We start from the raw sequence: 56658 nt of genomic DNA, 5'->3' as shown, positions 1-56658 counted from the left end.
GGAAGCCGCCGTGCAGGGGGACGGCGGTGGCTTGGCGGGTGGCGTCGATCCAGGCGGCGGTGTGGACGTCCCAGCGCGTGCGGCTGCCGTCGAGGTCCCACATGTGGGTTTCCTCGTGGATGGCGACCATCATCGACTCCGCGAACCCCTCGAAGGAGTCCTTGCGCACGAACTGGTTCCAGTACGGGTCGCGGGCCTGGGCGACGGCCAGGGCCTGCCCGCTGGGCCAGCGGCGCTGGTACATGGCTTGCAGGGTGCGCATCCAGTTGGCCGACGTGAACGCGGCCTTCAGATCTCTGATGTCGGCAGTGGGGTTGTGCGGCTCCTCGTAGCAGTAGGGGGCGGGGGCGGCGTGGGCGGGCGGCGGGGCCAGGGACAACGCGAGGGCGGTCACCAGGAGCAGGGTTTTCACAGGGGACACCTCGTCTCGGAACGGACTTGCCCGGACCGTAACCACGCCCGTTCCGCGTACCTACTCCCAAGTCGGCATAACACCGCCGAGCCGAACCCTAAGAGTCGGTTAGGGCATCCCTAAGTTTGCGATCACCCCCCTGACGTGGGTCCCGGGCGCGCCTACGGTTCCGGCAATTCCAGCTGGAGGAGGTTCCCGGTGCTCTCGACCCGCAGACTGCTCGACCTGGCCCGTGCCGAGCGGCTGGTGGTCGTCTGCGACTACGACGCCACCCTCGCGCCGGACGACCCGGCCCGGCCCGCGCGTGAGGGCGTCGCCGCGGTGCGAGCGTTGGCGGAGTTGCCGGCGACGACGGTCGTGGTCGTGTCGCACCGGTCGTTGGCGGACCTCGCGGTGTTGTCCCGGCTGCCCGCCGAGGTCGAGTTGGTCGGTGAGCACACCCCTCTCGCTGTGGAGCCGTTGACCGCGCAGGCCACCGATGTTCTGCACCTCGCTGACGGCGATGGTGTGCCGCAGTTGGCGTTCCTGTTGGAGGAACGGCGTCAGTGGTTGTTCGGTGCGCGGCCCGTGCCGATCGAACGGCACAGCCTGTTGTCCAACCGGCGGGCTCTTGCCCTGGTCACCCCCGATGCCCGGGTGACGTGGATGTGTGCGCCGGAGCCGGACTCCCCCGCCCTGTTCGCCGACCTGCTGGGCGGGCCGGAGGCCGGGCACTTCAGCGTCCGGCCCGCGCACGGACGGCTCCCGCTGGGCCAGCGCTACCTGCCCGGCACGATGGCCGTCGAGACCCGTTGGGCGGGCCTCACCGTCACCGACCACCTCGCCGAGGACACCCCGCCGCACCGCACGGACCTCGTCCGCCGCATCACCGGCACCGCTCCGGCCCACGTCGAGTTCGCGCCACGGCCCGAGTTCGGGCAGGTGCCGGTCACGCTCACGCGGACCCGGGACGGTCTGCGCGTCGAAGGCACGTCGGAGCCGATGGTGCTGCGCTCCCCCGGTGTCGCCTGGGAGGTCGACGGCGACACCGCCCGCGCCACCATCCACCCGCCCGCCGTGCTCGAACTCCGTTGTGGCACCGACGACTTCGTACCGACCGAGACGACCGTTCCCGACTGGAGCGGGTGGCTGGCCTCGTTGACGCTCCCGGAGACGGAACGGGACCTGGTGGCCCGGTCGGCGATGACCCTGCGCGCCCTGTGCCACCGCGGGACCGGCGCGGTCCTGGCCGCTGCCACCACGTCGCTGCCCGAGGAGATCGGCGGCGTGCGCAACTGGGACTACCGGTACTGCTGGCTGCGCGACGGCGCGTTGACCGCGCAGGCGTTGGTGGCCTTGGGTTCCACGGAGGAGGCGGAGTCCTTCGTGGACTGGTTGCACGGCGTGCTGGCCACGCTCCCCGGCCCGGAACGCCTCCACCCGCTCTACACCGTGCACGGCGCACAACTGGGCCCCGAGGCCGTGATCGACACCCTGCCCGGCTACGCGGGCTCCCGTCCGGTCCGCGTGGGCAACCTCGCCGGCCAGCAGGTGCAGCTCGACGTGTTCGGCCCGGTCGTGGACCTCGTGCTGGACCTGGCCACCGCCCGCGACCGCCTGGACGACCGCGACTGGGACCTGGTCACCGCGATGGTGTCCGCCGTGGCGCAGCGGTGGCAGGAAGCCGACCACGGCATCTGGGAGGAACGCCACGCGCCCAGACACCGCGTCTACTCCCGCGTGATGTGCTGGCTCACCACGGACCGCGCGATCCGCACCGCCGAGCGCTTCGGCCGCCCGCTGGACCCGGAGTGGCTGATCCTCCGCGACGTCATCGCGGCCGACGTCCTCAAGCGCGGGTGGAACGAGGACGTGCGCGCCTTCACCACCGCCTACGACGGCACCGACCTGGACGCGGCGTCCCTGCACGTCGGCCTGAGCGGACTGGTCACCGACGAGCGGTTCACCTCGACCGTCGAGGCGATCGAGGCCGGGTTGCGCTCCGGCGCCACCGTCTACCGGTACCGGCGGGACGACGGGCTGCCCGGCGACGAGGGCGGGTTCCACCTGTGCGCGGCGTGGCTGGTCGAGGCCTACCTGCTCACCGGGCAGCGCGACCAGGCCGAGGAGCTGTTCGCGCAGCTGGTGGCCTGCGCCGGACCGACCGGGCTGCTGGCCGAGGAATACGACCCGGTGGCCGAGCGGTCGCTGGGCAACCACCCGCAGGCCTACAGCCACATCGGCCTGATCCGGTGCGCACGGCTCCTCGACCGGCCGGTTCACGCCGCACCCCCGTTGGCGTAGAGGGTCTGACCGTTGACCCACCGCGCCGGACCGGCGAGGAACGAGACCACCTCGGCGATGTCGTCGGGTGTGCCCAGCCGCTCCAGTGGGTTGGCCCGGGCCATCCGGTCGATGGTCTGCGCGTCCTTGCCGTCGAGGAACAGCGCGGTCGCGGTCGGACCGGGAGCCACGGCGTTGACCGTCACGTCCCGACCGCGCAGTTCCTTGGCGAGGATCAGGCTGACCGCGTCCACCGCGCCCTTCGACGCCGCGTAGGGCGCGTAGGTGGGCAGGGCGAGCTTGGTGACCGATGTCGAGAAGTTCACGATCGCCCCGCCCCGGCGAACCCGGCGCGCGGCCTGTTGAGCGACCACGAATGTGCCCCGAATGTTGACCCGGTGCATGTGGTCCAGGGCGTCGAGGTCGAAGTCGGCGACAGTGCCCAGCACCATGACCCCGGCCGCGTGCACCACGACGTCCACACCGCCGAACTCGGCCTCGGCCCGGTCGAACAAGGCGGCGACGGCGTACTCGTCGGCGACATCGGCCCGCACCGCGATCGCTGTGCCGCCCTTGGCCTCGATGGCTTCGACGGTGGCGGCGGCCTCGGCGTCGTTGCCGGCGTAGGCGATGACGACGGCGAGGCCGTCCGCAGCCAGGCGCTCGGCACCGGCCCGCCCGATACCCCTGGACCCGCCGGTGACGATCGCGACTCGCGTGCTCATGTCTGCTCCCCATCGGTTGGTGTTGACACCGATAATGGAAGCACGGTAGCGGCGATACCGCAACCAGTGTTAACTAGATCGTGTTAACGATGCTATCGCACGAGCAGGCCTGGCGACGGCACCGATGCGAGCGGAAAATCTGGGCGAGGACGGCTGCGACACGTACTGGGACAGCGAACTGCTGACCGAAAAGGTCAACCGAAGCCTTACACCGACCACTATCGGGGCCTCCACGCAGACAGCAGAGTCCGAGTCTGGCGCGACTGAGACACCGGCAGCCGCAAGCCCAGTCAACCGACCAAACAAACCGGCCGCGCGCTTTTCGCGCAGCAGGCGCGCTCGGAGTGGCTGCCAGCCACAGGAAGGGCCTCGGTTTCTCCCCCGTACGGCCTGGGCGCAGCCCAACCACGCTTGGCCCGTTTGTGCAACCACGCTTCACCGGTTGCACAAACGGGCCAAGCGTGGTTGCCTCCGGCAGGCCGTACGGGGGAGAAACCGACGCCCTTCCACCCCCGGGGGCCTGCCGCGCGGCGAGCGCCGCTCTTAGCTCTTCACGCTCTTCAGCTCTTCAGCTCTCGCGAACCGAACCGAACACGTCACCGGTTCCGGCGCTTGGTCCACACGTCGTACGCGACCGCTGCCAGCAGCACCAGGCCCTTGACCAGCATGACCTTCTCGCTCTGAGCGCCGATCAACGACATCCCGTTGTTGATCACCGCCATGATCAACCCACCGGTGATCGCCCCGACGACCTTGCCCACCCCGCCCTGCACCGCCGCGCCGCCGATGAAAGCAGCCGCGATCGCGTCCAGTTCGAAGTTGAAGCCCGCCGTGGGACCGGCCTGGTTCAACCGGCCGGCGAAGACCACACCAGCCAGCGCGCCCAGCACGCCCATGTTGACGAAGATCCAGAACGTCACCGACTTGACGTTGACGCCCGACAGCGTCGCCGCCTGCACGTTGCCGCCCACCGCGTAGATCCGGCGCCCGAACACCGTCCGGTTGGCCACCAGCGAGTAGCCCAGCACCAGGACCGCCAGCAGCACCAGCACCCACGGCAGGTTGCGGAAGCGGGCCAGCTGCACGATCACGGCCATCACGACCAGGCCCGCGCCGACGACCTTCGCCACGAACACCCACATCGGGTCCACGGTCTGCCCGTAGCCGATCCGGCCGGCCCGCGCCTTCCACTGCGTCGCCACGACACCGGCCACGACACCCAGGCCGACCAGCAGCGACAGCAGGTCCGCGCCGCCGAGGAAGCCGAGGCCGACGTTGCCCAGGTAGCCCGACACGAAGCCGTTGGACAGCGTCCGGATCTCCTGCGGGAACGGGCCGATGCCCTGGTTGCCCAGGACGGTCAGGGTCAGCGCCCGGAACACCAGCATGCCGGCCAGGGTCACGATGAACGCCGGGATGCCGAAGTAGGCGACCCAGTACCCCTGCCACGCCCCGATCAGCGCGCCGGCCGCGAGCGTGATCAGCACCGCCACGCCCCACGGCAACCCCGCCTGCACGGTCAGCACCGCGCACATCGCGCCCGTCACCGCCACCACGGACCCCGCCGACAGGTCGATGTGACCCGCGATGATCACCAGGATCATGCCCACGGCGAGGATCAGGATGTACGAGTTCTGCACGATGATGTTGGAGATGTTCTGCGGCTCCAACAAAGCACCGTCGGTGATCACCGTGAACAGCACCACGATCAGCGCGAACGCCACGTAGATGCCGCTCTGCCGCAGGTTGAAGCGGAACCGGCGGGGGGCCGCGCCGGGTGGCGGGGCCTCGACGGCGGCGGCGGTCTTGACACTCATCGGTTCAGTCCCTTGGTCATGTGCTGCATGAGGCGTTCCTGCGTCGCCTCGTCCCGGCTCACCTCACCGGTGATGCGGCCGGCCGACAGCGCGTACACGCGGTCGCACAGGCCGAGCAGCTCGGGCAGTTCGGACGAGATCACCAGGACCGCCTTGCCGCGCGCGGCGAGCTCGTTGACGATCGTGTAGATCTCGTACTTGGCGCCGACGTCGACGCCGCGGGTCGGCTCGTCGAGGATCAGCACGTCGGGGTCGGTCTGCATCCACTTGGCCAGCACGACCTTCTGCTGGTTGCCGCCGCTCAACGCGGACGTCGGCGTCAGCACGTCCGGCGCCTTGATGTTCAGCGACCGCCGGTACTTCTCGGCGACCGCGAACTCCTCGCCCTCCTGCACCCAGCCCCGCGAGGCCAGGCGCGGCAGGGCCGCCGCCGAGATGTTGCGCTTGATGTCCTCGATGAGGTTCAACCCGTAGCGCTTGCGGTCCTCGCTGACGTACGCGATGCCGTGCCGGATGGCGTCCCGCACGGTCCGCAGCACGATCTCCCGGCCGTCCTTGACGATCCGCCCGGAGATCCGCACCCCGTAGGACCGGCCGAACACGCTCATCGCCAGTTCGGTGCGGCCCGCGCCCATCAGCCCGGCCAGGCCCACGATCTCGCCGCGCCGCAACGTCAGCGACGCGCCCGACACCACGACCCGGTCCGGCTGGACCGGGCTGTGCACGGTCCAGTCCTCGATGCGCAGCACCTCGTCGCCGATGTGCGGCTCCCGCGGCGGGAAGCGGTGCTCCAGGTCCCGGCCGACCATGCCGGAGATGATCCGGTCCTCGGTCGCCTCGGCGACGTCCATCGTCTCCACGGTCCGGCCGTCGCGGATGACCGTGATCCGGTCGGCGATGTCCATGACCTCGTTGAGCTTGTGGGAGATGATCACGCACGTGATGCCCTGGTCGCGCAGCTCCCGCAGCAGGTCCAGCAGGTGCGCCGAGTCGTCGTCGTTCAGGGCGGCCGTCGGCTCGTCCAGGATGAGCAGCGACACCTCCTTGGACAACGCCTTGGCGATCTCCACCAGCTGCTGCTTGCCCACGCCCAGGTCGGCGATCGGGGTCGTCGGGTTCTCCCGCAACCCCACCCGCGCCAGCAGCGAAGCCGCCGCGTGGTTGGTGGCGTTCCAGTCGATGAAGCCCCGCGTCGCCCGCTCGTTGCCCAGGAACAGGTTCTCGGCGACCGACAGCTGCGGGCACAGCGCGAGCTCCTGGTGGATGATCACCACGCCGCGCCGCTCGCTGTCGCGCACCGACGAGAACCGGCACTCCTCGCCGTCGAAGAAGATGCCGCCCTCGTAGGACCCGTGCGGGTGCACGCCGGACAGCACCTTCATCAGCGTGGACTTGCCCGCGCCGTTCTCGCCGCACACCGCGTGGATCTCACCGCGCCGCACGGCGAACGTGACGTCGTGCAGCGCGGTGACCCCACCGAACCTCTTGGTGATGCCGCGCATCACCAGGATGTCGTCGGACAAACTCATCACTTCAACTGGTCGGCGGTGTAGTAGCCGGAGTCGACCAGGACCTTCTGGTAGTTCGCCTTGTCCACCGAGACCGGCTGGAGCAGGTACGACGGGACGACCTTGTTGCCGTTGTCGTAGTCCTTCTCGTTGTTGACCTGCGGCTTGCTGCCCTTGAGCACGGCGTCGGCCATGTCCACGGTCACCTTGGCCAGCTCACGCGTGTCCTTGAAGATCGTGGAGTACTGCTCGCCCGCGATGATGGACTTCACCGACGCCACCTCGGCGTCCTGGCCGGTCACGACCGGGTACGGCTGGTCGCCGGTGCCGTAGCCGTTGGACTTCAGCGCCGACAGGATGCCGATCGACAGGCCGTCGTACGGGGAGAGCACGCCGTGCACCTTCCCACCGCGGTAGGTGGTGGTGAGGATGTCCTCCATGCGCTTCTGCGCCGTGGCCGGGTCCCACCGCAGGATCGCGACGGTCTTGAAGTCCTTCTGACCGCTCTTGACGTTCAGCGTGCCCTTGTCGATGTACGGCTGGAGCACCGACATCGCGCCGTTGAAGAAGAAGGTGGCGTTGTTGTCGTCCGGCGACCCGGCGAACAGCTCGATGTCGAACGGGCCGGTCGCGGAGCCCGGGGTGCCGTCGGCGTTGCGCAGCTTCAGGCCGGTCAGCAGCGAGTTCGCCTGCTCCACGCCGACCTTGAAGTTGTCGAAGGTGGCGTAGTAGTCCACGTTCGGGCTGTTGCGGATGAGCCGGTCGTAGGCGATGACCGGGATGTTGGCCGCCTTGGCCTGCTCCAGCTGGGTGGTGATCGCGGTGCCGTCGATCGAGGCGATCACCAGCAGGCGGGCGCCCTTGGTGATCTGGTTCTCCAGCTGGTTGACCTGGGTCGGGATGTCGTTCTCCGCGTACTGGAGGTCGACCTTGTAGCCCTTGGCCTCCAACGACTTCTTGATGTTCTCCCCGTCGTGGATCCAGCGCTCCGAGGACTTCGTGGGCATCGTGACGCCCACGAGCGCGCCCTCCGCGGACTGGCCCTGCTGGTCGACGGTCTTCTCCGACGACCCGCAGGCGGTGGCCAGCAGCGCTGCGGCGGCCAGGACCGCGATCTTCGTCAACCTCATTGTTGCTCCTTGCGGCGGTGATGGATCACTTACTCAGCGCAGGCCCTGCGCCAGTCGGTAGTACGCGGCGTTCCAACGCAGCCGGTCGGTGAAGGACTCCGCCGTGGTGGTGGAGTCGATCAGCGCCAGCTCGGTGCCGGTCATGGTGGCCAGGTCGCGCAGCGCCTCGGCGCCGACGGCCTGGGTGAGGACGGTGTGGTGCGGTCCGCCGGCGGTCAGCCAGGACTCGGCGGAGGTCGACAGCGACGGCGCGGGCTTCCACACCGCGCGCGCCACGGGCAGGTTGGGCAGCGGCTCGTCCGGCGCGACCACCTCGACCTCGTTGGCCACCAGCCGGAACCGGTCGCCGAGGTCGGCCAGGCCGATCACCACGCCGGGGCCGGTGGCGGCGTCGAACACCAGCCGCACCGGGTCCTCCCGGCCGCCGATGCCCAGCGGGTGGATCTCGCAGGAGGGCTGGTCGGCCGCGATGGTCGGGCACACCTCGAGCATGTGCGCGCCCAGCACCTTCGGCTCGCCCGGCCCGAAGTGGTAGGTGTAGTCCTCCATGAACGACGTGCCGCGGCCGGTGCCCGCGCCCATCGCCTTCACCGTGGCCAGCAGCGCCGAGGTCTTCCAGTCGCCCTCGCCGCCGAAGCCGTAGCCGTCGCCCATCAGCCGCTGCACGGCCAGGCCCGGCAGCTGCCGCAGCCCGCCCAGGTCCTCGAAGTTCGTGGTGAACGCCCCGAACCCGCCCGCGGTGAGGAACTGCCGCAGCCCGGCCTCGATGCGGGCCGCGTAGCGCAGCGACTCGTGCCGCTCACCGCCGCGGGCCAGCTCCGGCGCCAGCCGGTAGGTGTCGGCGTACTCCGACACCAGCAGGTCGATCGACTCGTCGGACACCTCGTCGACCAGCGCGACCAGGTCGTTGACGCCGTAGGTGTTCACCGAGACGCCGAAGCGCAGCTCCGCCTCGACCTTGTCGCCCTCGGTCACGGCCACGTCGCGCATGTTGTCGCCGAAGCGCGCCAGCCGCAGCGACCGCAGGTGGGTGTACCCGGTCGCGGCGCGCGCCCAGCCGTCGATGCGGTCGGCCAGCACCGGGTCGCTCGCGTGACCCACGACGGTCTTGCGCGCCACGCCGATCCGGGTCTGCACGTAGGCGAACTCGCGGTCGCCGTGCGCGGCCTGGTTCAGGTTCATGAAGTCCATGTCGATGGTCGACCACGGCAGGGACTCGTTGTGCTGGGTGTGCAGGTGCAGCAACGGCTTCTGCAACGCGTCCAGGCCGGTGATCCACATCTTGGCCGGCGAGAACGTGTGCATCCACGCGATGACGCCGACGCACGCCGGGTCGCCGTTGGCCTCCTGCATCACCTTGCGGATGGCCGCGGTGTCGGTGAGCACGGGCTTCCACACCAGCTCCGCGCTGATGCGGCCGGACGAGGCGAGCATCCGCTGGATCTGCTGCGACTGCCCCGCGACCTGGTCGAGCGTCTCCGGGCCGTAGAGGTGCTGGCTGCCGGTGAGGAACCAGACCTGGGGCTTCGCGGCGGACGACATGGGCACTCCTTGTGCTGGGCTCATCATCCCGGGGCTCACTGCCCGTAGACGTTCTGGTAGCGCGCGTAGAGGCGGTCGACGTGCTCGGGGTCGATCGGGTCGGGCTTGCCCAGCTGCTGTGCGATGTGGACGGTCCGAGCCACGTCCTCCAGCATCACGGCCGCCTTCACCGCCGCACGGGCGTCCTTGCCGACCGTGAACGGGCCGTGGTTGCGCATCAGGACGGCCGGGGACCGGCTCTCCCGCAGCGTCTCCACGATGCCGCGGCCGATCGAGTCGTCGCCGATGAGCGCGAACGGCCCCACCGGGATCTCACCGCCGAACTCGTCGGCGATCATCGTCAGCACGCACGGGATCGGCTCGCCGCGGGCGGCCCACGCGGTGGCGTAAGTGGAGTGCGTGTGCACGACTCCCCCGACCTCGGGCATGTGCCGGTAGACGTAGGCGTGCGCGGCGGTGTCGGAGGACGGCGCGAGTTCGCCGTGCACCAGGTTGCCGTGCAGGTCGGTGACGACCATGTTGTCCGCCGACAGCTCGTCGTAGGACACGCCTGACGGCTTGATCACCATCAAGTCCTCGCCGGGCACCCGCGCGGACACGTTGCCCGCCGTCCAGATCACCAGCTCGTACCGGGTCAGCTCGCGGTGCAGCTCCGCCACGCTGTGGCGCAGCGCGTCCAGGGCCTTCATCGGGCCACCTTCCGCTCGACGGCCTTGCGCCGCAGCACCTTCAGCCGGTGCATGACCTCGTTCGCGCCGCGCCCGAAGTAGTCGTGCAGCTCCTGGTACTCGACGAACAGCCGCTCGTAGGCCTCGACGTTGTCCGGCAGCGGCTGGAAGACACCGCGCCGCACCTTGCCCATCGCCCGCGCCGCCGCGACGATGTCGGGGTAGGCGCCGGCCGCGACGGCCGCGTGCATCGCCGAGCCCAGCGCCGGACCCTGCTCGGAGTCGATCACCGACAGCGGCAGGTCGGTGACGTCGGCGTAGATCTGCATCAGCAGCTCGTTCTTGACCAGGCCGCCCGCGATGACCAGCTCGGTCACCGGCACGCCCGCGTCGGTGAACGTGTCGATGATCATGCGGGTGCCGTAGGCGGTGGCCTCCAGCAGCGCGCGGTAGGTGTCCTCGGCGCGGGTGGCCAGCGTCTGGCCCACGACCACGCCGGACAGCTCGTGGTCCACCAGGACCGACCGGTTGCCGCTGTGCCAGTCCAGCGCGATCAGGCCGTGCTCGCCGATCTCCTGCGCCGCGGCCAGCTCGGTGAGCAGCTCGTGGACGCTGATGCCCCGCTCGCGCGCCCGCTCGTGGTACTCGGGCGGGACGCCGTGGTTGACGAACCAGCCGAAGATGTCGCCGACACCGCTCTGCCCGGCCTCGTAGCCCCACAGGCCCGGCACGATGCCGCCGTCGACGACGCCGCACATGCCCGGCACGTCCCGCAGCTCCGCGCCGTTCATCACGTGGCACGTCGAGGTGCCCATGATCGCGACCATCACGCCCGGCTCGACGGCCTGCGCGGCCGGCGCGGTGACGTGCGCGTCCACGTTGCCGACCGCGACCGCGATGCCCTCGCGCAGACCGGTCCACGCGGCGGCCTCGGCGGTCAGGCTCCCGGCCCGGTCGCCCAGCGCGCCCAGCCGGTGGTCGAGCTTCTCCTCGACGAACCGCTCGAAGTCGGGGTTGAGGCCCTTGAGGAACTCCGGCGACGGGTACGCGCCGTCCTGGCGGATGCCCTTGTACCCGGCGGTGCACTCGTTGCGCACGTAGTTGCCGGTCAGCTGCCAGATGATCCAGTCGGCGGCCTCGACCCAGTGCTCCATCGCCGCGTAGACCTCGGGGGCCTCCTCCAGCAGCTCGAGCGCCTTGGCGAACTCCCACTCCGAGGAGATCAGGCCGCCGTAGCGGGGCAGCCAGGGCTCGCGCCGCTGCTCGGCGAGCTGGTTGATGCGGTCGGCCTGCGGCTGGGCGGCGTGGTGCTTCCACAGCTTGACGTAGGCGTGCGGGTGGTCCGCGAACTCCGGCAGCTCGTTGAGCGGGGTGCCGTCGGCGGTGGTCGGGACCATCGTGCACGCGGTGAAGTCCGTGCCGATGCCGATCACGTCGGCGGCGTCCACACCGGCCGCTTCCAGCGCCTTCGGGACGGCGTGGCGCAGGACGTCCACGTAGTCCGAGGGCACTTGGAGCGCCCAGTCAGGCGGGAGCGGCCGGCCACCGGGCAGGGCGCGGTCGAGCACGCCGTGCGCGTAGTCGTGGACCGCGCTGCCGAGTTCGGCACCGTCACGGACCCGCACCACGACGGCGCGGCCGGACAGGGTGCCGAAGTCGACGCCCACCACGAGCGGGTCGTTGGTCATCGAGGATGGCCCTTCATCAGAAGCTTGGACAGCAGTGTTATCGCTAACAATTACGACGTCAAGAGGAAGCCGGTCTCGGGCTGGATACAGCACCGACCGAAGTTGTTAACGCACTCAGCGAAACCCTCACGCAACTTCGGCGTTCGGGTGATCCCCCACCCCGCGCCGGCCGGCTCCGAAGCGCGCCGGCGGGGGCGGGTGGTACTAGGACCGCGGGTGGCCGGCACCGGCCCGCCCGCAGGTCAGCGGGCGGGTGGCGCCGGTCGCCGCACGCGGTCCGCGAACGGGTGGTACGGGAAAACCCTTCGTCAGCCGGCGGGAGGTGCGACGCTGCCGCGGCTGATCAAAGCCGGTGCGATGGTACGCCGGGTGTCGGCCGCTGCACCATCGACCACCTGTGCCAGCAGCAGGTCCAGCGCCTCGCGCGCCACCGCGGCGAAGTCCTGCCGCACGGTGGTCAGCGGCGGGATGAAGAACTCCGCCTCCGGCACGTCGTCGAACCCGACGACGCTGACGTCCTCGGGCACCCTCCGCCCGCGCTCGTGCATGGCCCGCAGGATGCCCAGCGCCAGGTGGTCGTTGGCCGCGAACACGGCCGTCACCTCGGGCATCCGGGCCAGCATCTGCCCGGCCTGGTGACCCGCACGGGCACTCCAATCAGCCGGGACCAGCGGCGGGACCTCGGCCCCGGCGTCCTCCAGGGCCTTGCGCCAGCCCTCGACGCGGCCGGAGGAGTCGAACCAGTTCGGAGGGCCGGACACGTGCCACACCGTCCGGTGGCCCGCGTCGAGCAGGTGCTTGGTGGCCGCGTACGCGCCGGCCTGCTGGTCCACCGTGACCAGCGGCGTGGGCCGCGCCGGATCGCCGTCGACGGTCACCACCGGGACGCCCGCGGGGATGTCGGCCAGGGCGTCGTTGGCCGGCGCGGTCGGCGCGATCACCACTATCCCGGCCACCCGCTCGTCGCGGTGCCGCTCGACGGCCTTGTTGATCGAGGCGTGGTCGAGTTCCTTGACCCGGCCGACGCTGACCGCGAAGCCCGCGAGCGCCGCCGCTTCCTCGAACGCCGCCAGCAGCGACGCCGGGCCGTAGAGGGTCGAGTTCTGCGCCACCACGCCGATCAGCTGCGACCGCCCGGTCACCAGCGCCCGCGCGGCCTTGTTCGGCCGGTAGCCCAACTCCGCGATCGCCGCGCGCACCCGCAACCGGGTCTGCTCGCGGACGTTGGGGTGGTCGTTGAGCACCCGCGAGACGGTCTGGTGCGACACGCCCGCGAGTCTCGCCACATCCGTCATCGCGGGGTCGCGCGAGGTCTTGTTGTCCACTGCCGCACCCTCATCCCGACTCATGATCGTCCACTTCGGATGTTAGCGATAACACCCACTCATTACCACCGCGCGTACCCAAGACCCATTGTCCACCACGCGCGCCATGTGCGGGGGCATGTTGTGTCCACGGCGCGTCACATCTCTCAGCCACGCTGGAACCGGACTCTGTCCCGCGCCTCGCGGGACCCGCCCAGCGGGGCCATCACCAGCCGTCCGGTGTCGTGGGTCACGTACGCGCCGCCCTGGCGCAGCGCTATCCCGGACCGGTTCTCCTCCAGCACGAAGCTCGCCGCCCTCCCGTAGTCGTCGGTGTCCTCGTAGGGGTCGATGCGCAGGTCCGTGCCGTCCACCCGCACGTACCGGTCGGGGAAGTTCACCGACTGCACCGCCACCGTCCCCGCGCCCAGGAACCCCGCCACCACCCGGAACTGCGAGTCCGCCACCTCGCGGACGTCGCCGTCCACCCGCAGCCGGTACTCGTAGTGCCGGACGACGGCGTGCGGCGCGTCGAGCGGGTGCAGCCGCACCGGCAGCTCGCCCTTCCCCACCGGCACGCCGAAGCTCGGGGTGCCGTCGGCGTTCCAGTACAGCCGCTGCACGCGGGTGTGCCGGTTGGGGTCGAACAGCGGGTCGCCGGTGATGTCCCGGTAGTCCCGAGCGTGGTAGACCAGCACGTCCATGCCACCCGTCGTGGTGAACGAGTTGTGCCCCGGCCCGTACTGGGACGTCGCCGGGTTGGTGGTGAAGACCGGCTGCGGCGACTTGGTCCACGACCGGGCGTCGAGCAGGTTGGCGTTCTCGTCGGCGGTCAGCAGGCCCATGCAGTAGCGGGCGTCGGTGGCGCTGGCGGAGAAGGTGACGAACACCCGGCCGTTGCGGATCAGCACCGCCGGACCCTCGTTGACCTTGAACCCCTGCACCTCCCAGTCCAGCGTCGGCACGGCGATGCGCACCGGCGCGGACCCCAGCGCCAGCGGCGAGGCCATCTCGGCGATGTAGAGGTTGCTGTTGGTGGCGATGCCCGGTTCGCTCTGCGCCCACAGGAAGTACCGTTTGTCCCGATGGGTGAACGTGGTGGCGTCCAGGGTGAAGGAGTCCCAGCCGGTCACCATCTGGCCGCGCAGGGTCCACGTGGCCTCGCGCGGGTCCGCGGACGGAGATTCCAACACGTAGGTGCGGATGCGGAAGGGCTGGTCGGAGTCGCCGGCGGCGAAGTAGATGTACCACTTGCCGTCGATGCGGTGCAGCTCCGGCGCCCAGATGTAGCCGCCCATCGGGCCGGACGCGGGCCGCCGCCACACCGTGCGCTCACGCGCGGTCGCCAGGCCGTCCAGTGTGGACGCGCCGCGCACGACGATCCGGTCGTACTCGGGGACCGACCCGGTCAGGTAGTACATGCCGTCCGTGGGCGGGGTGATGAACGGGTCGGCCCGCTTCTCCACCAACGGGTTCCGCGCGGTCAGGGTCGGAGCCGGAGCGGCCGACGCGTCCTGGGCCGCGGCTTGCCCGGCGGGCAGCGCGCCGGCGGCGGCCACCACTCCCCCGGTCCACAACAGGGATCGACGGGTGAAGGTCACGACAGCCTCCTGTCCTTGATGCGGATGAACGTCACCGAGTGGGCCGGGAAGGTGTGCGTGAACGAGGTCTTCACCCCGCGCAACGTGCTCTCCTGCGCCCGGACCGGCTGGAAGAACTCGGTGTTCACGTCCTCGGGACGGCCCTGCACCGTGGTCACCCTCGCGGTGTTGGCCACCGACACACGGCTGCCGAGGTCGAGCTTGACCCGCGCGGCCGACGCCTGGGCGTTGACCACCTTCACCACCAGCTCGCCGGTCGCGGTGTCGCGGGTGACGACCTGGCGGAACGGCTCGGACACCTTGTCGTCGGTGAACTCGCCCCACTTCTGCCCGTCCAGGAGCAGCTCCACGTGCCGCCCGCGCACGGACACCTTCAGGTCGTAGGTCCGACCGGTCTCGATCCGGGTCCCGTTGGACAGCAGCGTGGACTTCCCGCCGCCGACCGCCTTCTCCACGGCGGACTGGGTGTTGTTCCAGCCACCCAGGTTCCACCAGTAGAAGTTGCCGGTGTCCTTGACGCCGAACGCGACCAGGAACCCCTCGGCGCCGGACAGCTTGGTGGCCTTGACGTTGAGGTCGTAGTCGTGCCAGTTCACGTCACCGGCCGTGACGAGGGTGTCCTGCGCCGCCGCGTCGGACTGCACGTACCGGCCGCCGCTGACCGCCCACGTCCCGCGCCCGGCCGCCCGGGTCCACTGCGCGTCGGTCCCGGAGAAGTCGTCGGAGAACAGCGGGGCACCCGTGGACGAGGTGACCGACACGTCGTCGTAGGCGGCGCTGGTCGCCCACGTGGACAGGCCGATCCCACCTGTGATCGGCGCGGAGACCGATGGCGTGGAGGTCTGCCTGCTGGGCACCACGTGGTCGCCCACGTTGGTCATGAACAGCTTCTGCACCTCGTAGTTCGCCGAGCCCCAGGACGCGTGGTTGTTGAGCCAGATCATGTCCGGCTGCCACTGCACGTAGTCCTGGTTGGCGAACAGCGGCGCGTAGGAGGCCAGCTTCACCACGTCCGCGTTGCGCTCCAACCCGGTCATGTAGGCGGCTTCGGCCAGCGCGTTGGACAGCTTGTTGCCCTGCGAGGCGTACTCGCCGAGGAACACCTTGGGGCCGTTGCGGTCGTAGCTGTCGTACCGGTTGTTGTTCTGGAGGAACCAGTCCGGCGTGTTGTAGTAGTGCTCGTCGACCATGTCGACCCCGGCCTGCTTGTTGAGCTGCCACAGGCGGTCGAACACCGCGCCGGTGTCGTCGGGGCCGGAGTTGCTCAGGACCGTGATTTGCGGGTGCTTGGCCTTGATGGCGTCGCGGAACTTGGTGAAGTTCGCGAAGTACTGGTCGGGCAGGTTCTCCTCGTTGCCCACGCCCAGGTGGGTCAGTTTGAACGGTTCAGGGTGGCCCATGTCCGCGCGCAGCTTGCCCCACGTGGAGGTGACCGGGCCGGTGGCGAACTCGATCAGGTCCAGGGTGTCCTGGATGTGCCGCTGCAACAGCGCCGGGTCGTCGGTGGCGCGGTTCTGGCCGCAGCCGGTGACCAGGGCGGGCACGACGGGCAGCGGCATCGCGCCGATGTCCTCGGCGAACTGGAAGTACTCGTAGTAACCCAGGCCGTAGGACTGGTTGTAGCCCCAGAAGTTGGCGTTGGTGGCGCGCTGCTCGACCGGGCCCACGGTGTCCTTCCACTGGTAGGACCGCCGCCGCTCCCAGTTGGGCGCCTCGTAGCCGTAGTGGCTGTTGACGTTGACCAGGCAGCCGCCGGGGAAGCGCAGGAAGCCCGGCTTGAGCGCGGCGACCTTCTCGGCCAGGTCCGCGCGCAGGCCGTTGGGCCGGTTCTTGTAGGTGTCGCGGGGGAACAGCGACACCATGTCCAGCCGCAGCGTGCCGGTGCCCGCGCCGCTGACCGCGAGCCGGCCGGTCATGGTGGACTTCCGGGCGGTGAAGCTGCCGGTGTACTTGGTCCAGGTGTCACCCCGGACCTCGACCTTGAGCGAGTCCGCCAGCGGGCCTCCGGCCGGGTCGGTCAGCGACACGGTGACCGTGGCGGGCCGCTCGGCGCGCGCCCACACGGAGAAGTCGTACCGCTTGCCGTCGACAACGTTGACACCCGAGTTGTAGCCCGAGTTCACGACCCCGGTGGGCAGGCCGAGCTTGAGGTACCGGCGGTTGCGCTCGTTGAGCCGCTGGTCGTCGTCCACGACCTCGATCGAGCCACCGGAAAGCGGCGCCCACGACGTGAGGCCGGTGTAGGAGGCGTTGTCCACGGGGTCGTACTCGAACGACCGGTTCTGCACGAGCTCGGCGTACAGGCCGCCGTCCGCGGCGCGGTTGATGTCCTCGAAGAAGACGCCGTACATGGTGTCGGCGATGTCCGCGCCCTTGGCGGTCGGGTCCACGGTGACCGTGTAGTCGGTCTCGGCGGCGGCCTGCGCACCGGGCACCGCCGCGGCCAGGCTCACCGCCACGAGGACGGCTAAAGCACGTGATCGGGACATGGAGGGCAGGGCTCCTCTCGGGCTCAGGGGAAGGCGGCGCGGACGCGGTCGAGTTCGGCGCGCGTGACGGGCAGGACGGTGCCGTGCCGCGGCCTGCTGGGCAGCTCGAACGAGGAGGACATGGTCCACCGGCCCGAGGCGAGGTCGGTGGTCTCGAACGGCACGTAGCCGCGCCCGCCGAACTCGTCGATGAACAGGTACCACTTGTCCTCGGTGTTGGACTTGAACACCGTGGGTCCCTCGCCCTGCCGGACGCCGGGGCTGGTCGCCGTGGCCTTGCCGATGCAGTCGGCGACGAAGTCGTAGTCCGTGCTCCGCAGCTGCGTCGACTTCTCGGCCAGGATGAACTTGCTGCACGGCGTGGACGAGGTGTTGTTCCGCTCGTCCTTGGTGAACCGGTAGTAGGTGTCGCCCTCCTTGATGACCGTGGAGTCGATCACCGAGTAGCCCGGGTCCACCCACACCTGCGGCTCGGTGAAGGTCCGGAAGTCGCGGGTGGTGCTGTAGAGCATGCGGTTGTAGGTGTTGCCGGTGTGGCCCGGGTCGTCCTCCGCGTACAGCTTGGAGGCCCAGAAGACCACGTACGCGCCGATGCTCTCGTCGTAGTAGGCCTCGGGCGCCCACGTGTTGCCGGCGGTGTCGGGCGAGATGCGGACGTGCCGCTGGTCCGACCAGTGCACCAGGTCGGTGGACTCCCACACCTCGACGTACTTGCTGCCGGTGCGCTGGGAGGCGTCCCAGTTGCCGTTGCCGTGGATCTTCAGGTCGGTGGCGACGAGGAAGAACCGGTCACCCTCCGGCGAGCGCACGATGAACGGGTCGCGCACGCCCTTGTCGCCGAAAGTCGAGGTCAGCACGGGTTGGCCGGCGTTGAGCTCGTCGAAGCGCAACGGGTCGTCGCCCCGGCTGGCGGCGAAGTGGATCTGCTCGCCGGTCGCGGTGCCCTCGCCGGTGAAGTAACCGAACAGGTACCCCTCGTAGGGCTGCTTCTCGGGCAGGGGCAGGACGGTGGTCTTGAACTTCTTGCGGGTGGTCTCGCGGCCGGACCGGATGGTCGCGGTGAGCTGGACCTTCACCGCCTTCTCGCCGAACGCGGGCCTGCTGACCTCGCCGGTCGGGGTGATCACGGCGGGCTTGTTGCTGTCCCAGGTGACGGTGGTGCCGTGCAGGCCCGTGGTCGGCAGGGTGATGTTGCCCCGGACGCCTTCGGTGTCGTGCAGGGTCAGCGCCAAGTCCGCTTCGGCCACCTTCTCGTCGTCCGTCAGTTCGGGACGGACCGTCACCGTGAAGACACGCTGTGCGGTGTCGGTGCCCTTGGTGGCGGTCGCGGTCAGCTCGACCGTCTTCGGCTGGCTGCCCGCGGCCGGGCGCGTGACGACACCCGTGCCGGTGACCACCGAAGGGTCGCTGGAGGTCCAGGTGATGGCCGAGCCGTAGGGGCCGGTGGACGGGAGCGTGAGGTCGGCGGTCACCGCGGACGTGTCGCCCAGGTCGAGCAGGGCGGCGTCCCGACGGGCGCGCTCGGCGTCGGACACGAACCCGAGGTCCCTGACCTCCGCGGCGCTCAGCGCGTGGTCGTAGAGGCGGAAGTCGCGAATCTGGCCCTTGAGGCGGCGGTCGGCGGTGTAGACGGACCGGCCCAGGTAGTTGGCCGTGGTCGTGCCGCCGCCGATGGCCGAGGGACGGGTGGTGACGGTCCCCCGCGCGACCTCGACGCCGTCCTCGTAGAGCACGCCCGTGGTGCCGCCGAGGGTGTAGGTCAGGGTCTTCCACACGCCCCGAGTCAGGTCGCGACCGGCGGACACGGTCTGCTCGGTGGCCCAGTTGCCGGTGGCGATGGACGTCCGGTAGCCGTTGCCCGTGGTGAACAGGTAGCCGTCGCCGACACCGGTGGGTCCGGTGTTGCCCAGGCCCCACACGAAGTAGGGGGTGGACTGGTCGGGCGCCAGGCGCACCTGGATCGAAACAGTGACCGACTCCAAGTCACGCAGGACGTTGTCCGGTAGCTTCACGTGTCCGTCCACGCCGCCGAGCGCGAGGCCTTCGGCGCCCAGTGGGGTGGCGTCTCCGCTCGCGACCGCGTCGCGGCCGTGGCCGGAGGAGTCGTGCACCACGGTGCCCGAGGTCTCGTCCAGCGCGTAGCGCAGCACGAGCCCCTCGGCCGCCGAAGCCTGCGGAGCGGTCAACACGGCGCCGGCCAGGGTCAGCACGGCGGCCAGGGATCGGATCATGCCGACGTCCTCGTCGTCGTCGGAAGTGGCGGGTGTTGTGCACCGCGCCACAAAAGTGAGCGCTAACATAAGTCGGCCCCTCGGACAGTGTCAACGATGCAAAATCGTCGTAACCCAGGCCTTGACTGGACAGATGTGAACGCTCACTGTTGTCCACCAAGTGACCACGGTCACCGCGGTCGAACTCGGAGGAAAGACAGTGCTGAAGAAGATCACGGCAGCCGCAGGCGTGGTCCTGCTGAGCGTGCTGACCGCGTGCGGTTCGGGCGACGGCGGGACGTCGTCGACGGACGGCGGCGCGAAGGACGGCATCACGATGGGCTTCGCCCAGGTCGGTGCGGAGAGCGGCTGGCGCACGGCGAACACCAAGTCGGTCCAGGACGAGGCCAAGGCCGCCGGGATCGACCTGAAGTTCTCCGACGGCCAGCAGAAGCAGGAGAACCAGATCAAGGCGATCCGGTCGTTCATCCAGCAGAAGGTGGACGTCATCGCGTTCAGCCCGGTCGTGGAGACCGGCTGGGACGCGGTGCTGGAGGAGGCCAAGGCCGCGAACATCCCGGTGATCCTCACCGACCGCGCCATCGACTCCGATGACGACTCGCTCTACAAGACCTTCCTCGGCTCGGACTTCGTCGAGGAGGGCCGCAAGGCGGGCAAGTGGTTGGTGGAGAACGCCGGCGGTCCGGTGAACGTGGTGGAACTCCAGGGCACCACGGGTTCCGCTCCGGCCAACGACCGCAAGAAGGGCTTCGCGGAGATCATCGCGGCCAAGCCGGAGATCAAGGTCGTGGAGTCGCAGACCGGTGACTTCACCCGCTCCGGTGGCAAGCAGGTCATGGAGGCGTTCCTGAAGTCCGTGCCCAAGATCGACGTGGTGTACGCGCACAACGACGACATGGGCCTGGGCGCCATCGAGGCCATCAAGGCCGCGGGCAAGGTGCCGGGCAAGGACATCAAGATCATCACCGTGGACGCGGTGAAGGACGGCATGACCGCGCTGGCCGGCGGCGAGATCAACTACATCGTCGAGTGCAGCCCGCTGCTGGGCAAGCAGCTGATGGAGCTGGCGAAGAAGGTCGTGGCGGGCCAGGAAGTGCCCAAGCGGGTGGTGACCGAGGAGACGACGTTCACCCAGGAGCAGGCCAAGGCCGCGCTGCCGACCCGGCAGTACTGATCCCCGGCGGTCCCCGTCACCTCACCGTGGCGGGGACCGCTTTCCGCGCATCCACGAAGGCAGATCCATGACCGAACCGGTCGTCGACATGCGGGGCATCTCGGTGGAGTTCCCCGGCGTCAAGGCGCTGCAAGGCGTCGATTTCCGGCTGTTCCCCGGCGAGGTGCACGCCCTCATGGGCGAGAACGGCGCCGGCAAGTCCACCCTCATCAAGGCGCTCACCGGGGTGCACCGCCCGACCGGCCTGATCCGGTTGCGCGGCGACGAGGTCTCGTTCAACGGACCCGGTCAGGCGCAGGAGGCGGGGATCAGCACCGTCTACCAGGAGGTCAACCTCTGCGGCAACCTCACCGTCGCGGAGAACATCCTGCTCGGCCGCGAACCCCGCAAGTTCGGCCGCATCGACGGCCGGGCCACCCGCAAGCGCGCCGCGGAGCTGTTGGCGCGCATGGGCTTGAGCATCGACCCGGCCTCGGTGCTGGCCGACCACCCGATCGCCGTGCAGCAGCTGGTGGCCATCGCCCGTGCGGTCGCGGTGGAGTGCCAGGTGCTCATCCTCGACGAGCCGACGTCCAGCCTGGACGCGGGCGAGGTCGAGGAGCTGTTCCGGATCATGCGCGTGCTGCGCGACGAGGGCGTGGCGATCCTGTTCGTCTCGCACTTCCTGGAGCAGGTCTACCAGATCTCCGACCGGATGACGGTGCTGCGCAACGGCAGGCTGGTCGGCGAGTACCGCACGTCCGAGCTCAGCCGGTTGGACCTGGTGTCGGCGATGCTGGGCCGTGAGCTGGGCGTGCTGGAGGAGTTGGAGAAGCAGACCCACCCGGTGGACGACCGCCCGGTGCTGTTGCGCGCCAGCGGTTTGGGGCGCAAGGGCGCGGTCGAGCCGTTCGACCTGGAGGTGCGGGCGGGCGAGGTCGTCGGCCTCGCGGGCCTGCTCGGGTCGGGTCGCACCGAGCTGGCGCGACTGCTCTTCGGCGCGGACAAGGCCGACATGGGCACGCTGGAGTTCGACGGCAAGCCGCTGCACCTGCGCGGTCCGCGCCAGGCGATCTCGGCGGGCATCGGGTTCTGCTCGGAGGACCGCAAGGCCGAGGGCCTGGTGGCGGACCTGAGCGTGCGGGACAACCTGGTGCTGGCGTTGCAGGCCTCGCGGGGCTGGACGCGGCCGTTGCCCCGGCGCACCAAGGACGAGTTGGTGGAGAAGTACGTGTCCATGCTGGACATCCGGCCCGCGACCCCGGACACGCCGATCCGCAACCTCTCCGGCGGCAACCAGCAGAAGGTGCTGCTGGCGCGGTGGCTGGTGACCAAGCCGAAGCTGCTGGTGCTGGACGAGCCGACGCGCGGCATCGACGTGGGCGCGAAGGCTCAGATCCAGAAGCTGGTCGCCGAACTGGCGACCGAGGGGGTGGCGGTGGTGTTCATCTCCGCCGAACTGGAGGAGGTCGTGCGGGTGTCCGACCGCGTGGTGGTGCTGCGGGACCGGCGCAAGGTCGCCGAACTGCGCGGCACGGACGTGGACGAGGTCATGGCGCACATCGCGGGCGGGAGGGCCGCCGCGTGAACCGGCTGTGGTGGCCCTTGGGCGCGCTGGCGGCGCTGTTGGTGCTCAACGTCCTGGTGACGCCGTCGTTCTTCTCGCTGCGCATGCAGGACGGGCACCTGTACGGCAGCGTGATCGACATCCTGAAGAACGGCGCTCCGACGCTGCTGATCGCCCTGGGCATGACGCTGGTGATCGCGACCCGGGGCATCGACCTGTCGGTGGGCGCGGTGGTGGCCATCGCCGCCGCCGTGACCTGCGAGTACATCGCCGGGTCGGGTGACCCGGGCAGCGCCTCGACGGCGTTGGTGGGCATGGCGATCTCGCTGGGCCTGTGCCTGGTGCTGGGGCTGTGGAACGGGTTCCTGGTCGCCGTCCTGCGGATCCAACCGATCGTGGCGACCCTGGTGCTGATGACGGCCGGGCGCGGCATCGCGATGCTGATCACCGACGGCCAGATCATCACCGTGAACAACGAGACCTACCGGGCGGTCGGCGCCGGGTTCGTGCTGCTGCCGCTGGCGATCCTGATCAGCGTGGCGGTGCTGGCCCTGGTGGCGGTGACGACCCGAAAGACCGCGCTGGGCCTGCTGATCGAGTCGGTCGGCGTGAACCCGGAGGCCAGCCGGCTCGCGGGCGTGCAGTCGCGGACGATCATCTGGACCGTGTACGTGTTCGCGGCGCTGTGCGCGGGCGTGGCCGGGCTGATGATCAGCTCGAACGTGAGCGCGGCGGACGCCAACAACGCCGGGTTGTGGATCGAGATGGACGCGATCCTGGCGGTGGTCATCGGCGGCACGTCGCTGGCCGGCGGCCGGTACTCGCTGACCGGCACGCTGCTGGGCGCGCTGGTGATCCAGACGCTGACCACCACCGTCTACACCGTCGGCATCGCGCCGGAGGTCACGCTGGTGTTCAAGGCCGTCGTGGTCATCGTCGTGATCCTCTTCCAGTCCCCCAAGGTGCAGTCGCTGTTCCGACGACGGCGACCCGCCCCGCCCGTGGCCGTGGCCATGACCCCGCAGGAGGTGGCGCGATGACCGCCCTGTCGATCTCCCGGGTGCCGTCGCGGCAACTGCCGGTCGTCGCCACGTTCGCGCTGTTCGTGCTGACGTTCGGCGCCGGGTCGGTGTCGTTCGAGAACTTCGCCTCCGGGCAGGTGTTCGCGAACCTGTTCATCGACAACGCGCACCTGATCCTGCTCGCGGTCGGGATGACGTTCGTGATCCTGACCGGCGGCATCGACCTGTCGGTCGGATCGGTGCTCGCGCTGTCCACGATGATCGCGGCGGCGGGCGTGAAGGCCGGGTGGCCGGTGCCGCTCGTGATCGTCCTGGTGCTGCTGACCGGATCGGTGCTGGGCCTGCTGATGGGCCTGATGATCCACAAGTTCGACGTGCAGCCGTTCATCGTCACGCTGGCCGGGATGTTCCTGGCGCGCGGGGCGTGCTTCCTGATCAGCGTCGAGTCCATCAGCATCAAGGACAAGGCCTACCGGGCGCTGGGCATGGAACGGATCGCGCTGGGCGGCGGGGTGTCCATCACCAACAACGTGCTCATCGCCGTGGTGGTGCTGGTGGCGGCGATGTACGTGCTGCACCTGACTCGGTTCGGGCGGACCGTGTACGCGCTGGGCGGCAGCGAGCCCTCGGCGCGGCTGATGGGGTTGAAGGTCGGGTTCACCAAGGTCGGCGTGTACGTGGTGAGCGGGTTCTGCTCGTCGCTGGCGGGCCTGGTGTTCTCCTTCTACACCGCTTCCGGGTACGGGCTGCACGCCGTGGGCATGGAGTTGGAGGCCATCGCGGCGGTCGTCATCGGCGGGACGCTGCTGGCCGGCGGCTCGGGGTACGTGCTGGGGTCCGTGGTGGGCGCGCTGGTGCTGGGCACGATCCAGACCATCATCAGCTTCGACGGCACGCTCAACTCGTGGTGGACCAAGATCGTGATCGGGGCGCTGCTGCTGGCGTTCATCGTGCTGCACAGGTTGATCGTGCGGCGCACAGCGACCTGATCGGGCGGGGTGGCGCTCGGGCGGACGAGCGCCACCCCCACTCTTCTAGAACTTCTCGATCGCGATGGCGTCGTAGGTCGTGGTCGGCGTCGGCGTGGTGCTGAACCGGCCGTTGACCAGGTAGAAGCGGTTGCCCCAGGCGGCGACCGTGGCCGGGACGTCGAAGCGCGGGTCGGTGCGCTGGGTGACGACCCTGGCGCTGGAGGCATCCGCGCTGAGCTCCAGCTTCGTGAACAGGTTGACCCGGTTCTGCACCACGTAGAGGTCGCGGCCCTCGCGGAGCAGGCCGTCGTTGCGCGTCAGCAGGACGCCGCCGAGGTCGATCTCCTTGGTGACGCCGTGGTGGTCGACGCGGAAAAGCTTGCCGGTGGACGTCTGGCCGATGATGAACCCGGACCCGTCGGGCGTGGTGACGATGCCGTTGGCGTTGGCGACGTCCGGGATGTCCACCATGTCCCCGGTCAGCGGCACGCGGGTGACGTCCTGGGGAGCGGGCAGCTCGCCGCACGGCCCCAGCGGCAGCCGGTAGAGGGTGGGTTCGTCGGAGTCGGTGAGCCACACCGCGTCCCGGGTGATCACCAGGTCGTTGACGAAGGACTCGCCGTCGAACAGCCGGTAGCTCGCGATCGTGCGGCCGTCGCGGGCGTCGAGGACCCGCACGTCACCACCGGTTCCGCCGGCCACGAACAGGCGCAGGCGGGCCGAGTCCACCTTGATGCCCAGCGAGGGCGTGCCCGGCCCCTTGGCCAGGACGCGGCCCCGGCCGGTGGCGAGGTCCACCGCGTAGATCGAGCCGTCGGCGCGGGAGCCGAAGTAGGCCGTGGGCCAGGCCCCGATCGCGATGCCCTCCGGCATGAACCCGTCGGGCAACGGGAACCGCGTCGGGAACGGCGTCGCCGCGGCGGTCGCGGGCATGACCACGGACGCCCCCAACGCCGCCGCTGCCGCCAACACGGAGCGCCTGCGCATGATGTCTCCCCTTCGTCGTCGGATGTCCGCGCCAGTCTCGCCGGCGGGCGGTCGCGACCTCCAATACCGGTGCGGTCTGGCGACATATCCTGCGGGCATGTCGATCGACCTGCGGCTCATGCGCTACGTGGTGGCGATCGCCGACGAGGGCGGGTTCCAGCGGGCGGCGGACCGGCTGCGGGTGGCGCAACCGGCGCTGAGCCGGCAGGTCGCCCACCTGGAACGCACCCTGGGGGTGGAGCTGTTCACCCGCCGCCCGACCGGGCTGACCGACGCCGGTCGGGTCTTCACCGAGTCGGCGCGGCGGATCCTGGCCGAGGCGGACCGGCTGCCCGTCGTGACGCGGGCAGCCGGGCGGGGTGAGTTCGGGACGGTCCGGCTGGGGCACGTGGTCAGCGCGTCCTTCGACGCGGTGCCGCGCCTGGTGGAGGTCGTGGGGCGGAACTACCCCGGGGTGACCGTGGAGACGACGGAGACGTGGTCGACGGAGTTGGCCGACGGTCTGGTGTCCGGGCGCTTCGATGCTGCTCTGTCGCGGAGCATCCCGGCTGATCCGGCGTTCGACCGGGTTTCGGTGGAACGCGAGGAGCTGGTCGTGGTGGTGGACAACGGACATCGTCTGTCCACTGTAGACAAGGTGACGCCGGAGGATTTGGCGGACAGCCGGGTGTTGTTGTCGCCCAGGCACTTGCCGACCTGGCGGGCCACCGTCCTCGGCGCGCTGGTGCCTGGGGCCGAGGTGCAGGATTCGCGCATGCCGGGGTGGCGACGGTTCGACGAGCTGACCTCGGAGACGTTCGCGGTGGTCACCCGGACGGTCGGCGAACACCGTCCACCGGGGACGGCGATGCTCCACTTCGTCGACCCGCCGGAGGTGGGCCTGGACCTGGTGTGGCACCGGGACACCGTCTCGCCGGCGCTGGGCCTGCTCGTCGCCCTGGTGGTCGACGGTTGCTGTTAGAAACTACATAGGACACCGGCCCAGAGTGGTTGGCAGGCAATCGATGCCTGACTTTCACGAGGGGGAAGACCAGTGATCCGCAAGCTTCTCACCGTCCTGAGCGGCGTGGCCGCAGCGGGGGCCGTGGTGGCCGCACCGGCCGCCGCCGCGCAGGACGTGCAACGTTACGACTCGACCGTGTCCGTCAAGGCGTGGGGCGACTGTCCGGACGGACGGTCGTGCATCTTCGCCGAGCTGGGTGGCGGGCGGCCGTTCGCGCACTTCGCCAACGGGGACGGGGACCTGGCCGACTCGTCCGGGCCGCGCGGGATGAACAACCGGACGCAGAGCGTGTGGAACCGCACCGGTCGGGACTGGTGCTACTACGATCACGGCGGCTTCAACACCCTCATGTTCGTCGTGGAGCCGGGGTTCCAGGGTGACCTCATCCCCGATCACCGCAAGCGCGTGACCTCGTTGCGGCCCTGCCCGTGACCCCAGGGCACCGCGGCCGGGTGGTGGCGCCCGACCGCGGTGCCGCGCAGGACCTCGGTGTGCAGGTCGCGCAGGCGCGCGGACGGTTCGACGCCCAGTTCGGCGACGAGGGTGTGGCGGAAGGCGGCGTAGGCGTCCAACGCCTCGACCACCCGGCCCGCCGAGGCCAGCGCCGCCATCAGCTGACCGCGCGGCCGTTCCCGCAGCGGGTGCTCGGCGACCAGGGCGGCGAGTTCGCCGACCAGGCTCGGACCGCGCCCGAGCAGCAGGTCCGCGTCGATGCGGTCCTCCAACGCCGCCATGCGGTCCTCGTCGAGCACGGACGCCAGGTGCGCCGCGCCCCGCACCTCGGCCAACGCCGGCCCCCGCCACCGCGCCAGCGCGACCCGCAGCCGCGCCGCACCGGACCGCACGTCACCGCGCGCGAGCATGCCCCGAGCGGAGGCCACGTCGTGCCGAAACGCCTGGTGCTCCAGCTCCGTTGCCGACGCCCGCAGCACGTACCCGGGTCGCGCGGTCCCGATGCGGTCGCGGCCCAGGACGCGGCGCAGCCGCCAGATGATCGCGTGCAGCTGCGGTGTGGCCGACGCCGGCGGGGCGTGCCCCCACAGCTCCTCGGCCATGCGGTCGAGCGTGACGACCTCGTTGGCGTGCGCGGCGAGCGTCGCCAGCACCACCCTGTTCTGCGGCGCGCCAACCGGGACCTCCCACCCGTCCCGTTCCAACCGCACCGGCCCCAGCAGCCTGAACAGCCACATCCCGCACCCCCCGGCAGGTCCGTGTCCGCTCCCCCACTGTGGCACGGCCGGGCGGCCGGATGGCAGTGCGTCACCCGATCGAGGAAGGCGGCCAGACGCGCCTAAGTGCGCTCGGCCCACCAGCGCGCCTTTCTTTGGCGCGCGCAGCGCGCGGTGGTCTGACCACAAACCGAGGGCTTCGGTTCCCCCACCGTATGGCCTGCCCGAAGGGCTACCACAGATTTCCCGGGGTGCAGCCGAAACTTTTTGCGAGGAACGAGCAAAAAGTTTTAGCGGCACCCCGGGAACTCTGTGGTTGGCTCCGCCAGGCCATGCGGTGGGGGAACCGACGCCCGTCCCCCCATCGGTGGTCAGCCCGCCGGCGAGGCGCTTGAGAGCGCGCAGCGCGTTCGGCGTGAGAGCGAAGCGTTCGCTTGTAAAGATCTTGAAGAGCTTAAAAGAGCCTCGCCGGCGGGCAGACCGCCAAGGATGGACACAACTACAAGGGCGGGGGCTTCTTGCTTGTGTCATCCCCGTATGGCCTGGCGGAGCCAACCACATTTTCCGGGGGTTGCCGCTAAAACTTTTTGCTCGTTCCTCGCAAAAACTTTCGGCTGCAACCCCCGGAAAATGCGGTAGCCCTTCGGGCAGGCCATACGGGGATGACACAAGCAAGAAGCCCAAGTTGAGTTGTGTCCCCCTCGGCGGACTGCCCGCTCGGCAAGCCGAGGCCGGCTTCGCCGACCTGTGCTGTGTGCAGCTTGCGGTGACGGTTGGGCGGCTGGTCCGCGTGGCTGGCGGCGCGGTCAGGAGGGTGACCGCGCCGCCGTCGTCAGAGCAGTTTGTCCTGTGTGATGGGTAGGTCGCGGATGCGGCGGCCTGTTGCGTGGTGGATCGCGTTGGCGATGGCGGCGGGTACGCCCGTGATGGGGGTTTCGCCGAAGCCCTTCGTGCCGTTGGGTGAGGCCGGGTCGGGCTTGTCGATGAAGATCGCCTCGATGTCGGTCGGGGTGTCCGCGTTGACCGGGAGCAGGTACGTCGACAGGTTCGGGTTCACCGTGCGGCCCGTTCTGCGGTCGATCACCGTGTGTTCGGACAGCGCGTAGCCGATGCCCCAGGTCACGCCGCCGATCACCTGGCCGCGCGCGGTGGTGCGGTTGAGGACTCGGCCCAGGTCGTGGGCGGTCACGGCGCGGGTCACGCGCACTCGGCCGATCCACGGGTCTACCCGGACCTCCACGAACACGACGCCGGTGGTGTAGCCGGGGGCGTTGATGTGCCGGCCCGTCGCCGTCACCGGGCGGCCGTAGCGGCCCATGACGCCCTCGTAGCTGTCGCGGCGGTCGCGGTCGGCGTTGTCGAACAGGAAGCCGTTCTCGATCACGACCCGTTCGACCGGGGTGCCGTGCAGCGGGGACCGGGGATCGGCGACCGCCAGCGCGACCACCTGCTCCCGGGCCGTGCGGGCCGCCTTGTCCACCGCGACCGACACGCTGGGCACGGTCACCGACGCCGCCGAGAACCCGGCCGCCGGGAAGTTGGTGTCCCCCAGTTCGAAGTGCACCCGCCCCATCGGCATCCCCAGCGACTCCGCCAGCATCTGCGTCATCACCGTGTACGTGCCGGTGCCGATGTCGTGCGTGGCGCTGCGGGCCACGGCCCGGCCGTCCACGCCGATCTCCACCACCGCGTTGGCCTGCCGCGACCGGTACGTGTGGGCCTCGGTGGCCATCCCGTACCCGATGAACTCCCGGCCGTCGCGCATCGACGACGGGCGGGGGTCGCGCCGTGCCCACCCGAAGGCCTCCGCCGCCCGCCGCGCGCACTCGGCGAGGTTCGCGTTGCCGATCGGGCCGCCGGTCTCGGGGTGGACGTCGGTGTAGTTGCGCAGCCGCAGCTCCACCGGGTCCATGCCGATCTCGTAGGCCAGCTCGTCCAGGGCGCTCTCCAGGCCGAACAGCGGCGGCCCTTCCGGTGAGCGCATGAAGTGCGGGGTGGAGATGTCCAGGCGCACGCCGTGTTGCCGCACGTGCAGGTCCTTGATGTCGTACAGCAGCCAGGACGTCTCGCTGGTGTTGAAGATGCGGTGCTCGGTGCGCGAGAGCTGCTGGTTGCTGAAGCTGTGCAGCGCGGTCAGCTTGCCCTCGCGCGTGCCGCCCAGCGCCACCCGGTGGAAGAACTGCGCCCGGTAACCCGACGCGGTGTACATCTGCGCCCGGGTCAGCACCAGCTTCACCGGCTTGCCGACGATCCGCGCGACGGCCGCCGTGAGCACCGTGTGCGGCCACACCGGCGCCTTCGCCCCGAAACCGCCGCCCAGGTACGGGGCGAGCACGCGGATGTTCTCCGGCGGCATACCCAGCGCCTTGGACACCACGCCCTGCGTGAGGTTGATGCTCTGCGTGGAGTCGTGCAGGGTGAGCTTGTCGCCCTCCCACACCGCCACCGTCGCCGACGTCTCGATCGGGTTGTGGTGGTGCACCGGGCTGGTGAACGTGTGGTCCACCTTCACCTCGGCGCGCTCCAGGGCCGCGTGCGCGTCGCCGAGGATCACTTCGTACGGACCCTCGGGACCCGGAGGGGGCAGGAAGTCCTCGCCTGGGGCGTCCTCCAGCGCGATCTGCGCCGGTTCCACCTCGTACCCGACCTCGACCAGGTCCGCGGCCTCGCGCGCCTGCTCCAGCGTCTCCGCCACGACGTACGCGATCGGCTGGCCGTCGTGGTGGATCCGCGTGTCCTGCAACGGCATGAACCCCTTGGGGTACGGAGCCGTCGGCACGGTCAGGCGGGGCATGTTCAAGTGGCTGAACACAGCGAGGACACCAGGCGCAGCCAAGGCCCGCGAGACGTCGAACGACGTGATCCGCCCCCGCGCGATGGTGCTGGTGGCCAGGTAGCCGTGCACCACACCGGGCACATGCGTGTCCGCGGCGTACTTGGCGCCGCCGGTGACCTTGGCGTACCCCTCGACCCGGGGGACGGCACGCCCGACGGGGCTGTTCATCGCACACCCCCGAGGTCGTGCAGGACCCGGCTCACCGCACGCTGCAACAACTCGACCTTGAACGCGTTGTGCTTCCGCGGTACCGCGCCCGATACCGCGGCACGACACGCCGCCTCGATGGTCGAATCGTTGAGCTCCTTGCCGCGCAAAGCGTCCTCGGCCGCGAACGACCGCCACGCCTTGGTCGCCACGCCGCCGAACGCCAGCCGCACGTCCCGGACGTGCCGGCCGCGCAGGTCCAGCGCCGCCGCCACGGACACCACGGCGAACTCGAAGCTCGCCCGGTCTCGCAGCTTCAGGTACTTCGACTTCCCGGCGAAGTGCGAGAACGGCAGTTCCACGCCGATGATCAGCTCACCGTGGTCCAGCACGTGCTCCCGGTGCGGGGTGTCCCCCGGCAGCACCTGCAAGTCGCCGAACGGGATGCGCCGCTCGCCGCGCGGCCCCGACGTCAGCACCACGGCGTCCACGGCCAGCAACGACACGCCCAGGTCACCCGGGCTCACCGCGATGCAGTGGTCGCTGCCGCCGAACACGGCGTGCCACCGGTTCTCCCCGTCCAACGCCGAGCACCCGCTGCCGGGCACCCGCTTGTTGCACGGCGACGCGGCGTCGCGGAAGTACCCGCACCGGGTGCGCTGCATGAGGTTCCCGCCGATGGTCGCCATGTTGCGGATCTGCGGCGACGCCGAGGCCAGCAGCGCCTCGGACACCACCGGGAACCGCTGCCGCACGAAGCGGTGCGCCGCCACGTCGGCCATCCGGGCCCAGCCGCCGACGCGCACGTTCCGCGCGCCGATGGTGACCTTGTCCAGCCCCATGCCGTTGACGTCCACGAGCCGGTCGTGGGACTGCGCGCCGTCGCGCATCAGGTTGAGCAGGTCCGTCCCGCCCGAGACGAACGCCGCACCCGGGCGCTCGACGACCAGCCGGACCGCGTCGGCGGGGTCCTTGGCCCGCACGTACTCGAAGTTCTTCACGGGCGCTTCTCTTTCGCCGCGTCGCGCACGGCGGCCACGATGTTGGGGTACACGGCGCAGCGGCACAGGTTGCCGCTCATCCACTCGCGGATCTCGTCCACCGAGCCGGTGTGCCCCTCCTCGACCACCGCCACGGCCGACATGACCTGGCCGGAGGTGCACGCGCCGCACTGGAAGGCGTCGTGCCGGATGAAGGCCTCCTGCACCGGGTGCAGCCGGCCGTCGCGGGCCAGGCCCTCGACCGTGGTGATCTCCCGGCCCTCCTGCATCACCGCGAGGGTGAGGCAGGACTTGACCCGGCGGCCGTCCACGTGCACCGTGCACGCGCCGCACTCGCCCCGGTCGCAGCCCTTCTTCGCGCCCGTCAGGTCCAGCCGTTCCCGCAGAGCGTCGAGCAGCGTGACGCGTGCCTCGACGGTGAGGGCGTGCGGCTTCCCGTTGACCCGCAGGGTGATCGGAACGCCGGTGGCGGCCTCCGCCTGCGTCGGGGCCGCCGTGGCGGTGAAGGCGGGCTGGGCGACCGCTCCCGCGACGGCCGCGCCACCCGCCTTCAACACCGTCCTGCGCTTGTGCCGGGAAGTCCCGGCTTCTTCACTCATGATCCTCTCCTGTTGCCGATGGACAGTTCGGCCTCGGGGAACTGCTCGGCGGGCGAAGTGCCGCCCGAGCGTTCAGTGCCGCTGGACCGCACCGGTGCGGCCTTGCACAGCAGCCAGTACACGCCCCCGGCGAAGGCGAACGGCACGACGCAGCTCAAGTCCACGCCGCCCGCCAGGTCGGCCAGGGGTCCGATGTAGACGGAGTTGTTGGCGAACGCGAAGCCCAACGCCACGGCCGGGAGGAACGCCGCGAACGCGCGCGGGTCGAACCCGCCCGCGAACCAGTAGCGGCTCCGACCCAGCAGCTCTTCCGGGGCGTAGCGACCGCCGCGCAGCGCGAAGCCGACCAGCATGATCGCCGACCAGGGTGCGATCAGCAGCAGGAGGAAGAGGATGAACGTGGAGATCGAGTCGATCGCGTCGTAAACCACGGCGCCCAGGTACAGCACGAGGACGCCGACAACGGCCACCACCACGGTGCAGGTGACGCGGGAGGCCTTGCGGAACAACGAGTTCGCCGTGACACCGGCGGCGTAGACGCACAGCGCGCCCTGCGGCAGCGTCCCGAAGAACCCGAAGACGATGACGAACGCGGTGAACCAGCTCGGCACGGTGTCGGTCAGCCCGATCACCCACGGCACCGAGTGGTCGGTGATCATCGTGCTGGCCATGATGCCGATGAGCAGGGCGATGGCGTTGCTGAGGAACATGCCGACGCCGTTCCACCACACTGCCTGCCGGTCGGTGGTGCCCGGACGCAGGTGGCGGGAGTAGTCGCCCTGGAGGGTGGCGTAGGTGATCGGCACGGTCACGCCGAAGCTCACGCCGAGCAGCCACGTGCGCCAGAAGTCGCCCAGGATCGGCTCGCCGGCCACGCCCGCGTCGAACCCCGGCAGCAGCGCGGCGACCAGGCCCGCGAGCACCAGCCCGCCGATCACCGTGACGGTCTTGTAGGTGGTCAGCAGGGCGCGGTAGCCGAAGATCGCCACCAGCACCACCGCCAGCGCGACCGGCAGCACGACCACCACCAGGTCGCCCCACCCGACCAGGCGCTGCAACGCCGCCACCACGGCGGTCGCACCCGTCCACAGCGCGATGGCGAAGAAACCGATCGCAACGCACAACGTGATCAGCGTGGTCACCAGGCGGCCCCGCACGCCGAAGTGCGCCGCGCTGGACACGGCGTCGGTCGCGCCGGTGCGCATGCCGAACCGGGCCAGCGGGGCGAACACCAGGGTGCCGATGAGCAGCCCGACCAGGGCGGACGTCACGCTGCCCCACCAGCCCAGGCCGAAGCTCACCGGCACCGACCCGAGCACCACGACACCGAAGGAGAACTGGGCGGAGTGCCAGATCCACAGGAACTCGTGGGGTCTGGTGGTGCGCTCGGCGGGGTCGACCAGCTCGTGACCGGTCTGCGACTCGGACATGCGGCCTCCTCGGGGGGCGGGGGGAACGGGGGATGACCCCGTCCCGCGGCGGGGGAAGCCGCGGGACGGGGTCGGGTCTTCTCAGGACAGGGGGTAGGGCAGCGCGTCACCGTTCAGCGGCGTCACCTTCAGCGAGCCGCAGACCGGGCCGGACACCTGGTCCCCCGTGGTCAGTTCGAACGTGGAGTGGTGCAGCGGGCAGGTGATGCGCAGCTTGCGGTCGTTGACGTAGCCGAACAGCAGCCTGCCCTTGCGGTGCGGGCACTCGGCCTGGGTCAGGAACCGCTGTCCCCGCACCTCCACCAGCAACAGGTCGCCGTTGAGCTGCCGCACGGACACGCCGTCCTGCCGCCGCGGCAGCGGCTGGACCGGCGGCACGTCCCCGACGGCCGCGGCGGCGCCCGGAGCCACCGCGACCTCGGCCGGGGGCACGGCGTCCGCCCGGTCCGGCGACGGCACGGTGTCGGCCGTCTCCGGCGGCCGAACCGTCCCGGCCCGCTCCGGGGACGGGGTGGTCCCCGCCCCCGCAGCCGGCACCGCTTCGCCGTTCACCCGGCCGGTCACGGCCCCGGCGGTCACCCGACCTCCTTGGCCCTGGCCACCGCCGCGTCGACCGCCTCGGCCACCACGGCGCTGGTCAGCTCCACGCCGGCCCACACCTTGCGCAGGTCCACGCCCTTCTCCTGGTCCAGCTCGCGGATGGCGGTCTGCATCTGCTTGCTGTGGAAGGCGTCGATGTAGAGGTGCTCGGTGTAGTACCGGTCCTGCTCCAACCCCAGCCGCTTGCCCGCCGCCGCGAAGCTGCGGAAGGCGTAGAGCACGCTGGACTCGAAGTAGGAGTAGGCGCCGAGGAAGTAGTCCGGCTCCGGTGCGCGGGCCGCCAGCCAGTAGAACAGGTTGACGAAGCCCAGCACCGGGTCCGCCGCCCGGTCCACGTGGTGGTCCAGGTCGGTGGGCAGCCCCAACTCGGTGAGCAGCTTGGCGTAGAGCCCCGCGTGCTCCTGGTCGTCGTTGCCGCAGCCGAACTCGTCGATCAGCACCCGGAACACCGCCATCCGCGACCGCGACGGCAGCCGGGGGATGATCGCCAGCAGCGACTGCGACTCGATGAGCCCGTCCACCGCGAACTGCGAGACGATCTCCTTGAACTGGGCCAGGTTCGCTTCCTCGGTGATGAACAGGTCGCTCTCGGAGGGGTGGGCCTCCTCGTCGGCCAGCTTCTCGCCCAGCGCCTTGACCAGCTCGCCGCGCGAGGCGAAGGCGGGCGCCGCCGCCTCCAGCTCGTCGGCCCGCCGGACGAAGAACTCGCGTTCCAGCTGGCGGATCTCGGCGTACTCGGCGGCGGAGGGCACCGAGCGGTTGAGCCGGAACAGCCTGCGCGCGTCGCTCATGCCGCCGCCACCTTCTCCGGCACCACTTGCGCGGTGGAGATGACACCGCGCCGCATCAGCTCTTCCTTGAGCGGCCGGTACCACTGGTCGCCGAACAGCCCGTAGGCCTCGCAGGCGGCGTTGATGCGGTCCTGCAACTCCGGCCGCGGGTCGGTGAGCATCTCGTTGCACAGGGCCGGTTCCAGGTTCAGCAGCGGACCGATGAACCCGGCGATGCCGGTGACCTGGAGCAGGAGGTTCTCCCAGCCCTCGAACACGGGGATGCCGGTGTGCGCCCGGGTCATGGCGTTGGTGTAGTCGGCGGAGCCGCTGGACTCCTTGATGCCGACGATGCCGGGCAGCTTGCAGATCCGCAGCAGGGTGTCCAGCTCGATCTTGTTGCCGGACACGGCTTCCTCGTTGTAGAGGAAGATCCCGACGCCGACCGCCTCCCGGATGGTCCGGAAGTGCTCGACGATCTGGTCCTGCGTGACGTCCGGCCCGTACGGGGTGGTCACGACCACCGCGTCGACGCCCGCGTCCACCGCCACCTTGGCCCGCGCGACGACCTCCGCGGTGGTGGGCAGCTGGATGCCCGACAGGACGGGCAGGCCGCGGGAGTGCTTGACGGTGTAGGTGACCACGTCCACCCACTGCCGGTCGGACAGCTTCCAGCCCTCGCCGGTGCTCAGCGCCGGCATCAGGCCGTCGACCTTGCCCTCCAGGGACCCGATCAGGCTGTCCACGTCGGACTCGGAGACCTCGCCGCGGGCGTCCAGCGGCGTGACCAGGGGAACGATCGTGCCCCGGTAGCTCATGCCCCACCTCCCACTCGCAGGACCAGCGACTGCTTGTAGAGACCTTCCAGCGGCTGCGGGAACGCCGACTCGACGTCGGGCAGCTGCCCCAGCGGCAGGTCGTCCCGGGCGGTCAGCTCCGGGTCGACGGTGTAGAGCGTGCCGCCGCGGTTGAGCACCACCGCGACCGTGAGCCGGTTGCGCAGCGACAACCCGGCCAGTTCGGGGGACTCCAAGCCGCGCTTGAGGTCCTCCTCGGTGTAGCCGATCCGGTCGATCTTCATCTCGGTGTGCAGGACGTCCATGAACGGGTAGTAGGCGTCCTGCTCCGCGCGGCTGTAGCCCCACACCAGGTCGTCGCACGCGCCGACCTGCTCCAGCGGCATCACCGCGCCGGTGGCCAGGCGGGCGACGAAGAACGCCTTCGCGCGCCGCCGGGTGGCCTCGTCCGCGCTGTTCATCGCCATGAACAGCGACGCGTCGATGATCGCCTCACCACTCATTGCGGTTCAGCACCTCGCGCATGGCGGTCATGGCGGCGGCGAACATCTCCGGCTCGCGGGCCAGCGCCAGGCGCACGTAGCGCTCGCCGCGGGCCGGCTCGTGCCAGAAGAAGTACGTGCCGGGCAGCACGTAGACCTCGTTCTCCAGCAGCTTCTCCTGGAGGCGGGACGCGGTCAGGTGCTCGGGCTTGACGCGGAACCACGCCACGCTGACGTTGACCACCGGCTCGACGTACTCCAGCACGTCGCCGTCGAGGGCCTCCTTGGCCAGCCTGCGGTTCTCCGAGATGACGTTGCGCACCGAGGCGAAGTTGTCCTCGATGGAGTCCTCGACGTAGTTGGCGACCATGTTGAGCACGAACGGCGAGACGTTGAGCAGCACCGAGGTGTGGAGGTTGTAGACCTCCTCCTGGATGTCGTCGCTCGGGGTGATCATGGCGCACTTGGCGTCCTGGATCGGCCACGTCTTGCCGGTGTCCTCGATCGCCAGGTAGGTCACGCCGGAGCTCTCCAGCAGCTCGTAGATGTCCACCCGGCCGATGCGCTCGTCGGCCAGGGCGAACGCGGCGAAGCAGTGGTCGATCAGCAGGACCTTGTTGTGGTCCACGCAGAACCGCACGACCTCCTCGAAGCCGCTGCGGCCGTCCTTGAGCAGGCTGAACCCGGTGGGGTTGTTGGGGTCGACCAGGAACAGCGCGTCGGTCTTGACCTCGCGGACGAGGTTGTCGTAGATGCTCGACACGTCGTGGATGTTGGTCTCGTCGATCGGCCGCACGTCGACCTGCATGTTCTTGAGCAGGTCCACCAGGTTGTCGAAGCACGGCTCGACCAGCGTGACCGACAGGTTGCGGTTCTTGAGGAACATCGCCGCGACCATCGTCGAGATGCTGGCCGCGTAGGAGAGCATGGTCTTCTGCTTGGGCACGTTGGGCTGCTTGTGCAGCCGGAAGAACGCGTCGATGAAGCGCTTCTCGTAGTAGGACTGGAGACCCTGCTCTGCCTCGTACCACAGCTCCGGTAAGCTCGCGACGATCTTCTCCTGGCTGCGCGACTGCCGCTGGTGGGTGTGCGCGTCGGCGAGGTTGAACCGGGTCTTCAGCGCGAGGATCTCGTGCTGGGTCAGGTCGACGAAACCGCTGACGTCGGGCGTGGTGGTCGTGGTGTCCGTACTGGTGCTCATCGAGGAATACCCCCAGGATAGTTTTCGACACAGACGAGCACCGGGAACCGAATCGTCCCGGTCGATTTCAGTGATCGGAAAGCAAGCGAGTGACAGGTGGACAAGTCCGCCGATCCCCCGTTTCGGTGTCTGACTCTCCGCTGCTGCGGCGTGTCCCACCGTAACCACGGTAACTCCGCCGTAACAATAACAAGCAGATCACGATTGATCCAGGACCGAAAGGCCGACTTTGCACCGCCGAGGGGTGCAACCTGCGCTTTTATTCACGCCATTGGATTTGGCTATGGGTGCGGATACGCGAAATCCCAGCCCTGGGGCCGGGATTTTGTCGCGAAGGACCGGCACCCGTGCGGCGAATACCGGCAATAGCTGGATCTTATGCGGCGGCGCGTTTGACCAGTTCGGCCACCACTTCGGGTTCGTCGCGGCTGATGACCGGCCAGCCCACACCGTAATCTCCCGCCCAGCTCACCTCGATACCGGGGTTCGCGTGATCGGACCCGTCCGGCAGGAACAGGTGGGGACTACAGTTCACCGTTTCGGTCGCGGAAATCGAGGCTTGTTCGGACAACAGTCTTCGAGCACGCCCGTCGTCCAAGGCCGCCGCGAGCGCCTTCACGTCCACGACGCCGGTGCTTTCGGCCACGTCGAGGATCACGTGGTAGTTGGCGATGCTGCGGCTCTGCGCCCAGAAGGCTCTGCGCAGCGCCAAATCCAGCGCTTCGGAGGCCGCGAATCCCTGTTCCTTGGCCGCCTGCACCGCTTCCAGCGCCAACAACGTGCTCGACGGGTAGAGCCAGTCCTTGTCCTGCCACAGCTGCCAGCCCGCCTCGGGTTCGAGGCTCGCGGTCCGGCCGACCTCGCTGTCGGTGCCGGTGCGCGGGCTGGGCTTGCGGTTCAGCAGTTCCAGCGGGAAGGCCCGGTGGTCGAAGGAGACCCGGTCCTCCAGCCCCAGCTCGCGCCGCGCCTTGTGCAGGCGGTGGACGGTGACGTGGGCGAAGGAGCACCAGATGTCGGAGAAGATCACGACGACCCCGGGTGGGGGCGTCAGGTCGTGCGTGGACATGATCACCTTTCCGGCCGACTAGCTGGTGAGGTCCGCGCGGACGGCGGCGAGTTCGGCTTCGTGGCGCTCCAGCACGACCTCCGGGTCGAGGTCCTCCGGCGGCAGCCACGGCGTCATGGTGGGGATCTTGCGCATGGCTTCCAGCAGGGCGTCCGTGCGACCGGAGGCGACCGGGCCGTGCGCGCTGAGCACCGTCTTCGGGTTGACCGCGCGGATCAGGTCGATCACCTTGTCGAACTTGTCCTGGTCCACCAGGGAGGTCCAGGGCGCGTTGGCGCGGGTGAACAGGGCCAGGCCGTCGTAGTAGTCGTTCTCGGCGACGTCCTCGGCGTGCGAGGCGAACTCCGGCAGCACGGCGCCGAAGCTGTCCGCGCTGAACAGCGTCTCCAGCTTCTGGTCGTACACCGCGATGGTGGACGGGGCGTCGTAGGCCGGCGGGCGCAGGATGGTGATCCGGCGGTCGCCCAGGTCCAGCGAACGGCCCGGGTTGACCGCGCGCACCCGGTGCTGCGGCACGTTCCAGTACTCGGCGAGGCGGTCCACCGACAGCTGGTTGGTGATCAGGGTCGCGTTGGGCGCGGCGGCCAGGATCTCGCGCAGGCTGCCCACGTGGTCGCGGTCGTCGTGGGTGACCACGACCCACTTCAGGTCCTTGGGGTCGACCAGGTTCCACACCGCTTGGTCGAACTGGCCCGCGTCGATCGGCAGGCCCGCGTCGATCAGGACCGGCTCGTGCGCTCGGATGAGGTACGAGTGCACGGGCAGCACGCCCGCCCCCGCGATGGGTAACTGCGAGGGCAGGACGAACACCTCGGGCGCGGCGTTGTAAGGCGTCAGCACGGCGTCTCACTTCCGGGTCGGGGCAGGAGTTGTCACTTGGCGATCTGGACCAGCACGGAGCCGGCGATGAGCAGCGCGACGCCGGCCAGGCGCGCGGTGGTGAGCTTGCGGCGGGGCAGGCGGAACAGGCCGTACTGGTCGATCACCGCGGAGGCCAGCTGCTGGCCGGTGACGGTGAACGCGACCGTGGTCGCCGCGCCGATCTCGGGGATGAGCAGGAAGGTGACCGTCACGTAGGCCGCCGCGCACGCGCCGCCCAGCCAGCCCCACCACGGCATCGCCTTGAGGCCGTCGAACTGCGGCTTGGGCGTCTTGTCGGCCGACCGCAGGACCGCGAGCACGATCGCGATCGCCAGCACGGCCACGATGAAGCTGACCAGGGCCACCGCGAACGGGGCGCCGAGGTCGGCGCGCAGCTTGGCGTTGATGGCGCCCTGCACCGGCAGCACGCCACCGGCGACCACGCCCAGCACCAGCCAGCCGGTCTGGCTGGCCAGGGCGGGCCGGGTGTCGGCGGGCGTGGCGGTGCCGGGACCGGCCTTGATGGCCTGGTTCTGGCCGCGCACGACGACCGAGATGCCGACGACGACGGCCGCCGCGCCGAGCACGATCAGCAGGTTCGGCGGCACCTGCTTGACCCCGATGAACCCACCGAGGTCGAGCACGAGCGAGGCCAGCATCTGGCCGGTCACCCACAGGCCGACGGTGGTCACCGCGCCCAGGCGGGGGATCAGCAGGATGCCGCTGGTGATGTAGAGGGGGCTGGCCAGGCCGCCGAGCAGGTGCCACCAGGTCGCGTCCCCGACCCCGCCCAGCGCGCCGAGGCTGCCGGTCAGGATCGCCACCACGGCCAGCAGTCCCGCGGCGACCGAGAGCTGGAGGGTCGAGGCCCCGTAAGGCGTGCCCACCGCCCGGTTGAGCTGGAGGTTCACCGAGGCCTGCACCGCCAGGAGGGTGCCGACCAGCAGCGCCGATGCGAGGAGAGCGAGGTACATGCCGGCTATACAAGCACTAAGTGGACGCGGTGTCCACTTAGTGGCTTCGAGGCCGTATGGTGGTCCGCATGTCGATCGAGGTCGCCTTTTCGGGCGGCGCGCGTCCCCGCGAGCGCGCCGACGCCGCGCGCAACCGCACGAAGGTGCTCACCGCGGCCGAGCGGCTGTTCGCCGAGGCGGGCGGCACGACCGAGGTCACGATGGAGGACATCGCGCGCGCGGCGGGCGTCGGCCGGGCCACCCTCTACCGCCGGTACCCGGACACGACGTCCATCGCGCAGGCCCTGCTGGACGCGCACGAGACCGAACTCCAGGACAAGATCCTCCGCGGCGCCCCACCGCTGGGTCCGGGCGCGCCGCCGCGCGAGCGGCTCAGCGCGTTCTACGCGGCGATGGCGGATCTGCTGGAACGGCACCTGCACCTGGTGCTGGGCGCCGAAACGGGACGTGCGCGGTTCCGCACCGGCGTGTACGCGTTCTGGCGCCGGCACGTGCAGCTGCTGCTGGCCCCGGACACGCCCCCGGCCGTGGTGGACGTGCTGATGGCGCCGCTCGCGCCCGAGCTGTACGAGTACCAGCGCCGGGTGCGCGGCCTGACCCCCGCCCAGATCGTCGCCGGGCTGACGTGGCTCAGCGCCCGCTGCCTCGACCGCTGAGCCGGGGGCGCTAGGTGGACACAGCGTCCACTTATGCCACTATGGGGTGGCCCGCGAGTGCCGCGAACACCTGGAAGGACGTTTATGGACAAGAGCAAGATCGGGATCGTCTTCGGCAGCCTCACGCCGCCGGAAGGGTTGACCGCGGGCGCGGCGCAAGCGGAGCGACTCGGTTTCGGCGAGGTGTGGTTCTCCGAGGACTGCTTCTTCACGGGCGGCCTGTCCGGCCTGACGCTGCTGCTCGCCGCCACCGAGCGGGTGCCCGCCGGCCTCGGCCTGGCCAGCATCGTGACCCGGCACCCGGCCGTGCTGGCGATGGAACTGGCGGGCCTGGCCCGCACCTACCCCGGCCGCGTGCGTGCCACCATCGGCCTGGGCAACGGTTTCTGGTTGCAGCAGATGGGCCTCACGCCCGAGAAGCCGCTGACCGCGGTCAAGGAGACGTTAGACGTCCTGCGCGACCTGCTGTCCGGGAAGAACGTCAACCGCACCACCAGCACCCACCACTACGGCGACATCAAGCTCGAGTTCCCGCCGGAGCAGGTGCCGGAGCTGTGGATCGGCGCGGTCAACGAGAAGGCCCTGCGCGCCTCGGGCGAGAAGGCCGACGGCGTCCTGCTGTCGGTGCTGTCCGGCCCCACCTACGTCAACTGGGCCCGCGGCCTGGTCGACGAGGCCGGCCGCGACCTGCCGCTGACGGCCTTCGTCCTGGCCGCCGTGGACGACGACGACCAGGCCGCCCGCGACGCCGTGCGCGGCGCCGTCGGCTTCTTCCTCAAGGCCGAGTCGCACACCGCGCTGGTCGGCCAGTCCCCGTTCGCGGAGGACATCCGCAAGCGCGTCGCGGCCCTCGGCCCGGACGAGGACCTGACCGTCGAGGACGAGTGGGTCGACGAGTTCGCCGTCGCCGGCAGCCCGGCCAAGGTCCGCGCGCAGTTGCAGGCGCTGCTGGACGCGGGCGCCACGTCGCTGGGCCTGTGGCTGTTCCCGCCGGACCAGGCCGCCACGCAGCTGGAGCGCATCGCGGGCGAGGTCCTCGCGGACTGACCGCCCCCTCGAGCTGACCGGTCCCCCCGACGCCGGTCAGGGGACGGCGTTCTGCCACGCGCCGGCGGAACGCCGTCCCTGTTCACCAGGAAGGGTGGTGCGCCGGTTCCGCCGCGCGCCACCGCTTCCCGGGCGCGCAGCATCGCGAACCGTGACACCACGGATCCGCGCCCTGCTGCGGGCGCTCCTCGCCGCCCTGACCGCCGTCGCCCTGCTCGTCGCGCCGCCGATCGCGTCCGCCGCGGTCGAGCCGCTGACCGACGAGGAGTGGGCAGCCCACGTCCAAGCCCTGGACGAGGCCGTCGAGCAGGCCAAGCGGGACGGCCGGTCCACCGACGTCCTGTACACCGAGGACGGCGACGGCCGCACGTGGCTGCCCTGGCGGGTGGCACAGCAGGTGGAAGTCGCCGAAGAGCTCTACGCCAAGGCCGCCGACGTGCCCTCGGACGGACGGGCGGTGCTGACCGGCGGTCTTCCGGGTGCGGGCAAGACGACCGTGCTCCAGGACAACCCGTTCGTCGACCCGGCGGACTACCTGGTGCTCAGCTCGGACGACGCCAAAGAGGTGATGTGCGAGCACGGCATGATCCCGCCGCTGGAGGACTTCGCCCCGATGGAGACCGCCGACCTGATCCAGCGGGAGGCCGCGTACTACGACAGCTGGTACCACTACGACTCTACCGAGCTGCCGCCGACGTTGGTGGACCACAGCGACCGTTAGTGCCGGAACGCCGCCCGGTAGGCGTTCGGAGTCGCGCCGACCACGTCCTTGAAGTGGTCGCGGAACGTCGTGGTGGAGCCGAAGCCGACCTCGGTGGCGATGCGGTCCACGGTGTGGGCGGTGGCTTCCAGCAGGTGTTGCGCGCGGCGGACCCGGGTGCGGATCAGCCAGCGGACCGGGGTGGTGCCGGTCTGCTCACGGAAGCGGCGGTTCAGGGTCCGGGTGCTCATGCCGGCGTGGGCGGCGATGGTGGCGGGGGTCAGGTCGGCGGTGGCGTTGTCCTCCATCCACCGCAGCAAGGGTTCGAACGTCGAACCGCGCGGCACGGGCGGGTGATCGGCCACCACGAACTGGGCCTGCCCGCCTTCGCGTTCCAACGGCATCACGGACAGGCGCGCGGCATCGGCGGCCACGGCCGAGCCGTGGTCGCGGCGGATCAGGTGCAGGCACAGGTCCAGGCCCGCCGCCGCGCCCGCGGACGTGAGGAACTGGCCGTTGTCCACGTACAGCACGGCGGGATCGACCTCGACGGCCGGGTGCAGCCGGGCCAGCACGGGCGCGGCACTCCAGTGGGTGGTCGCCCGCAACCCGTCCAGCAGGCCGGTGGCGGCCAACGTGAACGCGCCCGAGCAGATCGACGCGATCCGCACACCCGCTGCCGCCGCCTCGCGCAGGGCGGTGATCACCTCGGCCGGCACCGGGGTGGTGATGTCGGCGCGACCGGGCACGATCACGGTGTCGGCGGTGGCCAAGGCGTCCAGCCCCCACGGGGCGGTCAGCGTGAACGCGCCGGCGTCGACGGTCGGCGTGGTGGCGCAGATCCGGACGTCGTAGGCGGGACCGCCGTGGACCCGGGTGCGGGTGAACACCTCGATCGGCGTGGACAGGTCGAACGGGATGACCCCGTCCAGCGCCAGGACGGCCACGATGTGCATGGCGCCCACGGTAAGCGGTGGCGAGATCCCGTTGTCCCCTGTCCTCCGCGCCACTCCCCCGCAGCCAGCGCCGTTCCTACCTTCGAACCATGATCTACGTCGCCCCGATCCTGATCGGCCTGCTGTACGTCGCGCTCAACTCGTTCATCCCCGAACACCACCGCCGCCCGTTCAACGCCGTGTTCGTCGGCGGGGCCGGTGCCGCCTACCTCAGCGGCGGCGGCTTCGGGGTGTGGGAGTTCGCGTTCACCGTCCTGGCGACCTATGTCGCTTACCTGGGGCTGCGGTCGTGGAAGTTCATCGGCATCGCCTGGCTCCTGCACACCGCATGGGACTTGGCGCACCACGTCAAGGGCAACCCGATCGTCCCGTTCGCCGAGCACTCCTCGTTGGGCTGCGCGATCTGCGACCCGGTGATCGCCTTGTGGTGCTTCGCCGGCGGGCCGTCGCTCATCCGAGCCCGAGTGCGCGCCACACGCGGGTGAGGACCCGGTCGCGGCGGGCCGGGTCCAGGTCCTCGAACCCCGCCGTGACCAGGCCGTCGACCACGACGTCCAGGGTGTCGGCGACGACCTCCGGGTCCGCGACCCCCGACCGCGCCACCAGGCCGCGCAGGTGCGCGTCCCACCAGGCGTTGAAGTCGTCCAGTTCGGCGCGCAGCACGGGTTCGGCCGGCGCGGCGATCAGCAGCGACAGCCAGAACCGGTGCACCTGGTCCCCGGTGTCGGCCACGGCCCAACGCACCAGCGCCCACAACGCGTTGGGACCGTCCATCATCGCCCGTTCGGCCTGCGCCCGCCGCACCGCCAACTCACGGCGGACTGCGGTGCGCAGCAACTCGTCCCGACCCGGAACGTAGTGCGTCACAACGGATGTGGACGCCCCCATGCGGTCCGCGACGGCCCGGATCGTCACGGCCGCGAACCCGCGTTCGGCGGCGATGGCGACAACGGCGTCGGTCACCGCGGCGAGGCGGGCGGCGTGGTCGACCTGGCGGGGCACGCGGTGAGCCTACCTTGTCATAAAACACACGTTGTGCAACGCTCGTTGCATGAAGATCGTGGTGGTGGGCGCGGGGTTCGCCGGCGTGACCGCGGCCCGGGAACTGCACCGGGCGGGCGTGGACGTGACCGTGCTGGAGGCGGCGGACCGGGTCGGCGGGCGCGCGCACACCGTGACGTCGAGCCTGGGGACGGCCGTGGACCTGGGCGGGATGTGGCTCGGCCCGAAGCACCACGCCCTGTCCCGCCTGGCCGCCGAGTACGAGGTGACCACCTTCCCCACCCCGACCCAGGGCAGGCGACGCATCCTCGACGGCCGAATCACCAGCGCGTGGTCTGCATTGCTGGTCGGCGGGGTCGCGTTGCTGCGCCTCTCCTTACCGTCGACCGACGACCGCACCACCATCGCCCACTGGCTGTCCCGACTGCCCCACCCCGCCGCGCGCCGACTCGTGGAAGTCGTGGTGGCCGAAGCACTCGCCGCCGACACCGACCAGGTGACCAGGCAGGCGTTCGCGTCCGCGGTCCGCTCGTCGGGCGGGCTGGAGTCCATGCTCGGCGTCTCGGGCGGGGCGCAGGACTCCCTGCTCACCGGCGGCGCCGGCGCGCTGGTCGCACGGATCGCGGCCGACCTCCCGGTCCACCTGTCCCGCCCGGCGACCGCGATCACGCGAACCGACTCGGGCGTCGTGGTGGAGACGCCGGACGGTCCGGTCCGGGCGGATCACGCGATCATCGCCGTGCCACCGCCGGTGTCCGCCCTGATCCACCACGACCCGCCGCTGCCGCCGAGCCGTGCGCTGGTCGAGCAGAACACCGTGATGGGCGCCATTTACAAGGCGATCGCCGTGTACGAGCGACCGTTCTGGCGTGCTGCGGGCTTGAGTGGCGAGGTGATCTCCTTGACCGGCCTGGTGCCCGCGGTCTTCGACGTCTCACCCCCGGACGGGCCGGGCCACCTGGGTTTCCTGGTTCCCGGCCACCGCGCCCGAACCCTCTCCGAACTGTCTGTAGAGGACCGCAAAGCGACCCTCCTGGACACCGCCGCCCAAGCCTTGGGGCCGGCCGCGCTGACCCCCGTCGACTGGCACGAGAAGTCCTGGCACGACGATCCCCACGTCCAGGGCGGCTACTCCGCGCTCCCCCTCCCCGGCAGGTACGCGGCCACCCGCCAGTCCCCCACGCCCATCGGCCGTCTCCACTGGGCCGGCACCGAGACCTCCGACGCCTGGCCCGGCTACCTGGAGGGCGCGGTCCGCTCGGGCCTGCGCGCCGCCCGCGAGGTCCTGCAATCAGGCACCGAGGTCACTGGGCGACAGTGAGGCGCTGGGTGGCCAGCCACTGGTCGAACGTGGTCGGCGCGATGTGCGCGTCCTCGCCCGGCAGCAGCACGTTGCCCGCCATCTCCACCCCGATGGCCCCGTCCCACGTGGGCACGAGCGTCACCTCACGCCCCTGCGCCTGGTGCGTCCGCCGCGCCATGTCGATCAGGTCGTGCCGCTCCGGACCGGCCAGACCGGGGTGCATGCCCAGCGGTTCGCCGATCGCGACCTCCGCCAGGAACTCAGCCACGTCGACCGGCGCGACCGGCTGCACCAGCAGGGGCGGCAGGGTGGCCACGCCGTCGCGCTCGGTCCAGCCCGCGACCATCGCGGCGAAGTCGTGGAACTGGGTCGCGGGCACGATGCTCCACGGCACGCCACCGGCCTGGACCAGCCGTTCCTGCTCGCGCTTGCCGTAGTAGTGCGCGTTGCCGTCGACGCCGTGGATGCCCACGATCGACAGCAGCACGTGGTGGCGCACGCCCGCACGCCGTTCGGCGGCGAGCAGGTTGGTGGTGGCGGTGCCGAAGAACTCGACCACCGTGTCCCGGTCGACGGCGGGGCCGTTGGTCGCGTCGACCACCGCCTCCACGCCGGTCAGCGCCTTGTCCAGGCCCTCGCCCGTGATCAGGTCGACGCCCAGCGCGCGGCTGATGCCCACGACCTCGTGCCCGGCGCGCTCCAGGACGGCGACGGTGAGGGCGCCGATGTTGCCGGTGGCTCCCGCGACTGCGATCCGCATGACCGAGTTCCTCTCCTCGAAGGTGACCTCCGCACGCTATCTCGGACTAAACAGATCCGCAATGTCTGAGTTACACTCCACGGTGTGAAGCTGCCCGTGAGCACCGAATGGCTGTTGCACTGCGCCACCACCCTCGCGCAGCTGGAACCGGGCGCCACCGCCTCGGCGGCACAGCTCGCGGAGTACTACGACCTGCCCGCGCCCTACCTGGCCAAGCAGCTCCAAGCGCTGGTCAAGGCGGGCGTCCTGACGGCGACCACGGGACCGCGCGGCGGCTTCCGCCTCGGTCGACCAGCGTCCGAGATCACGCTGCTGGACATCGTCACCGCCGTCGACGGCGCGGCCTCGCCCTACGAGTGCCAGGAGATCCGCCAGCGCGGCAAGGGCGCGCTGCCCGCCGAGGACTGCCGCGACATGTGCATCCTGGCCCGCAAGATGGCCGACGCCCACCAGGCCTGGAAACGCAGCCTCGCCGAGGTGTCCCTTGCGGACATCCTCGGCGAGCTGCCCCCGACCGCGCCGGCCCGCACGCGGTCCCGGATCGCCCTCACCGGGCGGAAGTGATCACGCTTCGCGCGCCCACGCCTTCCGCAGCGCGAGCTTGCCGCCGGTGTGCAGCAACGCGCCCGAGTAGACCCGGCTCGCCCCCAACACGATCAGCACCACCGTCGCGGCCAACAACCCCAGCGACAGCACCGCCTCCCACGCCGCCGCCTGCTGCGCGAACATCCGCACCGGCATGGCGATCGCCGAGGTGAACGGCACGTACGACAGCACTTGCAGGACGCCGGCGTCCTCGTTGAACATCATCACCGCGAAGTACGGCCCGATCACCAACATCATCACCACGCCCATCGTGGACCCGAGGTCCTCCTGCCGGCTGACCAGCGCCCCGGCCATCGCCCACATCCCGGCCAGCAGCAGGAAACCCAGCACCAGGAACGGCACGAACCACCCCAGCGCGGGCCCGACCACCGCCAGCAGCTCGTGGTGCCCGCCCAGTCGCAACGCGATCGGCGCGGCCACCGCCAGCACCACCGCCTGGCCGACCATCAGCACGGTGTGCCCCGCGATCTTGCCCGCCAGCAGCGCCCGCACCGGCACCGTGGACACCAGGATCTCCACGATCCGGGTCTGCTTCTCGACCACCGTGCTCTGGGCGATCGCCGCGCCGCCCGCGCCGAAGATCAGGAACACCACCGCGAACACCATGATCACGACCGTGCGCGGCCCCTGCCCCACCACCGACGCGTCGAGCAGCTCCACGGGCGGCGCCGTGCGCAGGGCGGCGACGACGCCGTTCGGCGGGTCGTTGAGCGCGAGCACCTTCACGCCGGACCCGTCCGGCACGACCGCCGCCTCCACGTCCTCCGACCGCACCAGACCCGCGGCCTCGTCCACACTGGACACCTCGCGCACCTCGAGACCGCTGTCCGCCAACGCTTCCACGGCCTGCGTGCCCACGGCGGCGACCTTCTGCGGCCCGTCCCCGAAGACCGTCGGCAGGATGGACAGGGCGAACAACCCCACCACGACCACGCCGAAGCCGATCCAGAAGCCCTTGGTGCGCACCAGGGTCCGCACCTCGCGCTCGGCCACCAGCCGCGTCGCGCCCACGAACCGGGACATCAGATCGCCTCCCTGAAGATCTCGTCGAGCGTCGGCACGACCGGGCTGAAGCCGCGGACGGTCCCCTTGCGCAGCGCGGTGTCCAGCACGACCTGGTCCGCGCCCTCGTCGTCGAGCTCGAACACCGCGCGCGGCCCGTCCACGTCGACCACCCGCACGCCGGGCACGTCCCGGACCCACCCGGCGTCCCCGGCGACGACGATCTCGAACCGGGTGCTGCCGTACCGGGCGCGCAGCTCGTCCCGCGCGCCGGCGGCGGTGACCCGGCCGCCGGAGATGATCACGACGTCGTCGCACAGCCGCTCCACCACCGACAGCTGGTGGCTGGAGAACAGCACCGGCACCCCGCCGGCGGCCCGCTCGCGCAGCACGCCCAGCACGGTCTCCACGGCGATCGGGTCCAGGCCGGAGAACGGCTCGTCCAGGATCAGCAGCACCGGGTCGTGCACCAGCGCGGCGGCGACCTGCGCGCGCTGCTGGTTGCCCAGGGACAGCTCCTCCAGCTTGTCCTTGGCGCGGCCGGAGAGCTCCAGCTTGTCCAGCAGCTCCGCGGTGTTGCGGCGGGCGGTGGCCTGGTCCAGGCCGTGCAGCTGGCCCAGCCAGGCGATCTGCTCGGCGACACCCATCTTCGGGTAGAGCCCGCGTTCCTCGGGCATGTACCCGAACCGCTGCCGCAGCTCCCCGTCCACCTCGGCGCCGTTCCACCGCACGGTCCCGCCGTGCGCGGACAGCACCCCCAGCACGATCCGCATGGTCGTGGTCTTGCCGGCCCCGTTGGCCCCCAGGAACCCGGTCATCCGCCCGGGACGGACCTCGAACGACACGTCGTCGAGGACCCGGTGATCGCCGAAACTCCGGCTGATCGACGTCACTGTCAACATGCCGGGAACGCTATGCCCCGCGCCACCCGAGCACGTCCGGCGCGAGATCGACTCGCGGGGTCCTCCGCGAGGAGGATGCTCAGGACCGCCCCGGCGCGACGATCCCCTGCTCGTAGGCGAACACCACGGCGTGCGTGCGGTCCCGCAGGCCCAACTTGGACAGGATGCGCGACACGTGCGTCTTCACCGTCGTCTCGCCCAGGTACAGCGCCGCCGCGATCTCGGCGTTGCTCGCGCCGCGCGCCAGGTGCACCAGCACCTCGAACTCGCGGTCGGTCAGCTCGGGGGGCCGCCGCGCGGGCGTGTCGGGTGCGGGCGAGGTGAAGCGGGCGATCACCCGGCGGGTGACCTCCGGCGACAGCAGGGCGTCGCCGCGCGCCACCACCCGCACGGCGTCCACCAGGTCCTCCGGCGAGGAGTTCTTCAGCAGGAACCCGCTCGCCCCGGCCCGCAGCGCCTCGAACAGGTAGTCCTCGCGGTCGAAGGTGGTCAGGATGACGACCTTGATCGGGCTGTCCGACCCGGCCGGGCCGAGGATGCGCCGCGTGGCCTCCAGCCCGTCGAGCACGGGCATCTGGACGTCCATCAGCACCACGTCCGGGCGCAGCCGCCCGACCACCTCGACCGCCTCCCGGCCGTCGCGGGCCTCGCCGACGACCTCGACGCCGTCCTCCGTCCCGAGGATGACCCGGAACCCGGCGCGCACCAGGTCCTGGTCGTCCACGAGCACCACGCGCACGGTCATGCGGGGAACCTCGCCCGCACCCGGTACCCGCCGTCGCGACGCGGCCCCGCCTCCAGCTCGCCGCCGTGCACCGCGACCCGCTCCCGCATGCCCACCAGGCCGAACCCGCCCGACCCGGACCCCGCACCGCGGCCGTCGTCGGCCACCTCGACCTCCAGCGCCTGCTCCAGGAACCGCACCCGCACGTCGGCGCTGGCCGCGCCCGCGTGCTTCACCACGTTGGTCAACGCCTCCTGCACGATCCGGTACACCGACAGCGCCACGCCCTCGGGCACCGGCCGGGGCTCCCCGTACACGCCGTGCTCGACCTCCAGGCCCGCCGAGCGGGCCATCGCCGCCAGCTCCGGCAACTGCTCCAAGCCGGGGGAGGACGTCTGCGCGCCCAGCCCCTCCTCGACCGGTACCGGCTCCTCCGCGGGGTCGGCGCGCAGCACGCCGAGCAAACCGCGCAGCTCGCCGATCGCGGTGCGGGCGGTGTCCTCCACGGTCTGGAGCGTGGACCGGGCCAGGTCGAGGTCGCGGTCCAGCACGCGCCGGGCAGCGCCGGCCTGCACGCCCATCACCGACACGTGGTGGGCCACCACGTCGTGCAGGTCGCGGGCGATGCGCACGCGCTCGGCGACCACCGCGCCGCGCATGATCTGCTCCTGCGACCGCCGCAGCTCCTCCGCCCGGTGCTCCAGCTCTTCCTTGCGCCGCGCGGACAGCCAGGCGGTGTTGCCGAAGTGGTGGGCGGACAGGAAGAACAGCACGTTGAACGCGACCCCGTAGAGCACCGACGCGAGCACCGGGTCCAGCGGCCCGACAGCGCCCTCGAACGGCGGCGCCGGCCGCAGCAGGAACCGCACCAGGCCGAACCCCAGCCAGCCGAACATCGCCACGATCACGGCGATGCGCACCAACCGCGCCCGCGTGCGGTCCATGCTCCACGCGCCGACCGTGTACATGGCGATGAACAGGGCGATCGAGGGCACGAGGTTGTCCGCGATGTGCCGGGCCTGCCCCACGATGAACGCCACGCTGACCACCAGCAGCACCGTCATCGGGTACCGCCGCCGCACCACGAGCGGCGCGCTGACCGCCACGCCCCACAGAAGCTGCTCGACCAGGTCGGGGCCGACCACGTTCTGCGCGTACGCGCCCATGCTGCGCACCAGCAGGGTCGACACGACCGCGCCGACCAGCACGGCCAGCGCGAGCCACACGTCCTGGCGGCGTTGCGCGGGGGTGGGTCCGGGTCTGCGCCAGCGGCTCCACGGATCGGGGGTCGTCACAGTGCGGAACGGTAACCGATGTTGCTGTCCGTCGAACCGTGCGGTACGGTGGTGACGTCCATCGAGCGGATGTTGGCCCAAGCCTCCCGCAGGACGTCTCCACCTCAGGCTCGAACCCCCTCTGTCGTGGTTCGCCTTCACCTCCGCGCCCCTGTGCGCGTGTCTGTCCGGAAAGGACACCCACCCATGACCGCAACCCTGTTCAAGGACACCGAAATCCTGTCGCCGACGCCCGTCGCGGGCGTCCTGGACATCCAGCAAGACCACGCTTACCTGCGCACCACCGGGTACCTGCCCGGACCGGCGGACGTGCACGTGCCGCAGTCCGTCGTCCGCCGCCACGGCCTGCGCCGCGGCGACCTGGTGACCGGCGCGTCCGGCGCCGCCACCGGCAAGCAGAAGTTCCCGCCGCTGGTGCGGGTCGACGCCGTCAACGGCGAGGACCCGGCGAAAGCGTTGCGGCGCCCCGAGTTCTCGACGCTGGTGCCCGTGCACCCGACCGAGCGGCTGCGCCTGGAGCACGACCCGCGCGACCTGACCACCCGCGTGGTGGACCTGGTGATGCCGATCGGCAAGGGCCAGCGCGCCCTGGTCGTGGCGCCGCCCAAGGCGGGCAAGACCAGTGTGCTGCAAGCGATCGCGCGCGGCGTCAGCCGCAACAACCCCGAGTGCCACCTGATCGTGGTGCTGGTCGGCGAACGGCCCGAGGAGGTCACCGACATCCAGCGCAGCGTGGCCGGCGAGGTGGTCGCCTCCACGTTCGACCGCTCCCCCGCCGAGCACACCGCGTCCGCCGAACTGGCCGTGGAACGCGCGAAGCGGCTGGTCGAGGAGGGCAAGGACGTGGTCGTCCTGCTCGACTCGCTGACCCGACTGGGCCGCGCCTACAACCTCGCCGCGCCCGCGAACGACCGCATCCTGTCCGGCGGAGTCGGCGTGAGCGCCCTGGTGCCGCCCAAGCGCTTCCTGGGCGCCGCCCGCAACATCGAGGACGGCGGCTCGCTGACCATCGTGGCGACGGCCCTGGTGGAGACCGGTTCCACCGGCGACACGGTGATCTTCGAGGAGTACAAGGGCACCGGCAACGCCGAACTCAAGCTGGACCGCAAGACCGCCGCCCGCCGCGTGTTCCCGGCCGTGGACATCGACCAGTCCGGCACGCGCAAGGACGAGCTCCTGCTGTCCCCCGACGAACTGGCCGTCACCCGCACCCTGCGCCGCGCGCTGGAGGGCCGCGACGCCGTGGACGTCCTGCTCGACGGCCTGCGCAAGACCCGCACCAACGCCGAGTTCCTGGCCGGTCTCACCCGCCAGGCGTGACCCCGGACTCAGCCGGCCCAGGCCAGCAGCGGCTCGTGCCGCTCCGGGGCGCGGAGGGCGGCCAAGGCCTGGCGTTCCAGCTGGCGGATGCGTTCACGGGTCAGGCCGACCCGGTCCGCCACCTGCTGCAACGTGCACGGATCGCCCCCGTGCAGGCCGTAACGCAGCGTGATGACAAGGGCTTCGCGCGGTGGCAGGGTGCCCACCAGTGCCCGCAGCTCCTCCGCCAGCGCCCGGTGCTCGGCGACCTCCGGCGCGGACAGCACGTCGGTGTCCTGGATGAGGTCGGCGACCCGGGTCTCCCCGTCGTCGCCGACCGGCGTGTCCAGGCTGATCGCGTCCCGCCCGATCCGCCGCAGCTCGACGACCCGCTCCGGGCTCGTCCCGGCCGCCTCGGCGAGCTCCTCGACCGTCGGGTCCCGCCCCAGCGCCAGGTGCAGCTTGCGCTCCAGCTTGCCCAGCTTCGCCAGCTCCTCGACCACGTGCACCGGCAGCCGGACGGTGCGGGTGTGGCTCGCGATGGCCCGTTCGACGGCCTGGCGGATCCACCAGGTGGCGTAGGTGGAGAACTTGTAGCCCTTGGCGTAGTCGAACTTCTCCACCGCGTGCATCAGCCCCAGGTTGCCCTCCTGGACCAGGTCCAGCAGCGGCAGGCCGCGGTGGTAGTGCTTCTTGGCCACCGACACCACGAGCCGGAGGTTCGCCCGGATCATGTGGTCCATCGCGGCCTGGCCCTCGCGGACCAGGGCCTCCAGGTCGCGGCGGCGGTCGGGCGGCGGGTCGTCCCGGCGGAGCAGCTGCTCCGCGTACACCCCGGCCTCGATGCGCTTGGCCAGGTCGACCTCCTGGGCGGCGTCCAGCAGGGGCGTCGCCGAGATCTGCCGGAGGTACTGGCGCACGAGGTCCGGTTCGTCGTCGCGTTCGGCGGGTTCGGCACGCCGGTGCGGTGTCATCGTGGGTCACCTCCCACGACAGGGGTAACCGCCCCGGCCGGTGGTCACACCGTCCGCACGTAGTGGGCGGCCCACACCTCGTGGGCGTCGTGGTGGGACTCCACGCCCGCGAAGAACGCGTCCGCCACCGCCTCGAACTCGGCGTCGTCGCCGTCGAAGCCCTGGAACTCGGGGCTGAACACCGCGAACCCGTCCGGGTGCCCGGCCGGCCGGTAGAGCACCGCGATGGTGAGCGTGCGCGGCGCGAGCCCGTACTCGACCGCCTCCACCAGCAGCGCGTCCACCGGCCCGTCCTCCTTGTGGACGTACGCGTCCACGACCATCACCGCTCGGGTGGAGCCGTGCTCGTTGTCCTCCAGCGCCTGCTGCGCGGCCCGCGCGCCTTCGGCGATGTCGTCCGCCATCATCCGGTCCAGGAACCGTTCGCCCTGCGGGTTCTCGTGGGCGAAGATCGGGATGAGCGTCTCTCCCTCGGAGACACTCCAAATGCCATGCGCGGCAAGGAAACCTGCCATCGACGCGGTTTCGATCATGCGGGCAGTATGCCCCAGGTCACCACCAGCGACGCCACCGCCAGCCCCAGGAAGGCCGCCGGGTAGACCACGTCCCCCCACACCCGAGCCCGCACGACGACCGCCACGGCCCCCACGAAGTACAGGACCAACCCCACCGCCGCAGCCACCCCGAGCACAGGCACGACGAACCCCGCGAGCAACCCCACCGCACCTGCGGCCTTGAGGACCCCCAGCGGCACGATCCAGGAGGCCGGCAGCCCGTAGCCGGCCATGTTCTCCAACACCCACTTGCTGCGGGCGAAGTCGACGGCGGCGGCAGCGAGGTTGGCCGCCACGGTCACAACGGTCAGTACGACGTACGCGATGAACACCCCTCAACCTTCTGCGCGAGCCCCTCTTCACGTCCAATACCAGCTTCTATAACGTGGTGGAATGGATGTGGACACGCGTCTGGTGCGCGCTTTTCTGGCCGTCGCCGAGGAGGGCAGCCTGACCCGGGCCGCCGAGCGCCTGTACGTCACGCAGCCCGCCCTGACCAAGCAGGTCAGGCGCCTGGAAACCCACCTGGGCGTCCGCCTGTTCACCCGCTCCCGCGCCGGCATGACCCTCACCGAGGCCGGCCAGGCCCTGGCCTCCCACGCCCCCGCGTTCCTGACGCTGTGCGACGACGTGCTCCGCACCACAAAGTCCACCGCCGCCCAGGCCGCCCGCGTCCTGCGAGTGGGTTTCATCGCCAGCGCCGCGAACGAGGCCACTCAGGACATCATCTCGGAGTTCACCAGGCTCCGCCCGGGTTGGCGGGTCGAGATGCGCCAGGCACCGTGGTCCGACCCGACGGCCGGCTTGGCGGAGGGCGAGGTAGACGTGGCTCTCCTCCGAACCCCCTTCCCCAGCCAGGACTCCTACCACGTGGAGATCCTCCTAACCGAGCCCCGCTGGGTAGCCCTCCCCAGCAACCACCCCTTGGCAACCCGCACCACAATCCCGTTCCGAGACTTGTGGGACGAATCTTTCGTAGCGGCCCCCGAGGAAACCGGCGCCTGGCGCGACTACTGGCTAGCCACGTCCGAACGCGACACCCCACCGGTCATAGGCGCCGTCACCGACCAACCAGACGCCTGGCTACAAGCCATCGCGAACGGCTACGGCGTAGCCCTGGCCCCAGAATCCGCAACCCGCTACTACACCCGCCCGGGCGTCACCTACCGCCCGGTACCGGACGTGAGCCCCACCCAGGTAGCCGTGGCCTGGCCCAAAACAACCGCCACGCCCCCAGCCCTCCAAGACTTCATCCACTCCTGCCACACCGCAACGGCCTAGCCCTCTGCCCGGCAGTCACCGCCCCGTGGCAACTCCGCCGGCCCTCTCCGACCGCCACACCACAGCAGCCGGGACCAAGGACAAGGCAGTGATCCCCCCGAACACCGCCGCCGCACCCGGCAACCCCGCAAACCCCAGCCCAACACCACCAACCATCGCGCCCGCGAACGTCCCGAGGTTGACCGACGCCCCCGTAACCCCCAGGGCCGTCCCCCGAGCCTCACCACTGTGCCGAACCATCAACGTGATCACACACGCCGCCACCGCCGAGTGACACAACCCCAACACCCCGGTCAACACAACGGCCACAACCAGCACGGTCGTGAAGTAGATCGCCACAACCGCGACCAACGACACCACCAACGCCCAAAACATCAGGAGATGCGCCCGCACCCGCCCCGACCCCACAACCCGGCCGGCGATCAGGTTGCCAAAGAAATAGCCGCCCCCACTGACCGTCCACACCAACGCGAACGCACTGGGCGACAACCCAAACCGAGCGTCATATATGACCGCAAGATAGGACAGGTACCCCATGAAGGCAGCCGACCGCAGCAACGCCACGGCAAGCAACGGCCGCAAGCTCTTCAACGCCTTGTAAGACGCCCAATACCCCAACGTGGACGCCGGCACCACCCGCCCAGGCCGCCGGTAGAACACCACCGCCAACCCCAACGCCGCCACGGCCGTCATCACCAAATCCCCACGCCACCCCCACAACAAGGCAGGCACCGCCACCACAGGAGCCGCCAACATGACGGTCAACGCACTGGTAGCAGTAACCAACGTCGCCGCCCGCCCAGCAGCCGCGCCACCCCCAAACCGATCAGCAGCCGACGCGGTGAGTGCAGGCGAGATCACAGCCATAGCCGCCCCCACCAACGCACAGAACACCCCCATAGCCACAAGGTGCCCCACCGCCCCCACCACCGACGCAAGAGCCAACACCACAAGCCCCAACGCCGCAGCCCGCAACCGAGCCACCCGATCCAACAAGGGCGCCAACAGAGCCCCCGCAGCCAGCGCAGCCAACCCCCCAAGCCCCCGCAACCCACCCATGACAGCAGCACTGGTGCCCGCATCAGCCGCAATACGCACCAGAAACGTCCCAAAGATGGTGTAGGGCAACAACCCCACAGAGGATGCAAGCAACAACGGCCACAACCGCCGCGCCATCCTCAGATCCCCAGGCACCTCATCAACCGCAACCCCCACCCCAACACTCCCCCCATGAGTCCACGAAGAATCTTCGCATAGCTCACTATCCCCGCTCACCCCTGCCAGCGAGGCGGTTCCGAAGCTCACGCCCACCATCCGGGACACCCACCCACACCCCGCAGCCCAAGCCCTCCCCGCAACACAGCCCAGCTCCCGGCGCACACAGCGCCACCCCCGGCACGCCCAGCCCGACCCCCCGCACGCACCGCCCGACTCTCGGCACGCACAGCGCGACTCTCGGCACGCACAGCGCGGTTCTTCCCGCGCGCAGCGCGGCCCTCGCGCGCGCAGCGCGCGGTAGGTGTTACCTACAAGTGGAGGGCCTCGGTTCCCCCACCGTATGGCCCGCCCGAAGGGCTACCACAG

51 protein-coding genes and 1 pseudogene (1 of these 52 only partly in view) are annotated in these 56658 nt (G+C 70.4%); 15 read left to right on the top strand and 37 right to left on the bottom strand.

Features of this window, described 5'->3' with window-relative positions; genetic code table 11:
- A protein-coding gene (locus WBN91_RS12550; RefSeq protein ID WP_337723010.1) for a hypothetical protein crosses the window boundary here: on the bottom strand, positions 1-412 show its start. The gene continues 488 nt to the left of window position 1, outside the view; 412 of the gene's 900 nt are visible here — the first part of the coding sequence; it begins with the start codon at positions 410-412; the stop codon falls past the left edge of the window.
- A 198-nt stretch (positions 413-610) separates the two neighbouring features.
- Between WBN91_RS12550 and WBN91_RS12545 the strand changes: the two genes are divergently transcribed.
- Complete coding sequence (locus tag WBN91_RS12545; protein ID WP_337723009.1) at positions 611-2695, top strand: trehalase-like domain-containing protein; 2085 nt, start codon at positions 611-613, stop codon at positions 2693-2695.
- Here WBN91_RS12545 and WBN91_RS12540 read toward each other — a convergent pair.
- The 11 genes from WBN91_RS12540 to WBN91_RS12490 all read right to left on the bottom strand — a co-directional run bounded on the left by WBN91_RS12540 (position 2671) and on the right by WBN91_RS12490 (position 19377).
- Positions 2671-3399 (bottom strand): SDR family oxidoreductase, encoded by a 729-nt coding sequence (locus WBN91_RS12540; protein WP_337723008.1) that lies wholly within the window; start codon positions 3397-3399, stop codon positions 2671-2673. The two genes, WBN91_RS12545 and WBN91_RS12540, sit on opposite strands and share 25 nt — an antisense overlap.
- Before the next feature lie 596 nt (positions 3400-3995).
- Positions 3996-5216, bottom strand: coding sequence for a multiple monosaccharide ABC transporter permease (gene mmsB / locus WBN91_RS12535; protein WP_337723007.1), 1221 nt, complete (start codon positions 5214-5216; stop codon positions 3996-3998).
- Positions 5213-6745: a multiple monosaccharide ABC transporter ATP-binding protein gene (mmsA, locus tag WBN91_RS12530; RefSeq protein WP_337723006.1), complete on the bottom strand. Its 1533-nt coding sequence runs from the start codon at positions 6743-6745 to the stop codon at positions 5213-5215. The genes mmsB and mmsA overlap by 4 nt, the downstream gene beginning before the upstream one ends.
- On the bottom strand, positions 6745-7854 hold the full coding sequence (gene chvE / locus WBN91_RS12525; protein WP_337723005.1) for a multiple monosaccharide ABC transporter substrate-binding protein: 1110 nt from the start codon (positions 7852-7854) through the stop codon (positions 6745-6747). Before chvE ends, mmsA begins: the two co-directional genes overlap by 1 nt.
- 33 nt (positions 7855-7887) lie before the next feature.
- Entirely contained in the window at positions 7888-9396 is a 1509-nt protein-coding gene (gene araA / locus WBN91_RS12520) for an L-arabinose isomerase (protein ID WP_337723004.1), read from the bottom strand.
- A gap of 35 nt (positions 9397-9431) precedes the next feature.
- Positions 9432-10085: an L-ribulose-5-phosphate 4-epimerase gene (locus WBN91_RS12515; protein ID WP_337723003.1), complete on the bottom strand. Its 654-nt coding sequence runs from the start codon at positions 10083-10085 to the stop codon at positions 9432-9434.
- The gene (araB, locus tag WBN91_RS12510; protein ID WP_337723002.1) at positions 10082-11752 is read right to left on the bottom strand and encodes a ribulokinase; all 1671 of its coding nucleotides are present in this window, start codon (positions 11750-11752) and stop codon (positions 10082-10084) included. Before araB ends, WBN91_RS12515 begins: the two co-directional genes overlap by 4 nt.
- 308 nt (positions 11753-12060) lie before the next feature.
- Positions 12061-13101: a LacI family DNA-binding transcriptional regulator gene (locus WBN91_RS12505; protein WP_337723001.1), complete on the bottom strand. Its 1041-nt coding sequence runs from the start codon at positions 13099-13101 to the stop codon at positions 12061-12063.
- Positions 13102-13223: 122 nt separating this feature from the next.
- Entirely contained in the window at positions 13224-14657 is a 1434-nt protein-coding gene (locus WBN91_RS12500; protein ID WP_337723000.1) for a family 43 glycosylhydrolase, read from the bottom strand.
- The gene (locus tag WBN91_RS12495; RefSeq protein ID WP_337722999.1) at positions 14654-17146 is read right to left on the bottom strand and encodes an alpha-L-arabinofuranosidase C-terminal domain-containing protein; all 2493 of its coding nucleotides are present in this window, start codon (positions 17144-17146) and stop codon (positions 14654-14656) included. The genes WBN91_RS12500 and WBN91_RS12495 overlap by 4 nt, the downstream gene beginning before the upstream one ends.
- 23 nt (positions 17147-17169) lie before the next feature.
- Entirely contained in the window at positions 17170-19377 is a 2208-nt protein-coding gene (locus WBN91_RS12490; RefSeq protein ID WP_337722998.1) for an immunoglobulin-like domain-containing protein, read from the bottom strand.
- Between the two features lie 199 nt (positions 19378-19576).
- Between WBN91_RS12490 and WBN91_RS12485 the strand changes: the two genes are divergently transcribed.
- From WBN91_RS12485 to yjfF, 4 genes are all read left to right on the top strand, one after another.
- The gene (locus WBN91_RS12485; protein WP_337722997.1) at positions 19577-20551 is read left to right on the top strand and encodes an ABC transporter substrate-binding protein; all 975 of its coding nucleotides are present in this window, start codon (positions 19577-19579) and stop codon (positions 20549-20551) included.
- 67 nt (positions 20552-20618) lie between these two features.
- Positions 20619-22118, top strand: a complete 1500-nt coding sequence (locus WBN91_RS12480) for a sugar ABC transporter ATP-binding protein (protein WP_337722996.1) — start codon at positions 20619-20621, stop codon at positions 22116-22118.
- A complete protein-coding gene (locus tag WBN91_RS12475) occupies positions 22115-23137 on the top strand; it encodes an ABC transporter permease (RefSeq protein ID WP_337722995.1) in 1023 nt (340 codons plus the stop codon). The genes WBN91_RS12480 and WBN91_RS12475 overlap by 4 nt, the downstream gene beginning before the upstream one ends.
- Positions 23134-24108 carry a galactofuranose ABC transporter, permease protein YjfF gene (gene yjfF, locus WBN91_RS12470; protein WP_337722994.1) on the top strand — a complete coding sequence of 325 codons (975 nt, stop codon included), beginning with the start codon at positions 23134-23136 and terminating at the stop codon, positions 24106-24108. The genes WBN91_RS12475 and yjfF overlap by 4 nt, the downstream gene beginning before the upstream one ends.
- 45 nt (positions 24109-24153) lie before the next feature.
- Here the strand turns inward: yjfF and WBN91_RS12465 are convergent, their stop codons facing one another.
- Positions 24154-25077, bottom strand: a complete 924-nt coding sequence (locus tag WBN91_RS12465) for an SMP-30/gluconolactonase/LRE family protein (RefSeq protein ID WP_337722993.1) — start codon at positions 25075-25077, stop codon at positions 24154-24156.
- A 97-nt stretch (positions 25078-25174) separates the two neighbouring features.
- On the opposite strand from WBN91_RS12465, the gene WBN91_RS12460 reads away from it, so the two are divergent.
- A complete protein-coding gene (locus WBN91_RS12460) occupies positions 25175-26038 on the top strand; it encodes a LysR family transcriptional regulator (protein ID WP_337722992.1) in 864 nt (287 codons plus the stop codon).
- Positions 26039-26110: 72 nt separating this feature from the next.
- Positions 26111-26512: a peptidase inhibitor family I36 protein gene (locus WBN91_RS12455; RefSeq protein WP_337722991.1), complete on the top strand. Its 402-nt coding sequence runs from the start codon at positions 26111-26113 to the stop codon at positions 26510-26512.
- Here the strand turns inward: WBN91_RS12455 and WBN91_RS12450 are convergent.
- The 13 genes from WBN91_RS12450 to WBN91_RS12390 all read right to left on the bottom strand — a co-directional run bounded on the left by WBN91_RS12450 (position 26473) and on the right by WBN91_RS12390 (position 40013).
- Positions 26473-27270, bottom strand: coding sequence for an AfsR/SARP family transcriptional regulator (locus WBN91_RS12450; RefSeq protein WP_337722990.1), 798 nt, complete (start codon positions 27268-27270; stop codon positions 26473-26475). The genes WBN91_RS12455 and WBN91_RS12450 overlap by 40 nt on opposite strands.
- Before the next feature lie 811 nt (positions 27271-28081).
- Positions 28082-30253 carry a xanthine dehydrogenase family protein molybdopterin-binding subunit gene (locus tag WBN91_RS12445; protein ID WP_337725553.1) on the bottom strand — a complete coding sequence of 724 codons (2172 nt, stop codon included), beginning with the start codon at positions 30251-30253 and terminating at the stop codon, positions 28082-28084.
- Positions 30250-31233, bottom strand: coding sequence for an FAD binding domain-containing protein (locus tag WBN91_RS12440; RefSeq protein ID WP_337725554.1), 984 nt, complete (start codon positions 31231-31233; stop codon positions 30250-30252). The genes WBN91_RS12445 and WBN91_RS12440 overlap by 4 nt, the downstream gene beginning before the upstream one ends.
- On the bottom strand, positions 31230-31832 hold the full coding sequence (locus WBN91_RS12435; protein ID WP_337725555.1) for a (2Fe-2S)-binding protein: 603 nt from the start codon (positions 31830-31832) through the stop codon (positions 31230-31232). Before WBN91_RS12435 ends, WBN91_RS12440 begins: the two co-directional genes overlap by 4 nt.
- On the bottom strand, positions 31829-33262 hold the full coding sequence (locus WBN91_RS12430) for a purine-cytosine permease family protein (protein WP_337725556.1): 1434 nt from the start codon (positions 33260-33262) through the stop codon (positions 31829-31831). The genes WBN91_RS12435 and WBN91_RS12430 overlap by 4 nt, the downstream gene beginning before the upstream one ends.
- Before the next feature lie 81 nt (positions 33263-33343).
- Positions 33344-33841, bottom strand: coding sequence for a Rieske (2Fe-2S) protein (locus WBN91_RS12425; RefSeq protein WP_337725557.1), 498 nt, complete (start codon positions 33839-33841; stop codon positions 33344-33346).
- On the bottom strand, positions 33838-34653 hold the full coding sequence (locus WBN91_RS12420) for an iron-containing redox enzyme family protein (protein ID WP_337725558.1): 816 nt from the start codon (positions 34651-34653) through the stop codon (positions 33838-33840). Before WBN91_RS12420 ends, WBN91_RS12425 begins: the two co-directional genes overlap by 4 nt.
- Complete coding sequence (locus WBN91_RS12415) at positions 34650-35450, bottom strand: dihydrodipicolinate synthase family protein (protein ID WP_337725559.1); 801 nt, start codon at positions 35448-35450, stop codon at positions 34650-34652. Before WBN91_RS12415 ends, WBN91_RS12420 begins: the two co-directional genes overlap by 4 nt.
- Positions 35447-35932, bottom strand: a complete 486-nt coding sequence (locus WBN91_RS12410) for a DUF6190 family protein (RefSeq protein WP_337725560.1) — start codon at positions 35930-35932, stop codon at positions 35447-35449. The genes WBN91_RS12415 and WBN91_RS12410 overlap by 4 nt, the downstream gene beginning before the upstream one ends.
- Positions 35922-37112 carry a pyridoxal phosphate-dependent aminotransferase gene (locus WBN91_RS12405; protein ID WP_337725561.1) on the bottom strand — a complete coding sequence of 397 codons (1191 nt, stop codon included), beginning with the start codon at positions 37110-37112 and terminating at the stop codon, positions 35922-35924. The genes WBN91_RS12410 and WBN91_RS12405 overlap by 11 nt, the downstream gene beginning before the upstream one ends.
- 376 nt (positions 37113-37488) lie before the next feature.
- Complete coding sequence (locus WBN91_RS12400) at positions 37489-38178, bottom strand: DsbA family oxidoreductase (RefSeq protein ID WP_337725562.1); 690 nt, start codon at positions 38176-38178, stop codon at positions 37489-37491.
- A gap of 18 nt (positions 38179-38196) precedes the next feature.
- Positions 38197-39018, bottom strand: coding sequence for an MBL fold metallo-hydrolase (locus tag WBN91_RS12395; protein WP_337725563.1), 822 nt, complete (start codon positions 39016-39018; stop codon positions 38197-38199).
- A 32-nt stretch (positions 39019-39050) separates the two neighbouring features.
- Entirely contained in the window at positions 39051-40013 is a 963-nt protein-coding gene (locus WBN91_RS12390) for a DMT family transporter (RefSeq protein WP_337725564.1), read from the bottom strand.
- A gap of 68 nt (positions 40014-40081) precedes the next feature.
- On the opposite strand from WBN91_RS12390, the gene WBN91_RS12385 reads away from it, so the two are divergent.
- The 3 genes from WBN91_RS12385 to WBN91_RS12375 all read left to right on the top strand — a co-directional run bounded on the left by WBN91_RS12385 (position 40082) and on the right by WBN91_RS12375 (position 42437).
- Positions 40082-40669, top strand: coding sequence for a TetR/AcrR family transcriptional regulator (locus WBN91_RS12385; protein WP_337725565.1), 588 nt, complete (start codon positions 40082-40084; stop codon positions 40667-40669).
- Positions 40670-40753: 84 nt separating this feature from the next.
- Positions 40754-41716, top strand: coding sequence for an LLM class flavin-dependent oxidoreductase (locus WBN91_RS12380; RefSeq protein WP_337725566.1), 963 nt, complete (start codon positions 40754-40756; stop codon positions 41714-41716).
- A 151-nt stretch (positions 41717-41867) separates the two neighbouring features.
- Positions 41868-42437, top strand: coding sequence for a hypothetical protein (locus WBN91_RS12375; RefSeq protein WP_337725567.1), 570 nt, complete (start codon positions 41868-41870; stop codon positions 42435-42437).
- On the opposite strand, the gene WBN91_RS12370 is transcribed toward WBN91_RS12375, so the two are convergent.
- A complete protein-coding gene (locus WBN91_RS12370) occupies positions 42434-43372 on the bottom strand; it encodes a GlxA family transcriptional regulator (RefSeq protein WP_337725568.1) in 939 nt (312 codons plus the stop codon). The two genes, WBN91_RS12375 and WBN91_RS12370, sit on opposite strands and share 4 nt — an antisense overlap.
- Positions 43373-43461: 89 nt before the next feature.
- Between WBN91_RS12370 and WBN91_RS12365 the strand changes: the two genes are divergently transcribed.
- The gene (locus WBN91_RS12365; protein WP_337725569.1) at positions 43462-43857 is read left to right on the top strand and encodes a DUF6010 family protein; all 396 of its coding nucleotides are present in this window, start codon (positions 43462-43464) and stop codon (positions 43855-43857) included.
- Here WBN91_RS12365 and WBN91_RS12360 read toward each other — a convergent pair.
- Positions 43823-44374 (bottom strand): TetR/AcrR family transcriptional regulator, encoded by a 552-nt coding sequence (locus tag WBN91_RS12360; protein WP_337725570.1) that lies wholly within the window; start codon positions 44372-44374, stop codon positions 43823-43825. The genes WBN91_RS12365 and WBN91_RS12360 overlap by 35 nt on opposite strands.
- 49 nt (positions 44375-44423) lie before the next feature.
- Between WBN91_RS12360 and WBN91_RS12355 the strand changes: the two genes are divergently transcribed.
- Positions 44424-45695, top strand: a complete 1272-nt coding sequence (locus WBN91_RS12355; protein ID WP_337725571.1) for a flavin monoamine oxidase family protein — start codon at positions 44424-44426, stop codon at positions 45693-45695.
- Here the strand turns inward: WBN91_RS12355 and WBN91_RS12350 are convergent.
- On the bottom strand, positions 45679-46437 hold the full coding sequence (locus WBN91_RS12350; RefSeq protein WP_337725572.1) for an SDR family oxidoreductase: 759 nt from the start codon (positions 46435-46437) through the stop codon (positions 45679-45681). The genes WBN91_RS12355 and WBN91_RS12350 overlap by 17 nt on opposite strands.
- Positions 46438-46521: 84 nt before the next feature.
- Between WBN91_RS12350 and WBN91_RS12345 the strand changes: the two genes are divergently transcribed.
- Positions 46522-47001: an RrF2 family transcriptional regulator gene (locus WBN91_RS12345; RefSeq protein ID WP_337725573.1), complete on the top strand. Its 480-nt coding sequence runs from the start codon at positions 46522-46524 to the stop codon at positions 46999-47001.
- Here WBN91_RS12345 and WBN91_RS12340 read toward each other — a convergent pair whose 3' ends face one another.
- The 4 genes from WBN91_RS12340 to WBN91_RS12325 all read right to left on the bottom strand — a co-directional run bounded on the left by WBN91_RS12340 (position 47002) and on the right by WBN91_RS12325 (position 50966).
- The gene (locus WBN91_RS12340) at positions 47002-48066 is read right to left on the bottom strand and encodes an ABC transporter permease (protein ID WP_337725574.1); all 1065 of its coding nucleotides are present in this window, start codon (positions 48064-48066) and stop codon (positions 47002-47004) included.
- Complete coding sequence (locus WBN91_RS12335; RefSeq protein WP_337725575.1) at positions 48066-48947, bottom strand: ABC transporter ATP-binding protein; 882 nt, start codon at positions 48945-48947, stop codon at positions 48066-48068. Before WBN91_RS12335 ends, WBN91_RS12340 begins: the two co-directional genes overlap by 1 nt.
- Before the next feature lie 79 nt (positions 48948-49026).
- Positions 49027-49692, bottom strand: a complete 666-nt coding sequence (locus tag WBN91_RS12330; protein ID WP_337725576.1) for a response regulator transcription factor — start codon at positions 49690-49692, stop codon at positions 49027-49029.
- Positions 49689-50966, bottom strand: a complete 1278-nt coding sequence (locus WBN91_RS12325) for a sensor histidine kinase (protein WP_337725577.1) — start codon at positions 50964-50966, stop codon at positions 49689-49691. The genes WBN91_RS12330 and WBN91_RS12325 overlap by 4 nt, the downstream gene beginning before the upstream one ends.
- A 207-nt stretch (positions 50967-51173) precedes the next feature.
- Here WBN91_RS12325 and rho point away from each other — a divergent pair.
- Positions 51174-52286, top strand: a pseudogene (gene rho / locus WBN91_RS12320) (transcription termination factor Rho); the annotation flags it as partial.
- A gap of 8 nt (positions 52287-52294) precedes the next feature.
- Here rho and WBN91_RS12315 read toward each other — a convergent pair.
- From WBN91_RS12315 to WBN91_RS12305, 3 genes are read right to left on the bottom strand one after another with little or no spacing between them, the layout of a single operon-like run.
- Positions 52295-53239 carry a sigma-70 family RNA polymerase sigma factor gene (locus WBN91_RS12315; RefSeq protein ID WP_337725578.1) on the bottom strand — a complete coding sequence of 315 codons (945 nt, stop codon included), beginning with the start codon at positions 53237-53239 and terminating at the stop codon, positions 52295-52297.
- Between the two features lie 44 nt (positions 53240-53283).
- A complete protein-coding gene (locus tag WBN91_RS12310; protein ID WP_337725579.1) occupies positions 53284-53772 on the bottom strand; it encodes a hypothetical protein in 489 nt (162 codons plus the stop codon).
- A complete protein-coding gene (locus tag WBN91_RS12305) occupies positions 53769-54125 on the bottom strand; it encodes a DoxX family protein (protein WP_337725580.1) in 357 nt (118 codons plus the stop codon). The genes WBN91_RS12310 and WBN91_RS12305 overlap by 4 nt, the downstream gene beginning before the upstream one ends.
- 61 nt (positions 54126-54186) lie before the next feature.
- Here WBN91_RS12305 and WBN91_RS12300 point away from each other — a divergent pair, with 61 nt between their 5' ends.
- Positions 54187-55074, top strand: coding sequence for a LysR family transcriptional regulator (locus tag WBN91_RS12300; RefSeq protein WP_337725582.1), 888 nt, complete (start codon positions 54187-54189; stop codon positions 55072-55074).
- Positions 55075-55089: 15 nt separating this feature from the next.
- Here WBN91_RS12300 and WBN91_RS12295 read toward each other — a convergent pair whose 3' ends face one another.
- Entirely contained in the window at positions 55090-56250 is a 1161-nt protein-coding gene (locus WBN91_RS12295) for an MFS transporter (RefSeq protein ID WP_337729379.1), read from the bottom strand.
- Positions 56251-56658 lie beyond the last annotated feature (408 nt).

It is taken from the genome of Saccharothrix sp. CCNWYY140 (assembly GCF_037401995.1).
Classification (GTDB): domain Bacteria; phylum Actinomycetota; class Actinomycetes; order Mycobacteriales; family Pseudonocardiaceae; genus Actinosynnema.
The sequence above is the reverse complement of the archived record's forward strand: the minus strand, read 5'-3'. Positions and strand labels throughout refer to the sequence as shown.

Bases quoted from the DNA above. Each gene is read 5' to 3' on its own strand.
- WBN91_RS12540 (WP_337723008.1), bottom strand. From the start codon at position 3,399: ATGAGCACGCGAGTCGCGATCGTCACCGGCGGGTCCAGGGGTATCGGG.
- mmsB (WP_337723007.1), bottom strand. From the start codon at position 5,216: ATGAGTGTCAAGACCGCCGCCGCCGTCGAGGCCCCGCCACCCGGCGCG.
- mmsA (WP_337723006.1), bottom strand. From the start codon at position 6,745: ATGAGTTTGTCCGACGACATCCTGGTGATGCGCGGCATCACCAAGAGG.
- chvE (WP_337723005.1), bottom strand. From the start codon at position 7,854: ATGAGGTTGACGAAGATCGCGGTCCTGGCCGCCGCAGCGCTGCTGGCC.
- araA (WP_337723004.1), bottom strand. From the start codon at position 9,396: ATGTCGTCCGCCGCGAAGCCCCAGGTCTGGTTCCTCACCGGCAGCCAG.
- WBN91_RS12515 (WP_337723003.1), bottom strand. From the start codon at position 10,085: ATGAAGGCCCTGGACGCGCTGCGCCACAGCGTGGCGGAGCTGCACCGC.
- araB (WP_337723002.1), bottom strand. From the start codon at position 11,752: ATGACCAACGACCCGCTCGTGGTGGGCGTCGACTTCGGCACCCTGTCC.
- WBN91_RS12505 (WP_337723001.1), bottom strand. From the start codon at position 13,101: ATGAGTCGGGATGAGGGTGCGGCAGTGGACAACAAGACCTCGCGCGAC.
- WBN91_RS12495 (WP_337722999.1), bottom strand. From the start codon at position 17,146: ATGTCCCGATCACGTGCTTTAGCCGTCCTCGTGGCGGTGAGCCTGGCC.
- WBN91_RS12490 (WP_337722998.1), bottom strand. From the start codon at position 19,377: ATGATCCGATCCCTGGCCGCCGTGCTGACCCTGGCCGGCGCCGTGTTG.
- WBN91_RS12480 (WP_337722996.1), top strand. From the start codon at position 20,619: ATGACCGAACCGGTCGTCGACATGCGGGGCATCTCGGTGGAGTTCCCC.
- yjfF (WP_337722994.1), top strand. From the start codon at position 23,134: ATGACCGCCCTGTCGATCTCCCGGGTGCCGTCGCGGCAACTGCCGGTC.
- WBN91_RS12465 (WP_337722993.1), bottom strand. From the start codon at position 25,077: ATGCGCAGGCGCTCCGTGTTGGCGGCAGCGGCGGCGTTGGGGGCGTCC.
- WBN91_RS12460 (WP_337722992.1), top strand. From the start codon at position 25,175: ATGTCGATCGACCTGCGGCTCATGCGCTACGTGGTGGCGATCGCCGAC.
- WBN91_RS12450 (WP_337722990.1), bottom strand. From the start codon at position 27,270: ATGTGGCTGTTCAGGCTGCTGGGGCCGGTGCGGTTGGAACGGGACGGG.
- WBN91_RS12445 (WP_337725553.1), bottom strand. From the start codon at position 30,253: ATGAACAGCCCCGTCGGGCGTGCCGTCCCCCGGGTCGAGGGGTACGCC.
- WBN91_RS12435 (WP_337725555.1), bottom strand. From the start codon at position 31,832: ATGAGTGAAGAAGCCGGGACTTCCCGGCACAAGCGCAGGACGGTGTTG.
- WBN91_RS12430 (WP_337725556.1), bottom strand. From the start codon at position 33,262: ATGTCCGAGTCGCAGACCGGTCACGAGCTGGTCGACCCCGCCGAGCGC.
- WBN91_RS12420 (WP_337725558.1), bottom strand. From the start codon at position 34,653: ATGAGCGACGCGCGCAGGCTGTTCCGGCTCAACCGCTCGGTGCCCTCC.
- WBN91_RS12415 (WP_337725559.1), bottom strand. From the start codon at position 35,450: ATGAGCTACCGGGGCACGATCGTTCCCCTGGTCACGCCGCTGGACGCC.
- WBN91_RS12410 (WP_337725560.1), bottom strand. From the start codon at position 35,932: ATGAGTGGTGAGGCGATCATCGACGCGTCGCTGTTCATGGCGATGAAC.
- WBN91_RS12405 (WP_337725561.1), bottom strand. From the start codon at position 37,112: ATGAGCACCAGTACGGACACCACGACCACCACGCCCGACGTCAGCGGT.
- WBN91_RS12400 (WP_337725562.1), bottom strand. From the start codon at position 38,178: ATGTCCACGCACGACCTGACGCCCCCACCCGGGGTCGTCGTGATCTTC.
- WBN91_RS12390 (WP_337725564.1), bottom strand. From the start codon at position 40,013: ATGTACCTCGCTCTCCTCGCATCGGCGCTGCTGGTCGGCACCCTCCTG.
- WBN91_RS12385 (WP_337725565.1), top strand. From the start codon at position 40,082: ATGTCGATCGAGGTCGCCTTTTCGGGCGGCGCGCGTCCCCGCGAGCGC.
- WBN91_RS12380 (WP_337725566.1), top strand. From the start codon at position 40,754: ATGGACAAGAGCAAGATCGGGATCGTCTTCGGCAGCCTCACGCCGCCG.
- WBN91_RS12370 (WP_337725568.1), bottom strand. From the start codon at position 43,372: ATGCACATCGTGGCCGTCCTGGCGCTGGACGGGGTCATCCCGTTCGAC.
- WBN91_RS12365 (WP_337725569.1), top strand. From the start codon at position 43,462: ATGATCTACGTCGCCCCGATCCTGATCGGCCTGCTGTACGTCGCGCTC.
- WBN91_RS12355 (WP_337725571.1), top strand. From the start codon at position 44,424: ATGAAGATCGTGGTGGTGGGCGCGGGGTTCGCCGGCGTGACCGCGGCC.
- WBN91_RS12350 (WP_337725572.1), bottom strand. From the start codon at position 46,437: ATGCGGATCGCAGTCGCGGGAGCCACCGGCAACATCGGCGCCCTCACC.
- WBN91_RS12340 (WP_337725574.1), bottom strand. From the start codon at position 48,066: ATGTCCCGGTTCGTGGGCGCGACGCGGCTGGTGGCCGAGCGCGAGGTG.
- WBN91_RS12335 (WP_337725575.1), bottom strand. From the start codon at position 48,947: ATGTTGACAGTGACGTCGATCAGCCGGAGTTTCGGCGATCACCGGGTC.
- WBN91_RS12330 (WP_337725576.1), bottom strand. From the start codon at position 49,692: ATGACCGTGCGCGTGGTGCTCGTGGACGACCAGGACCTGGTGCGCGCC.
- WBN91_RS12315 (WP_337725578.1), bottom strand. From the start codon at position 53,239: ATGACACCGCACCGGCGTGCCGAACCCGCCGAACGCGACGACGAACCG.
- WBN91_RS12310 (WP_337725579.1), bottom strand. From the start codon at position 53,772: ATGATCGAAACCGCGTCGATGGCAGGTTTCCTTGCCGCGCATGGCATT.
- WBN91_RS12300 (WP_337725582.1), top strand. From the start codon at position 54,187: ATGGATGTGGACACGCGTCTGGTGCGCGCTTTTCTGGCCGTCGCCGAG.
- WBN91_RS12295 (WP_337729379.1), bottom strand. From the start codon at position 56,250: ATGGCGCGGCGGTTGTGGCCGTTGTTGCTTGCATCCTCTGTGGGGTTG.